We start from the raw sequence: 54,117 nt of genomic DNA on the forward strand, positions 1-54,117 counted from the left end.
GTCACGTTTATGCGAAGCTGTTCGGGGCTTTCGTCCGATTGTTCGGCCAGCGCGCCCGCGCCCGCGACGGTCGCCTTGGCCAGTTGCATCGCCATATCCTCCGGCAGGCCCTCGGCCCGGGCGGCGGCGGCAAGCGCGTCGATCATGTAAAAAATATAGGCAGGGCCAGAGCCGGAGATGCCCGTGACCGCGTCGATCTGCGCCTCGGTGCTGAGGCGCACCACCTGCCCGATCGTGCCGAGCATCGCTTCGGCCAGATCCATATCGGCGGCGGTCGCATCGGCATTGCCGACAATCGCCGTGATGCCCTTGCCGACGGCAGCGGGCGTGTTCGGCATGGAACGGATAATGCGCGTGCCGGGGCCGAACGCATCCACGTAGGCGTTGATCGGGGTGCCGGCGGCGACCGACAGGATCAGCGTGCCGCCGCCCCCGAAACCCGCGACACGGGGCAGCGCCTCCTCCATCATCTGGGGTTTGACGGCGATCATCAGGACGGCGGGATCGGCAGGCAGGTCGCCGTTGATCCGCACGCCGGTGCCTTGCAGCCAGTCCGATGGCTTGGGCTCGATGATATGGACCGCGCCCACGTCGAGACCCGTGGCAAGCCAGCCTTCCAGCATGGCCGAGCCCATCTTGCCGCAGCCGAGCATCACCAGCCCGCGCCGGTTCACCTCTGACAGATCCATGCAACGCCCCCCTTACGTCCGTTCTGGACGGGTGAAATACACCAAGAACCCTAACATGCCAGCCCCGAAGCCCCAGAGGAAGAGGCTTGCCCCCACCGCGATGACCGCCCCCATCATTGGGTTCTCGGACCCCGGCAGAAGTGTCACACCCTCAGGCGGTGTGGAGAGCGTGGCGAGCGCGCCGATCACGATCAGGGTCGTGACGACAAGCATCACCAGGTTGAAGAGCACGAAAAGGCCCACGACGATCTTGCCGAACGGCGTGCGGCGGGGCTTCAAGGTGTCGGTCATGTCCGGCTCCCACAGGGAAAGGGCCGCGCCTTGCGCGACCCTCCCCGTCTTGCCTGTATGGTATCGGTTCGTGTCAGGCCCGGCCAAATGCCTCGGAGATGGCGACATCCATCGCCTCGGTCGGCGTCCGGTCGGACCAGAGTGTCAGCTGGAAGGCGGGGTAGTAGCGTTCGGCGGCCAGCACGGCGGTTTCCACCATGCAGGCGATCTGGTCGGGGGAGGCCAGTTGATCGCCCGCCAGCACGAGGCCGTAGCGGTAGACCATCAGCTTTTGCGCCGCCCAATAGGTGAACGCGCCCGCCCAACACCGGTCGTTGACGAGGTTCAGGGCCTCGTAGAGTTTCGGCAGTTCCGCCTCGGGCGGGTCCATGTCGAAGGTGCAGATCATCCGCAGCGTCTCGTCGTAGGACGACCAGGCCAGGGTGACGGAATAGGTGCGCCATTGTCCTTCGATGGCCATGGCGATCTGATCGTCGGCGATGCGGTCGAAATCCCATTCGTGATGGGCGGCCAGCGTCTCCACGATGTCGATCGGGTGAAGCTCTTCGATATCGGCGTAGTGCTCGGTTTGCGACATGGTCCCAGTCCTGGTTGGCAGCCAGCGGGGCCTTGGTGGTTCAATCCCAAGACTCCCACAAAAGCTGGGTGTCTTTCATAGGGCTGGGCTGCTCGACCTCGATCCCTACGAAATATGGTGATGCGTTGGGGAGTCGCTGTAAAGAACTATTTTTGTGAAGGAAATGGCGTGACTCCGCAGGTTGGGCGATTACCCACAACATATTGCGGTTGTCCCAAATCGGCCCACAAGGGGGTGAGTTATCCACAGATGATTGTGGAGAACACTTTTTCCGCGGTGCCTTTTTGGGTCACCAAAATGAAGACGCCGCCTCGTATCGGGCGGCGCAATCATTCTTCAATGGACGGCGGGTGACTTCAGCCCTTGCCCGCTTCCAAGGCGGCGATGCGCGCCTTGAGCGCTTCGTTTTCTTCGCGCGCCTTCTGGGCCATCGTGCGCACCGCGTCGAATTCCTCGCGCGTGACGAGGTTCCGGTTGGCGAGCCATCGGTCCATCATGGAGTTCATCGCCGTCTCGGCCTCATCCTTGGCGCCCTGGGCGACACCCATGGCATTGGTCATCAGCTGGCTCAGATCGTCCATTACCTTGTTGCGGGTCTGCATCCGGGGCACTCCTGTTCTAATACCGATCAGATATGGGCACGGGCGCGCGGAGGATCAAGGTTGACTTCGCCGCACCCGCCCCCCACCCAAGGGGGAAAATGTGACCGCGAGGCCCCATGATCGCCGCCATTCCCTTTCCGCCGCTGAGCCCCGAGTTGTTCACGATCGAGCTTGGCAGCTTTTCCTTCGCGCTGCGCTGGTATGCGCTGGCCTACCTGTTCGGCCTGGGCCTGGGCTGGTGGGTGATCTGGAAAGCGGTCGCCCGCCCCGAATTGTGGCCCGCCAACACGCCCCCCATGGCCCCGGAAAGGGTGGAGGGGTTGCTGACCGCCGTGGTGCTTGGTGTCATCCTGGGGGGACGGATCGGTTACGTCCTGTTCTACCAACCGGGCGCCTATGCGAGTGATCCGCTGGCGATCCTGCGCATCTGGGAGGGGGGCATGTCGTTCCATGGCGGATTGGCCGGTGTCATCGTCGCGGCCCTCATCTTCTGTCGGATCGCCAAGGCCCCGCCGCTTCAGGTCGCCGACGCCATGTCGATGGTGATCGGAATCGGGTTGTTCCTGGGCCGCGTGGCCAATTTCATCAACGCCGAATTGTGGGGCCGCCCGTCCGACGTGCCGTGGGCCGTGATCTTCCCCGGCGCGCAGGCGCAGGATTGCCCGGGACCCGAGGGGATCGTGGACTACCTCGGCGCGACGGTCTGCGCGCGCCATCCCAGCCAGTTGTACGAGGCGCTGCTGGAGGGGTTGTTCATGGGCACGCTCCTGCTGTGGCTGGCGTGGCGCAGGGGGTGGCTGAAGCGACCCGGCGCGCTGACAGGCATGTTCTTCCTGATCTACGGCGCGTCGCGGTTCGCGGTGGAATTCGTACGCCAGCCCGATCCGCAATTCATCGGCCCCGACAATCCGATCGGTTTTGCCTGGGCGTTGAGCCCGAGTGTTGGGCTGACGATGGGGCAGATCCTGACAATCCCGATGATCCTGGCCGGTCTGTGGCTGATCGCGCGGAGCCGGGCCCGTGTCGCTTAAGGAAAGGCTGCTGGCCCGGATCGCGCGGCTGGGGCCGATGCCCGTCGCCGATTACATGGCCGAATGCCTGTTCGATCCGCGCGACGGCTATTACGCCACCCGCGATCCGCTGGGACGCGGCGGCGATTTCATCACGGCGCCGGAGATTTCCCAGATGTTCGGGGAGGTGATCGGCCTGTGGCTGGCGCAGGTCTGGATGGATCAGGGGCAGCCCGACGGTGTGCTGGCGGAGCTTGGGCCGGGGCGCGGGACGTTGATGGCCGACATCTTGCGCGCGACACGTGCCGTGCCGGGATTTCACGACGCGATGGCCCTGCACCTGGTGGAAGTGTCGCCGGTGTTACGGGCGGCGCAGGCGGAAACGCTCAAAGGCCATGACCCCAGCTTCCACGACAGCCTTGCCGACCTGCCGGAGGGGCCGTTGTTCGTTGTGGCGAACGAGTTCTTCGATGCCCTGCCGATCCGGCAATTCCAAATGAGCGAGGCGGGCGATTGGCAGGAGCGGCAGGTGGGCGCGCGCGACGGCGCGTTGATTTGGGGCCTTGCCCCGCCCGCACCCCTCGACGTCCGCGACGGGTTCAAACCCGGCATGATCGTGGAGACCTGCAAACCCGCGGAAGCGATGGCGGAGGAGCTGGGGCGCAGGATCGCCAGCCATGGCGGGGCGGCCCTGATCGTCGATTACGGCGATGCGGAAAGCGCGGGCGATACGTTCCAGGCGATGGCGGGCCACGCCTATGCCGATCCGTTGGCCAATCCCGGGCAGGCCGACCTGACCGCCCATGTGGCGTTCGGTCCGCTGGCGCGCGCGGCGGCCCCGGCACGCGCCTCTACCCTCGTGCCACAGGGCGTGTTCCTGGAGCGGTTGGGCATTACCGATCGGGCGCAGGTCCTGGCGCGCGGCTTGCAGGGGGCCGCATTGGACGCCCATATCGCGGCCCACAGGCGGTTGACGCATCCCGGTGAAATGGGGACCCTGTTCAAGGTGATGGCGCTCAGCCCACCCGACGCCGCCCCGCCCCCTGCCCTGGAGCCGCCCGATGACGGTGACGCAGATGCAACTTGAACCCATCACCTCCGCCGCGCTTGGCGGGGTGCGGCACGGCTTTTTCACCCGGATCGGCGGCGCATCCTCGGGCATTTTCGCTGCACTCAATTGCGGTGGCGGGTCCAGCGACCAGGCGGAGATCGTGGCGATGAACCGGACCCGCGTGGCCGACGCGATGGGCGTGGCCCCGGATCATCTGGTGGGCGTGCATCAGGTGCATTCCGCGGATGTTGCGGTGGTGGATGGCCCGATGGAGGCACGCCCCAGGGCCGACGCGATGGTCTGCAACGTGCCGGGCGTGGCCCTTGGCATCCTGACCGCCGATTGCCAACCGGTGCTGTTTGCCGATGCGGAGGCCGGCGTGATCGGGGCGGCCCATGCGGGCTGGCGCGGGGCGCTGGACGGCGTGCTGGAGGCGACGCTCGACAAGATGGCAGAGCTTGGCGCGGACCGCGCGCAGATCCACGCGGTGATCGGCCCCTCGATCAGCCAGCGTGCCTATGAGGTGGGGCAGGAATTCCTTGAACGGTTCATGGATAAGGATAGCGGGGCGAGCCGGTTCTTCGTGAACGGCGCATCGGCGGACAAGTACCAGTTCGACCTGACGGGGTATGGCCTGCACCGTCTGCGCGCGGCGGGGATCGGCAGCGCGGAATGGACGGGGCATTGCACCTATAGCGATGCGGATCGGTTCTATTCCTACCGCCGGGCCACCCACAGGGGGGAGGCCGATTACGGCCGCCTGATCTCTGCCATCCGCTTGTGAGCCGCCGGGCCATTGGTGCCGAATTGGACACAATCGCGGCGCGCTCTGCCCCAAGTTGCCCACAATTTGATAAGGCTTTGACGAAAACCCTAATGAAACAAGCCGGTCCGTGGCGCAGGCCTGCCCAAATATTGCCCAGAAGATTTACCGCGCTTTAGCAAATTTGCCCCAGGACTGCCTGAAAGCGCCGTCAGATTGTTCGCAAGACAGGACAATGCAGCACATGATCTGCACGGCAAAAGGAACAGGCACATGAAAACCCGTCGTTGGATGAAATCGGTCCTCAACGAAGCGAAGAAAGAGCAGATTGAATTGCCGTGGGCGCGCCAGGTGCGTGCCGCCCGGCGCGCGGAGAAGCCGCGTGAAGAGAAGCTCGTGGCCGCTGAATAATCAGCGCCGAACGCGGTGGTCGAAATCCGGGCGAACGATCCCAGGGGACCATCCGGCACATGTGACCCAAGCAACGCTTGCAAGAAGGCGGCCAGAACGGCCGCCTTTCGTGTGTTCGGGGGATGCGGTCAGGGGGTGGCGTCGGGCGACAGGTCGACCTCCTGCGCCAGGGCCGCGATCAGGGGGGCAAGCGCCTCCGCGTGGCGTTCCCACCCGGCGACGGAGCCTTGGCCGATGGGCTGACGCGCCTGCGCAAAGCTGAGCGTCTGGATGCGGCGCTCCGTCCCCTCCGGCGCAAGGCAGGCCGGATCGAAGGGCAGACCGACCGCCTCCAAGAGCGCGCGGATCTGCGGCTCGGGCGCGGCAGTCAGGGCCTCGTATTCCACGACATGCACCCGGTCAGGGCAGCGCGCCTGCCAGATATCGGTGATCGCGTCATGCAGGCGGATGTAGTGGCCCATCGCCTCCAGATTATAGGCGTAGCGGTGCAGCCCGTCGGGAAACTTGTTGCGATAGAGCGACAGGCCGGTGTCGCGCGGATCGCGTTTGACCAGCACGACGCGCGCATTGGGCAGCGCGCGCAGGGCGTGGCCGATCCGGGAGAAGGTGGAGATCGCCTTGTCGACGATCACCGCCGCGTCCCCGACCCGGCGGCGGGCGCAGGTGACGTAGCGCGCGCCAGCCTCTGCCAGGTCGGCCTCCTGTGGCGACGGGCCGTGGCGCAAACGCTCCATCACTTCGCTGAGCGCGCGGGTGAGGAACGGCATCTCCCCGCCTGCGCCGACACGTGGATGGGCGGCGAGGATACCTTCGACCAAGGTGGTGCCGGAGCGGGGCAGGCCAGTGACGAATATGACGGGATCCGCGGGGCCGTCCGGCGCGAGGGGTTCCAACACGTCCCAATCGGCGACAAGCGCGCGCGCCTCCGCCAGATCGCTGTCGAAGCCGTAGGGAAAAGCCTTGGCCATCAAGCGATTGGCCTTGTGGAGGTGATCAAAGGCCTCATCCCCCTGACCCAGATCGCCCTTGGCCTTGGCCGCCGCGAAATGCAGGGCGGCGCGGTCCGGGGCGTTCACATCCGCGCGGGTCAGGGCCGCGTCAAGGTGGGACAGGATCGGGTCGTCCGCCGTGACCTTGCGCGCGTTCATGTAGGCGCGAAACGCCTCTCCACCCGTAGGGTTGGCGTCGATTGCGGCGCGCAGGGCGGTGTCGGCGGCATCGAACGCGCCCGCGGATTGGTGCAGTTGCGCGCGGTGGGTCAAGAGGTCCGGCGTCGCGGCGGCGTCGAGCGCCGCGTCCAGGATCGCCTCCGCCCCCGCGATATCACCCGCCTCCTCCGCCGCGGCGGACAGGTTGCGCAGGGCCAGGTCCGGGCGGGGCATGTGTGACAGCATCGGGCGGACAATTGACAGCGCCGCCGCCCCCTGCCCCGTCTGTGCCAGCGACAGGGCCAGGTCGGTGGCGGGACGCGGGCCCTTGGCGTCGATATCGCGCAAAAGCGCCACCGCCGTCTCGGGCCGGGCGGTATCGCGGCAGATTTTCGCGCGGATCAGGGTCGCCTCCGGCCCGGTGATCCCGTCAAGAACCGCCTCCGCCCGCAGGGGCCGGGCCGCGGCGGAGAGGGCGCGGGCCAGCGCGAGGCGGGCCTTTGCGTGGGTCGGATCGGCCCTGAGCGCGGCCTCCAACGGGGCCACCGCGTTCTTGCCCTGGGCAAGGCGGGCCTGACCCAGCACGTAGGCGGGCCAGAAGGCGACGGGGGCCAGCTTCATCAGACGCAGGGCCGCGGCCTCCGCCTCCGCCGCCTGGCCCTTGGACAGGAGCGACAGCGCGGGCCGAAGCTCCGCCTCCGTCCCCAGCGGGATGCGCGCGCGGGCGGCCTCCCTCTCCAGCTTGGCGCGGGGACCGGATTTCAGGATGCCGTGCAGACCCTGCCAGATCGCGGGCTCCGCCGGTTTGCCCTTCAGCGCCTTGCGAAAGGCGGCCTCGGCGGCCTTGGGATCCCGTTCCGACAGGCAACGGGCCAGTTGAAACAGGACTTCCGGCACGTCGGGTTTGAGCGCGAGGATCTGGCGATAGAGCACCAAGGCATCGTCCACGCGACCGGCCTGTTGATGGGCCAGCCCGTCGCGGTAGAGCGCGGTCAGATCGGTTTGTGCCATCGGTCAGGCGATATCGGCCAGCCGCGCTTCCATCACCTCGAACGGGACGCCGGGCGTGTCCTTGGCCCCCCGGATCACCAGCGAGGTCCGCACGGAGGCGACGTTGGGCGCGGCGGTCAGATCACCGGTCAGGAAGCTCTGGAAGGAGGACAGGTCCGGGGCCACGCATTTCAAAATGAAGTCGATGTCCCCGTTGAGCATGTGGCATTCCCGCACAAGCGGCCAATCGTTGCAAAGCTGCTCGAACGCGACAAGGTCCGCTTCGGCCTGGGAGGCGAGTCCGACCATGGCGAAGACCTGCACCTCGAATCCCAGAAGGCGGGCATCGACCTCCGCATGGTAGCCCTTGATATATCCCGCTTCCTCCAGCGTTCGGACACGGCGCAGGCAAGGCGGTGCGGAGATACCGACGCGCTTTGCCAGTTCCACATTCGTCATGCGCCCGTCGCCTTGCAATTCGGCCAGGATTTTCCGGTCGATCGGGTCGAGTTTGGCCTGTTGCATCTGGACGTATCCCCTGAAGCGCGTCTGACGCGGTTTTCGGATGAACCGCTTTCGTGGTCTGTTGCGCAACTTTATTTCACGGGCGCGCAAGAAATGGAATAGCTATTACGTGAAAAGGGATCGTGATCCGGATGCCCGGCGCATCGCCTTGAATCCGGTCCGGGGCTTTTATCACCCCGCCTGCGCGCGTATATCGCTTGGACCAATGCTGCCCCGGGGGATTCCACGCCATGACCGACACCCGCCACACCCGCCTTCTGATCATCGGCTCCGGCCCCGCGGGCTACACCGCTGCTGTCTATGCCAGCCGCGCGATGTTGGAGCCGATCCTGGTGCAAGGCATCCAGCCCGGCGGCCAGCTGACGATCACCACGGATGTGGAGAACTGGCCGGGCGATGCCTCCGTCATGGGGCCGGACCTGATGGTGCGGATGGAGGCCCACGCCAAGGAGATGGGGACGGAGATCATCGGCGATCACATCCAATCGCTCGACCTGTCCAAGCGGCCCTTTACCGCGCAGGGCGACAGCGGCACGACCTATACCGCGGATGCGGTGGTTCTGGCGACGGGTGCGCAGGCGAAATGGCTTGGCCTGCCGAGCGAGGAGCATTTCAAGGGCTTCGGCGTCAGCGCCTGCGCCACCTGCGACGGGTTCTTCTATCGCGGGCAGGAGATCGTGGTGATCGGCGGCGGCAACACGGCGGTAGAAGAGGCGCTGTTTCTAACCAACTTCGCCAGCAAGGTCACGCTGATCCATCGCCGCGACAGCCTGCGGGCCGAGAAGATCATGCAGGACCGCCTGTTCAAGAACCCCAAGGTGGAGGTCCTGTGGGACCACACGGTCGAAGAGGTCGTGGGAAGTTCCGAGCCACGCGGCGTGGAGGGCGTGCGCGCGAAACATGTGGAGACGGGTGTTGTGACCGAGATCCCCTGCAAGGGTTTCTTCGTCGCCATCGGCCACGCGCCCGCGACCGAGTTGGTCAAGGACCAGTTGGAAATGCACAATGGCGGCTATGTGAAAGTGCAGGCCGGCACGACCAAGACCTCGACCCCCGGCGTCTTTGCCGCGGGCGACCTGACCGACCACGTCTACCGCCAGGCGGTGACGAGCGCGGGCATGGGCTGCATGGCGGCCTTGGATGCGGAGAAGTTCCTTGCCGAGATGGAAGGTGAGGACGTGGCGGAGGCTGGAGCCTATGCCGCACCGGTGGACGCGGCCGAGTAATTATCCAGCGGCGCCGTGTGGTTTGGCGGGCACTGGTGCGGTGCGCGGCGCAGTCTGGCGCTTGCCATATTTTTACCAATAGCGGGAATAATCGGGTCGCGACCCGGATGGAGGTGGCCTGCGCTGCGCCCGTCCGACCGATTGACCACGTTCGGGAATAAATTCGTTCACGGATGAACAAACCCTTTGACTTCGCGCCGGATTGTGACATGCGTTCATCCGTGAACAAATATCGGACCCGCTGAATGCCCGCCAATCCTGCCCCAACCTTGCCGGAAGACGACACGCTCTTCCGGCTGCTGCGCCAGCTGGACGCGGCGCCTGAGGGGTCGCAACGGGCCACGGCGGAGGCGTTGGGCGTCAGCCTTGGACGGCTCAACGCACTTCTGCGGGCCGTGACGGAGGCGGGCCTGATCCAGCGGACCGACCGCAACAGCCCCGACAAGCGCCAGCGGGTCGCCTATACGCTCACGCCCCGGGGTGCAGCCGAAAAAGCCCGGTTGGTGGATTCCTTCCTTGCCCGAAAACTTAACGAATACAACGCGCTTCACGCCGAACTGACCGGCACGACCGCGAAACTCAGCCCCCAGAAGAACAGGACCGTTCCGATGCAAAGCCATCTTGCCCCCGTCCCCGAGCTTTTTGTCTCGTATGAATCCGCCCAGAAACTGAAGATGGAGGCCGCGGATCTGCCGTCCTGGGATCTGACCGCGCGGCAGGTCTGCGACCTGGAACTGCTGATGAACGGCGGGTTCAACCCGCTCAAGGGGTTCATGGGGCAGGCGGATTACGACAACGTCGTCGACAATATGCGCCTTGCCGACGGCGCGCTGTGGCCAATGCCGATCACGCTGGATGTGTCGGAGGCGTTCGCCGGTGCGGTCGAGGAGGGGCAGGATATTGCCCTGCGCGATGCGGAAGGGGTGATCCTTGCGATCCTGTCGATCTCCGACAAATGGAGCCCCGACAAGGTGCGGGAGGCGAAAAAGGTCTATGGCGCGGACGACGTCGCGCATCCGGCCGTGAACTACCTGCACAACGTCGCGGGGCCCGTCTATCTGGGCGGGGCGATCACCGGAATCCAGCAGCCGGTGCATTACGATTTCCGCGCCCGCCGCGACACGCCGAACGAGCTGCGCGCCTATTTCCGCAAGCTGGGGTGGCGCAAGATCGTGGCGTTCCAGACGCGAAACCCGCTGCACCGCGCGCACCAGGAACTGACGTTCCGCGCGGCGAAGGAGGCGCAGGCGAACCTGCTGATCCACCCGGTCGTGGGCCTGACGAAACCCGGGGACGTGGACCACTTCACTCGCGTCCGGTGTTACGAGGCGGTGCTGGACCAGTATCCGGCGGCGACGACGACAATGAGCCTTCTGAACCTCGCCATGCGGATGGCCGGCCCGCGGGAGGCCGTGTGGCACGGGCTGATCCGCAAGAATCACGGCTGCACCCACATGATCGTGGGCCGGGACCATGCCGGGCCGGGCAAGAATTCCGCCGGCGAAGATTTCTATGGCCCCTACGACGCGCAGGACCTGTTCCGCGATCATCAGGAGGAGATGGGGATCGAGATGGTCGACTTCAAACACATGGTTTTCGTGCAGGAGCGCGCCCAATACGAGCCTGCCGATGAGATCGAGGACCGGGACAACGTGACGATCCTCAACATCTCGGGCACCGAATTGCGGCGTCGTTTGCGGGAAGGGCTGGAGATCCCGGAATGGTTCTCCTTCCCCGAAGTGGTCCGCGAATTGCGCCGGACCTCTCCACCGCGGTCGCAGCAGGGCTTTACGGTGTTCTTTACCGGCCTGTCCGGGTCGGGCAAATCGACCATCGCCAACGCGATCATGGTCAAGCTGATGGAACAGGGCGGGCGTCCGGTGACGTTGCTGGACGGGGATATCGTGCGGAAAAACCTGTCGAGCGAGTTGGGGTTCAGCAAGGAACACCGCGACCTGAACATCCGGCGGATCGGCTATGTCGCCTCGGAAATCACCAAGAATGGCGGCATCGCGATCTGCGCGCCGATTGCGCCCTATACCGTGACGCGCCGGGCGGTGCGCGAGGAGATCGAGCAATTCGGGGCCTTCGTGGAGGTCCATGTCGCCACGTCGCTGGAGGAATGCGAACGGCGGGATCGCAAGGGGCTCTACAAGCTGGCGCGAGAGGGGAAGATCAAGGAATTCACCGGGATTTCCGACCCCTATGAGGCCCCGACCCACGCGGAACTGGTGGTCGATACCGAGGGCATGGACGTGGATTATTGCGCGCAACAGGTGTTGCTGAAGCTGGAGAGCATGGGCTTGATCGCGGCGTGATCCGATGTGGGTTGCACGCTTGCAACCATGGGTTAAGGCTATGAGGTGAAACGAAATTCCAATTTTTGTTAACCCTTCCTTAACCTGTTGAAAGGCTCGGAGGGCCTATTGTGGGTCTTCCGTGTCTTTCGGCCCCGTGCCGGTCCGGCGACGGCGCAGGAAGAGGACTTTAGCCAAGGGTGCTTCGCACTAAACGACGCCGCATCGCAAGGCGTGCGCTTGATGCTGCGATCCTGTCGCCATTGCAAAATGGGGGCGGATGAAACCGTCTCGGAGTACGGTGAAATCTGCGCCTCCTCCGAACAGCTCATACGGCGTTTTTCCCGGTGTCGGCCCGTTGGCAGAGCCGCCTCAACCTGTTCCACATTGTTCAAGGCTGCGGGTGAGCCATTGCCCAGACGCCCCGCCGATCAGAAATCGAATGCCACCGACAGGTTCAGCGCGCCGAGGCCGTCTTCGCCGGGGAAGGCGGTCAGGCGGTATTGGATGTTGTCGTAGCGCGTGTCAGTGAGCGTGAGCGTCGGCACCAGCAGCGGGATATAGCCGTTGGCGTTGGGCAGGCCGTAATCGCGTTCGAGGATCGGGGCCAGCGTGGGGTAATAGGCGGTGCCGACGCTGATCCCGCCGCGAAGTTCCACCGGGCCGATTGTGCCGAGCCCGTGGGAGACGCCCGCCATGAAGATGGGCGAGACCTCCTCGTAGGAATTGTAGAGCACGCCCGCTTCGACATGGTACTGGAAGCTGCCTTGGCCGACATGCCAGCGGTGGCCAAGGAGCAGGCCGGGATTGATGTCGTTAAGGTCCGCGCCGAAATGCACCGAGCCGAGAACCGCGGTGAGGTAGCGTTGCGAGTCTTGCGCATTGGCCGTGCCGGTCGCGCTGGCCGCCAGGAAAGCCGCAACGCACAGGGCTGTTCTTTGGTGCATGTCGGGTCCTTCGGCGCAGATCAGGCTTCGTCCTGCCAAGGTGGGGCAAGCACCGATACAATGCAATTCGCATTTGGCTGTGTGAGATTTGCCCGCCCCGCGTTCACTCCTGAAAGTAGGTCTCAACCTGCGCGACGAGCGCCAGGAAATCCTGCCGCACCACGCCCTCGTCACTATCCGCGGGCATGACGGCGAACACGTTTACGAGGACTTGACCGATGAGGCGCTGGTTTTCGAACATGATGGCCCCGTCCCGGTCGCGCACGACCCGCGTCCAGACTTCCGTGTCATTGCCCGCGCCCTCGGCACTCAACGCGCAGGTGCCAGCAAAATTCCCGTCGCAAGAGCGTTGGTAATGGTCCAGGTGGGCCTGGCTTCCGAACGGGCGGTCCTCAAACTGGTTGCCCGGCAGGCTGTTCCACGTGACGCGGAACTCGATCTGTGCGTCTTCGTCGACGGCTTCGATGCGCAGGTTGCTGCGGTTACTGTGCACGACTTCCAGATCATTGATGAAGACGGATAGATCGACGGCCATTTCATCAAGAGGCGCCAATGTGCGAACCGGGTTGTCCTGGGCCGCCAATGGATGGAGCGACAGCACGTAAAGCGCAGTGGCAAGCGCGATCAAGTGATGTGGTCGTGTCGATTTAATCGAGATCGTGCTCAGCTCCGCAATCGGGTCCGGATCATTCGTCGGTATCGGTCGGGGTGTCGGAGGCCGCGTCGCCCGGGGCGGGTTCGGAGGTGTCGGGCTCGTCCGCGAGGTTCGGCGCTTCGCCGGTGCGGTCGGTGGGCAGGCCGTTTTCCCACTGCCCCTCCAGCACCTCGCCGGTGGCATAGGTCATCGTGCCCGCGCCCTGGCGGCGGCCATTGACGAAGGTGCCGACATAGACGTCGCCGTTGGAATAGGTCGCGGTGCCCTGGCCGTTGATTTCCCCATCATCCCAGGCGCCGACATATTGGAACCCGTCGGGCATGTTCAGCGTGCCCTGCCCTTCGCGTTGCCCGGCGACGAAGCTGCCCTCGTAAACCGTGCCATCGGCGTAGGTTGCGCGGCCCTGTCCGTGGCGCAGCCCGTCTTCCCACTGGCCCTGGTAGGAATAGCCGTCGGGATGGGTCATCGTGCCTTGCCCGTGCTGGCGGGCGTTTAGGAACTGACCCTCATAGACCAGGCCATTGGCATAGCGCGCCGTGCCGGAGCCCTGGATCACCCCGTCGACCCAGCCGCCGGTATAGCTGCTGCCATCGGGATAGGTGATGGTGCCGGTCCCGTGGGCGAGGTCGTTGCGGAACGTGCCCTCGTAGACGGAGCCATCGGGATAGGTCACGCGGCCTTCGCCTTCGATCCGGCCTTCGACCCACGCGCCGACATAGACATAGCCATCGGTGCCGGTGAACGTGCCTTGTCCGTGGCGGCGATCCTGGGCGAAGGCGCCCTCATAGACATCGCCGTTGGCGTAGGTGACGCGGCCCTGCCCCTGCCGTTGTCCGTTGACGAGCGTGCCGACATAGACGTCGCCGTTGGGTTGGGTGAGCGTGCCGGTGCCGTTGATCTGCCCCTCGGCCCATTCGCCCTCGTAGATCACGCCATCGGCCATTTCGAGACGCCCGGTGCCGGAGCGCACGCCGCCCTCGAACTGGCCGGTATAGGTCGCGCCGTCGGGGTAGGTGATGGTGCCGGTGCCTTGCTTGACGCCGTCGATCCACTCCCCCTCATACCGATACCCGTTGGGCCCGGTCATGATGCCGGTCCCGTGGTGGAGCGCGTTGCGGAACTGACCCTGGTAGGACACGCCGTTGGAATATATCGCCGTGCCCGAACCCTCGATCCGGCCCTCGACCCAGTCGCCTTCGTAGGTGGAGCCGTCGGCGAAGGTGATCGTGCCGGTGCCCTCGGGTCGGCCCGCGACGAACGCGCCCTCGTAGACCGATTGATCGGGGAAGACGGCGCGGCCCTGGCCACGGATCTCCCCCTCCACCCATTGACCGGTATAGGTGTAGCCGTTGGGCAGGCGATAGGTGCCGGTGCCATGCTGCACGCCATTGCGGAATTCGCCTTCGTAAATCCCGCCATTGTCATATTGCTGGATGTCGGTCGTGACCGCGTCCCCGCCGGCGTCCTGCGCGGGGGCGGCACTTGCCATCACCACCCAGAGAATTGCCGCTGCACCCCAATTCGCCGATTTCATCCTGCGCCCCCTTTGCCGGAGATTTTGTTCGTTTCGAGCGCAAAGCTAGGTGAGACAGGGGGTTCGCGCAATGTCTTTAACCTTTGTCCCCCGCCGCTTGGCGCTTGGCCGCGCGCATGGGGATGATATGAGAGGCGCAGGAGCCACGGAGACGACGATATGCCCGATACCTTCCGCCTGAGCATGGCACAGCTGAACCCGACGCTGGGGGACCTTGCGGGCAATGCCCAGATGGTGCGCGACGCCTGGGAAGAGGGCAAAGCGGCGGGGGCGGATTTCGTGGCCTTCCCGGAGATGTTCATCACCGGCTACCAGTTGCTCGACTTGGTGATGCGGCAGGCGTTTGCGGAAGACGTGCAGCGGGTGATCGAGGCCTTGGCGCGCGAATTGTCCGACGGTCCCGCCTTTGGCGTGGGTGGACCGAAATGGGGCGGGGACAAGCCGTTCAACGCCTATTACGTCTGCCAGGGCGGCCAGGTCATCGCGACGGTGCTGAAACACGAATTGCCCAATTACGCGGTCTTCGACGAGGTGCGGTACTACCATTCGGGCGATCCGCAGGGGCCCGTGAACATCAACGGCGTGCGCGTGGGCATCCCGATCTGCGAGGATGCGTGGTTCGAGGATGTCTGCGAGACCTTGCAGGAAAGCGGCGCGGAGTTTTTCGTGATCCCCAACGGCTCCCCCTATCATCGGGGCAAGATGGATCTGCGCTATTCGGTCGTGGTGTCCCGCGTGGTGGAGACGGGATTGCCGGCGGCTTACCTGAACCTGCTCGGCGGGCAGGACGATCAGGTCTTTGACGGCGGGTCATTTGTATTGAACCCCGGCGGCGCGCTGGCGATGCAGGCGCCGCAATTCGAGGCCGGGCTCTACCACGTGGATTTCGAGCGCGGCGATGACGGCTGGCGCGTGGTGGAGGGCGAGAAGGCCTCCCTTCCCGATGAATGGGAGGCCGATTACCGGGTGATGGTGATGGCGACAGGCGATTACCTGCGCAAGACCGGGTTCAAACAAGTGGTTCTTGGCCTGTCGGGCGGGATCGACAGCGCGATAGTGGCGACGATTGCCAGTGACGCGATCGGGCCGGAGAACGTGCATTGCGTGATGCTGCCCTCGCGCTACACGTCTGAGACCTCCCTGGAGGATGCGCGCGACGTGGCGGGGCGGCTGGGATGCAGGCTCGACACGATCCCGATCACGCCCGCTCGGGAGGCGGTCACGGACAGCCTTGCACCCCTGTTCGAGGGGCTGGAGCCGGACGTGACGGAGGAGAACATCCAGTCGCGCCTGCGGGGCGTGATGCTGATGGCGCTGAGCAACAAGTTCGGGTCCATGTTGCTGACGACCGGCAACAAGTCCGAGGTCGCGGTGGGCTATGCCACGATCTACGGCGACATGGCGGGCGGCTATAACCCGATCAAGGACCTCTACAAGACGCGGGTGTTCGAGACCTGCCGCTGGCGCAACCGCACGCACCGGGACTGGATGAAAGGCCCCGAAGGCGAGGTCATCCCGCCGCGCGTGATCGACAAGCCGCCCACGGCGGAGCTGCGCGAGAACCAGAAGGATGAGGACAGCCTGCCGCCCTACGAGGATCTGGACGTGATGCTGGAAATGCTGATCGACCAGGAACGCTCCGTCGCCGAAGTCATCGCGGCGGGATATGACGGGGATTGGGTCCGCAAGGTGGAGCGGTTGATCTACCTCAGCGAATACAAGCGGTTCCAGGCGGCACCGGGGGCCCGGCTGACGCAAAAAGCGTTCTGGCTGGACCGGCGGTATCCGGTGGCGAACAGGTGGCGGGATGGTGGGTGAGCGCCGGTTCGGACCCTTGGCCTGACGGGCGCTGCATTGGTGCAGTTCGGGATGCGACCGGGCGCAGCGCGGGGCGTGACGGTTCGACCCGACGCGGCCCAGAAGGCGACATGCCGACGCTGATGCATCCCCAAGCCTTCGCGGGCAGACGCTTGGGGCGACCGGGTCAGGCCGCCGCCTCCCCCCCCTTCAATTTAACATAGCCAAGCATGCACAGCGCGAAGATCGCCACGTTTCCGAAGAAGTCGAGGATCATCCAGTTGGTGAACATCTCCACCACGAAAACGAAGTAATAGTTGAAGATGAAGAACGGCACCGATCCCGCGATCCCGAAGACGAGGAACGTGATGGGCCGGAAACGCGACAGCCACATTACGATCCCGCCCAGAACCGCCTGTGCGCCGAAGCACCCCAGGATCACGCTGGAGGCCGGTGTGCCGATATAGTGATCTGGGGCAAGGACCAGTCGTTCAACCACGTGGGGGAAGATCAAGACCCACCCGCCGAGGCCAAGAAATACGCTCGCCAGAAGCCGTTGGATAAAAAGTGCCGACATGGAACAACCCCTCCCCGGTATCGCCCTGCGGGCTGAGATGGCACTGTGCAGAACGGAATTGCAATCACGGCGTCCGTGCCGGGGGGGCGGGTTTCCCTGCCCTGATCGCTTGGATCATGCGTGGTAGGATGGGACATCCAGACCGGAGTGTGACCATGCCGACCCTCGCCTTCATGCGCCCTGCCCTGCTTGCCGCCACCGCCGTCGCGGCCCTTGCGGCGTGTCAGACGACGCCCACCGTATCGTCCTACCAATACGGCAATGACCGGGTGGCGGAATGCGCGGCCAGCACCTGCGCGGCGCTGATGCTCGATTACGCCCCGATCGAGGATTACGGGACGCTTGCCTCCCTCTCCCATGTCACCGCGCTGATGCTGGGATACACGGATTTCGCTGATCTGGGCGAGATCGCCGCGATGACCCAGCTTCGCGAATTGCATATCGGCAATACCCGGGTGCGGGACCTTGGGGGCCTGTCGGCCTTCGGCGCGTTGGAGCTTTTGCATATCCAGGGGGTCGAGCCCACGTCCTGGGCGCCGCTGGCGCAGCTTGACGGCGTGCGGGAGCTGGCAATCGGCCATGCGAGAATGACCGACTTTTCCATCGTGGCGCAGATGTCGGGGCTGCGGCGGCTGCATGTGTCCCATGTTGGCTCGGGGACGGACCTGAGCGGGCTTGCCGGCCATCCGGGCCTGCAATCGGTGCATCTGGACAACAGCCTGATCGACGATCTGTCCCCGCTTCTGTCGCTTCCGAATTTGCGCGCGTTTTCCATGGAGGCCTTTGACGAGGCGCGCCATGCGGAGATCATCGCTCAACTGCGCGCCCGGGGTGTCCGCATCACGATCACGGAGCCGGTTGTCGTGGTCTGCTGAGGCGCACCGCACCGGGTAACATGGTTGACGTTCCGCGCGGCGCGCCTTCTGCTGCCCCCGCACGATGCGGAGCGCACGATCATGACCGATTTCCTTCTTCTGTCCTTCACCTTCCTGATCGCGGGCGTTCTTGCGGTGCCGATTGCCAGCCGGTTGGGCCTTGGCTCCGTCCTGGGTTACCTGATTGCGGGGATCGCGATTTCCCCGATCCTGCGGGTGCTGGATGTCGACGTGATCTCCATCCAGCATTTCGCGGAATTCGGCGTGGTGATGATGCTGTTCCTGGTTGGGCTGGAGCTGCAACCCAAGGCCCTGTGGGAGATGCGCGGCCAGTTGATCGGGCTTGGCGGCGGACAGGTCGTGCTGACGACGCTCGCGGTCATGGCGATTGCGATTGCGTTGGGCCAGCCGTGGCAGCTTGGCCTTGCGATCGGGATGGTGCTGGCGCTGTCGTCCACCGCGATCGTGTTGCAGACGCTTGGGGAGAAGGGGCTTTTGCGGTCCGATGGCGGGCAGGGCAGCTTTTCCGTGTTGTTGAGCCAGGATATCGCGGTGATCCCGATGCTGGCGTTCCTGCCGCTGCTGGCGATGCCGGAGCTGATGGACCTGGGTGTCGACGCGGCCGGGCATGGCGCGACGGAGGGGCACGGGGATACTGGACACGGGGACGGCGACCACGGGCAGGGCGACCACGGCGCGCCGATGAGCCTCGTGGCCGGGTTGAACGGGTGGCAGACGGCGCTTGTGACATTGGGGGCGGTCGGCGCCGTGGTGGGCGGAGGCTCCGTCCTGACGGGGCCGCTCTTCCGGTTCATCGCGGCGGCGAACTTGCGCGAGCTGTTCACGGCGACGGCCCTGATGCTGGTGATCGGCATCGCATTGCTGATGAGCCTTGTGGGCCTGTCACCCGCCCTTGGCACGTTCCTGGCCGGTGTGGTTCTGGCCAATTCCGCCTATCGGCACGAGCTGGAATCCGACATCGACCCGTTCCGCGGCCTGCTTCTGGGCCTGTTCTTCATGACGGTGGGGGCGTCGATCAACTTCTTGCTGCTGTGGGACAATATCGCGATGGTGCTGGCGATGACCGTGGGGCTGATGGCGTTGAAGGCGGGGATACTCCTGATCCTCGCCTATTTCTTCCGCATCCGGGGGGCCGACAAGTGGCTGATGGCGCTGGGTCTGGCGCAGGCGGGCGAGTTTGGCTTCGTGCTCTTGTCCTTCACCGTGGCCAACGGGGTGATCCCGCCGGGTCTGTCGGATATCCTTCTGTTGGTGGTCGCGTTGTCGATGCTGCTGACGCCCGCGCTGTTCATCCTTTACGACCGGGTCATCGCGCCGCGCTATTCTCAGGTCGAGGCGCGGGAAGCCGACGAGATGCCGGGGGAGGCGAAGATCATCATTGCGGGTGCCGGGCGGATCGGCGGGCTGGTCGACCGCATCTTGCGCGCGGGCGAGCACGAGACGACGGTGATCGACTACAATTCACGGCGCTTGCAGATCATGGAGCGGTTTGGGATCAAGACCTATTTCGGGGATGCGCGACGCCCCGACCTGCTGAACGCCGCCGGCATCGCGGAGGCCGATATCCTGATCGTGGCCATCGACGAGCGCGAGGGGATCGAACAGATCGTGGAATATGCCACCACGACCTTCCCGAACCTCCACGTCATCGCCCGCGCCGTGGACCGCGACCATGTCTATGACCTGTGGTACAAGGGCTGCCGCGATATCATCCGGGAGACCTATGACAGTTCCCTGAGGATCGGGCGGTCGGCGTTTGAGGCGATGGGCGATGACCGTGAGACGGCGGAGCAGATGATCGAGGCATTCAACGATCACGACCGCGAGGCGATGCTGAACATCGCGGAGGTCCATGTCCCCGGTATCGCCCCCCACGAGAACGAAGCCTACGTGGCGCGGGTCCGGGAGATGCGAAACGATTGGGAGACGGCGCTGCAGGCACGGATCGCGGAGATCCGGTCAAAGGCACGCGGCGCATAGGGGCCGGGCACGCGCGGACCTTTCGAGACGCGCGGCCAGCGCCCCCCAAAGCGCTGCCGCCGCGGGCGTCCCGCAGCCGCCCGCGTCCTAGTGCACGCTGACCGGCTGGAAATCGTTCTGGCGTGCGACGATGAACGCCGTCTTGCGGTCCTGAACGAGGGCCAGGGGCTGGCCGGTCTCGCTCCCGATGGCGTAGAGCGTCTCTAGCCCCTCGGCGCGGTCCTGGACGTCCTTGGGCAGGTCGGCGACGGCGACCTTGCGGATATAGACCAGGCGCTGGTCGCCGGAATTCATGTCATGTGCGTCGGTCATTGGCCTTTCCCTCCGGTCTGGATCTTGATGGTCTGCACCACGCTGTCGGGCAATGCGCGGGTCAGATCGACATGGAGCAAGCCGTGCTCCATCTCCGCGCCCGCGACGTCGACACCATCGGCCAGCACGAAGCTGCGCTGGAACTGGCGGGTGGCGATGCCCCGGTGCAGGAAAACGCGGCCATCGTCCGCATCGCGGTTCTTGCCGCGGATCACCAGTTGGCGATCCTCCACCGTGATCGACAGATCGCCCTCGGCGAAGCCAGCCACGGCAAGCGTGATGCGATAGGCGTTATCGCCCCGCTGTTCGATATTGTAGGGCGGATAGCCCTCGTTTCCAGATTTTGCGGTGCGCTCCACCAGCCGTTCCAGCTGATCGAACCCCAGAAGATAGGGGTGGGAGCCCAAGGTCAGTTTCGTCATCGACGCACATCCTTCGTTGAAAGCGATCTGCAAGGCGCGCCCCCCGCATTCGGCAAGGCGCATAACGGGAATATGGGGGCGCGCCCGCCCGCTCGCAAGGCTTGGAGGACGCGGTAATTGGCGCTATCTTGATCGACGGGGCCACAGGAAACGGACAGCACAGCGATGAATGCGCCATCTGAGATGAGCCATGAGGAGGTGCTTCGCGTCCGCCTCGAAGTCCTGCGCCGGGAACACCGCGACCTCGACGCGGCGATCGAAGCGCTCCATGAACGGGTGAACCCCGACATGCTGACGCTGAAGCGGTTCAAGACCCAGAAGCTGAAGCTGAAGGATCAGATCGCCCGGATCGAGGACGAGTTGACCCCCGATATCATCGCTTGAGGCCAAGCGCCCGCTGGCTATAGTGCGCGCTCCATTCACCGGAGGGACGCATGGTTCACGTCGCCATCATCATGGGCTCGCAATCCGACTGGCCCACCATGCGCGAGGCGGCCGAGATGCTAGATGCGCTGGGCGTGCCCTACGAGGCGCGCATCGTGTCGGCCCACCGCACGCCGGACCGGCTGTGGGACTTCGGGAAGGGCGCCGTGGAGGCGGGCCTGAAGGTCATCATCGCGGGTGCGGGCGGTGCGGCGCATCTTCCGGGCATGGTCGCCTCCAAGACCCGCGTGCCGGTGATCGGGGTACCGGTTCAGACCAAGGCGCTGAGCGGGGTCGACAGTCTTTATTCCATTGTCCAGATGCCGCGCGGCTACCCGGTGGCGACCATGGCGATCGGCGCCGCGGGCGCGGCCAATGCGGGGCTGATGGCCGCTGCGATCCTTGCGAATGACGACGCCGATCTGGCCGCGCGCCTTGATCAGTGGCGCGCCGATCTGAGCGCGTCGATCCCCGAGGTGCCGAGCGATGACTGAGCCCCTTGTCGCAGGGTCCACCATCGGCATCTTGGGCGGCGGGCAACTGGGGCGGATGCTGGCCATGGCCGCCGCGCGCCTTGGCTACAAGACCCATATCTTCGAGCCCGGCGCGGCCCCCGCCGCCGACGTGGCAAGCGCCTGGACGCAGGTGGGGTACGATGACCTCGACGCGCTGCGCGCCTTTGCAGAGGCCTGCGATGTCATCACGTTCGAATTCGAGAACATCCCCGCCGACGCGCTGGACGTGATCGCAGAGACGACACCGCTCTATCCCGACCGCCGCGCGCTGGAGATCAGTCAGGATCGCCTGATTGAGAAGAGCTTCCTGCGCGATCAGGATCTGGAAACGGCGCCGTTTGCCGTAATCACCGACATCGCGGAGGCCTTGAAGACGACGGGCCTGCCCGCGATCCTGAAGACCCGGCGTTTCGGTTATGACGGCAAGGGGCAGGTGCGCGTGATGGCGATGGAGGATGGTGCGGCGGCGCTGGCGACACTGAACGACGCGCCCGCCATCGCCGAGGGGTTCGTCACCTTCTCCAAGGAAATCAGCGTGATCGCCGCAAGGGGGCAGGACGGATCGGTCGCGGTCTTCGATCCGGGCGAGAACGTGCATGACGATGGCATCCTGTCGACAACCCATGTGCCGGCGCAGATCCCCGCCGCATTGCGCACCGATGCGGTCCTGATCGCGTCGCGCATCCTGAATGCGCTTGATTACGTGGGCGTGCTGGGGGTGGAATTGTTCGTCACGCCGGGCAGCCTGGTCGTGAACGAGATCGCGCCGCGTGTGCATAATTCCGGCCATTGGACACAGGCCGGTTGTGCCGTGGACCAGTTCGAGCAGCATATCCGCGCCATCACTGGCTGGCCGCTTGGCGACGGGTCGCGCCATGCGGATGTGGTGATGGAGAACCTGATCGGTGAGGACGTGGCGCGCGCCGCGCCCCTTGCGGCGGAGCCGGGCGTTCAGATCCACCTCTACGGCAAGGGGGAGGTGCGCCCGGGTCGCAAGATGGGCCATGTCAACCGCGTCATCGGCCCGGCCTGAGCGCGCGACGCCCGTTTGCCGTAATGTGCGGGGGTCCGGGGGATGCAGTGGTCCGGCCGGTCGCGGAGCAATAGGCGGGGACATCCCGGAGCCGCGCGGCCCGCCCTATTCGATGAGGTCGCCAATCGCCTCCAGCACGCCCAGATCATGATCGAAGGCACCCGTCGCGAGGTAGGTTTCCACCTGAGCGATCACCAGCGGATTGTTCATCATGAACGTATGGGTCACGGGCAGTACGATATGGTCGTTCATCCCGACCACGCGGGTGTTGTCGACGCCGACCTTGCCGTCATCCTCGCCGGGGATGAGGGCGGAATAGATCGGGTTGAGCGTGCGGTTGCCCGCGATCACGCCAAGGTCGAACTCCACCGGACCGAGCCGGTTCACGAGATCGTCGGGGTCGGTGCCCAATTGCTGACCCGCCGGGCCGTTGAGCCATTCGAACGGCTCCAACGGGCCAAAGACGTCCACCAGTTCCGAGCCGCCATTGGGCGGGGCCAGCATCACCACGCGGCCCAGTTGCACGGGCGGAAACCGCTCCACCCAGTAGCGCACCAGGATGCCGCCCATGGAATGGGTGACGAAATGCACCTGCGTCAGGCCACAGCGCGCCAATGCGGGTGGGATCGTATCCTCAGCCAATTGCGCGATCGTGCCGCCGGTGGAGGGGTAGCCACGGTTCACGACCGTATAGCCCGACGCCTGCAAGCGTTCCTCCAGCACCAGGAGCGACGTCTCGGACCGGGCGAGACCGTGCAGAAGGACCACGCAATCGGCGCGCGCGGGCAAGGCCGCCAGAAGGGCGAGCGCCGCGGGGAGGAGGAAACGGGCCATCATCCCTTGAAGATAGGCGATCGCCGTCCATCCGACGAGGGGGGTTGTCCCGACCTCGCCGTAACGTCATCGTCGGCCCATGGCTGCGTCCCCCCGTCCGATCCGCCTTGCCGTGCGCGGCCTCTTGCTGATCGAAAACCGTCTGTTGCTGGTCAATGCCTGGCCCGGCGGCACCTCCGACCTGCTTTGCGCGCCGGGTGGCGGGGTGGAGCCGCACACCTCGCTCCATGACAACGTGATCCGCGAATTCCACGAGGAGACAGGGCTGGAGATCGCGGTGGGCGCGCCGTGCCTTGTCAACGAATTCCACGACAAGGGCCGGGATTTTCACCAGGTGGACGTCTATTTCCGGGTTTTCCACGTGGCCGGTGATCCCATGCAGGACTGGACCGATCCCGAAGGCGTGGTGACGGAACGCCATCTGCTGAGCCGGGCAGAGATGGCGCGAAGGCGCGTGAAACCCGACAGCCTGGCCGATGTCGCCTGGGGCGATGAGGTCTTCTACGATTCGCTGGAACCGCTGGTGCGCTGAAACAGCCGGTGGAACGCGCCCAGGCCATAGGCGATGCCCCCCAATGTCAGCGCTCCGGCCCCCACCATGCGCCATGTCACGCCTTCCCCCAGCAGCAGCACACCCGCGACCATGGCGATGATCGGAACCGTCAGTTGCAACAGGGCGGAGACGGAGGCGCTGAGCTGTGGCAGGACATTGTACCACAGCGCGTAGCCCAGTCCCGACGTGATGGCGCCCGCGACGATTGCCAGCATCCAGCCGCTTGCGGTGATCGCCGTGGGCTCCATCTGTGGGGGCAGGAGCAGTGTTAGAAGGATCAGCGGCGGCACGGACCAGACGAAGTTCGCGCCCGTCGTTGCGATGGGGTCGCGGGCCGTCCGGCCAGCGAGGCTGTAGACGCCCCAGGCGATCCCGGCCACGGCCATCGCCCCCACGGCCAGGGGCGGCAGGGCGGCGGGGCCCGACGGCCAGCTGAGCCAGGCAAGACCCGCCAGCGCCGCCCCTGCTCCGATCCAGCGACGCGGCGGCGGACGGTCGCCCGCGACCAGGCCGCCCGCGAACATCGTGACCTGCACGCAGCCGAATAGGATCAGCGCGCCGATGCCCGCGTCGATCTGGATATAGGCCACCGAGAACCCGATGAGGTAGATCGTCAGACTGCCCGCGCCCACGACCCGCGCCCGCGCCAGAAGCGGCAGGGCGCGGCGGCGGGCCAGCACGAGGATCGCCAGCATCACCGCCCCGGAAATTGCGCGGATCACGGCGAAGGGAATAGCGTCGATCTGCCCACCGCCGACCGCCATGCGGTTCAGGATGGAGTTGGAGGCAAAGGCCAGAAGCACCATGCAGACGAGAAGGACAAATCGCATCAGCCCGCCACCATCCGCGCGGCCAGTTCACCCGTCAGATGGGTGATGCGTCCCGCGCAGATCGTGCCCTCGATCCGGTGCGTCTCGGCATGGATCAGCACCAGATCGGCTCGGTGTCCCGGCGCGATCACGCCGCGATCCGTCCAACCCATGACGCGGGCCGGACCGGAGGATACCAGCGCCCAGGCGTCGCCGAGGGCAAGCCCCTCCCCGTGGAGGCGGAAGGCCGCGCGGTGCAGTGAGAGGTAGTGATAGTCGGAAACGAGTGCATCGACGAGGCCATCGGCCACCAGGTCCGCCGCCGCGATCTTGCCATCATGGGAGCCGCCGCGCACCACGTTTGGCGCACCCATGATGACCGGGTCCCCCGCCGCAACCGCAGCCTGTGCCGCCGCCCGGGTTTCGGGAAACTCGGCGATATCCGCGCCGATGGAACGGAACGCCGCGCGATCTTCGGCCGTTCGGTCATCGTGGCTGCCGACGCGGACGCCCCGCGCCTTCAGGCGCGCGACAAGGCCGGGAAGGGCCGCGCGGGCTTTGGGCATTTCGGAGTGGAGGCGTTGGAGAAGCGCCAGATGATCGTCGGGCGAGCGCCCGGATTTCAGCGCCTGCCCGGTCAGCCGCTTGGGGCGTTTGCCCTGGGCGAGGGCGTCGTGTGCGATGTGGTCGTTCAGGACGACGTAACGGGCGCCTGCCTCCTCCACCAAGGCCTCCACATCCGCAAAAGCCTCGTGCAGGCTCAATTCCAGCCGCACTTGCAGATGCAGATCGGTGAGGCAGGGCGTCCCCGCGATGGCGCGCGCCACGCGCCACGCGAAGTCCGGGCCGCGCATCCCGCCCTCCCACGAATAGAATTGCGCGATCATCGCGGTTGTTATGCCGTTGGCGGCAAGCTCCGCCTCCGTCGCGCGCAGGGCGGCGCACGGGTCATCCTGCGCGCCGCGGCGGGGGGCGAAGTGACGCTCATGCCCATCCCCGTGGAGGTCGATGAGGCCGGGCAGGACCAGGTAGCCGGTGACGTCAACCGTTCGGGCGGCGTTCTGGGCGATGCGCCCTTCGTCGATGCAGATGTCGGCATCCAACATGGCACTGTCGATCAGGGCCAGGCCACCGGCCAGGCGCAGGGACAATGGATTCGACATCTGCTCGGCCCCTCGGCTGTGGTCGCGCATCGAAGCGTTGAGGTCGTCCCTTGATCCCGGTGGGTAAGGGGCTTTGTCGGACGCTTCGGCGGCAAAGCCATGCCCTATCCCGGCGGGAAAGAGAAGGCCGTGCGGGGATTGGACCCGTCGCGGGCGATGGAGATCGGAGGGTCGGGGCGGAGCATGTTGAGGCGTTCGGACATGACAAAGGGGCCCGTGGGCCCCTTTGAATTGCCGTGTTTGGCAGACTTTGTAGACGCTTCCCCCTCTCGGGACCGTTTTCGATGAAAACGACCCTGTCGGGGTTTCGCGCAAATTCGCAAAGCGAATTTACGCTTACACTCTCGTGACAAAGGCCCCCGAGGGGGCCTTTGCACTGACGTGTTCGACACATGTTTTGGATGCTTCCCCCTCTCGGGACCGTTTTCGGTGAAAACGACCCTGTCGGGGTTTCGCGCAAATTCGCAAAGCGAATTTACGCTTACATCATTCCGCCCATGCCGCCCATGTCGGGCATGCCGCCGCCGGCGCCTGCGCCTTCCTTGGCGGGTTTGTCGGCGACCATGGCTTCCGTCGTGATCAGGAGGCCAGCAACCGATGCGGCGTCCTGGAGTGCGGTGCGCACCACCTTGGCCGGGTCGATCACGCCGAACTTGAACATGTCGCCATATTCCTCGGTCTGGGCGTTGAAGCCGAAGGACTTGTCGTCGCTCTCGCGGATCTTGCCCGCAACCACTGAACCGTCGACGCCGGAGTTCTCGGCGATCTGGCGCAGCGGTGCTTCGAGCGCGCGGCGCACGATGGCGATACCGGCGTTCTGGTCGGAGTTTTCACCCGTGAGACCTTCAAGCGCCTTGGCACCCTGGACAAGTGCAACGCCACCGCCCACGACGATACCTTCCTGAACGGCCGCGCGGGTTGCGTTGAGCGCGTCATCGACGCGGTCCTTACGCTCCTTCACTTCCACTTCGGTCATGCCGCCGACGCGGATGACGGCAACGCCGCCCGCGAGCTTGGCCACACGTTCCTGCAGCTTCTCACGGTCGTAGTCGGAGGTCGTTTCCTCGATCTGCTGACGGATCTGGGCGACGCGCGCTTCGATTTCGGCCTTTTCGCCGTTGCCGTCGATGACCGTCGTCTCGTCCTTCGTGATGGTGATCCGCTTGGCGGTGCCGAGCATGTCCATCGTGACGTTTTCCAGCTTCATGCCGAGATCTTCGGAGATGACCTGACCGCCGGTCAGGATGCCGATGTCCTGCAGCATCGCCTTGCGACGATCACCGAAGCCCGGTGCCTTGACGGCCGCGATCTTCAGGCCGCCACGCAGCTTGTTGACGACGAGCGTGGCCAGGGCCTCACCTTCCACGTCTTCCGCGATGATGAGAAGCGGCTTGCCGGACTGGATGACGGTTTCCAGAAGCGGAACCATCGGCTGCAGCGAGGAGAGCTTCTTCTCGTGCAGCAGGATCATGCAGTCTTCCAGCTCCGCGATCATCTTGTCGGGGTTGGTGACGAAGTAGGGGCTGAGGTAGCCGCGGTCGAACTGCATGCCTTCAACGACCTCGGTCTCGGTCTCAAGGCCCTTGTTCTCTTCCACGGTGATGACGCCATCATTGCCGACCTTCTGCATCGCGTCGGCGATCTGGCGGCCGATCTCGGCTTCGCCATTGGCGGAGATGGTGCCGACCTGGGCCACTTCGTCGCTGTCGGCGACTTCGCGGGCGGAGGACTGGATTTCGGCGATGACCTTGGTGACCGCGGTGTCGATGCCGCGCTTGAGGTCCATCGGGTTCATGCCGGCGGCAACCGATTTCAGGCCTTCCTTGATGATGGCCTGGGCCAGCACAGTGGCGGTGGTGGTGCCGTCGCCGGCCTCGTCATTGGTGCGGGAAGCGACTTCCTTGACCATCTGCGCGCCCATGTTCTCGAACTTGTCTTCCAGCTCGATTTCCTTGGCGACAGAAACACCGTCCTTCGTGATGCGCGGGGCGCCGAAGGATTTGTCGATGACCACGTTGCGGCCCTTGGGGCCAAGCGTGACCTTGACCGCGTCTGCGAGGGTATTCACACCCTTCAGCATCTTGTTGCGGGCGTCGGTATCAAAACGGACGTCTTTTGCCATGATGGCGTCTCCTTGAATTGGGTCGTTGAGATGAGGGATCGGGGGCTCAGGCGATGATGCCGAGGATGTCCGATTCCTTCATGATCAGAAGCTCTTCACCTTCGACGGTGACTTCGGTGCCGGACCATTTGCCGAACAAAATGCGGTCGCCTTCGCTGACGGCCATCGCGATCAGCTCACCGCTGTCCTTGCGCGCACCTTCGCCGCAGGCGACGACTTCGCCTTCGGACGGCTTTTCTTTTGCGCTGTCGGGAATGATCAGACCGCCCGCGGTCTTCTCGTCACTCTCAACGCGACGAACCAGCACACGGTCATGCAACGGTTTGAATGCCATTTTCGGCCTCTCCTCTATCCGATTACGGAGTATCTGTATGTCTGTTGGCACTCATCGTGGGCGAGTGCCAACGTCGGTGAGGTAAGGAGTGAAAGCCGGGCTGTCAAGCGCCCGACGCGCACGATTTTATCTCAGCGCGAGGTCGGGTCGCGGGCGGGAGAACGTCTGTCAGGTTTCGTCCAAAACCTTGCGGGCCGCGCGGAAGCATTCCAGCGCCTGGGGCACGCCGCAATAGATGCCGATCACGTGGATGATGGCCCGGATCTCCTCGGGCGAGACACCGTTGTTGAGCGCGCCGCGGCAATGCAATTCCCATTCCTGCATCTTCCCCAGAGCGCCGATCATCGACAGGTTCATCATCGAGCGGGTCTTGGCGTCGATCACGTCATCGCCCCAGCCGAAGCCCCAGCACCACGCTGTCATCGCCTCCTGAAACGGTCTGGTGAAATCGTCGGCGGTGGCGAGCGTGTTTTCGACATATTCCGCGCCAAGGGTGGCTTTGCGTTGCGCAAGCCCCTTGAGAAACAGGTCCTCGTCAAATGCGCTCATGTCCTGTCCTTTCGGTTTCATCGCGCTGCGGTCCGGCGGCATGGCCGAGCAATGCACGTACTCTGCGGCCATAGCCGAAATCGGCGGCGTCGCCAAAGGGCAACTGCGTCCGCGCCCCCCCGTGACATCCGCAGATGCCGCCGCTAGAAGGGCCGCAAACTCCGCACATGACATGGACGCACCACATGACCACCCTTGTTTTCGGCCACAAATCGCCCGACACCGACTCCACCGGATCGCCCATCATCTGGTCCTGGTACCTCAACCAGATCAAGGGAGAGACGGCAGAGCCGGTCCTGCTGGGGGAGCCGAATACGGAAGCCGCGTTCATGTTGGACCGCTGGTCGCTCGACAAACCGCGGATCATCGAGGGTGTGGAGCCCGAGACGCCCGTAGTGATCGTGGACACCAACAATCCCGGGGAGCTTCCCGCCGACATCAACGCCGCCGATATCCGCGCCATTATCGACCATCACAAGCTGGTGGGCGGCCTTGAAACCAAGGGCCCCATCGACATCCGGATCGAGCCCTTGGCCTGCACCGCCACGATCATGTGGAAGATGATCGGCAAGCATATGAGCCAGGCGCCCGAAGGCGTGAAGGGCGCGATGTTGAGCTGTATCCTGTCCGATACGCTGGAGTTCCGTTCCCCCACGACAACGCAGGAGGATCGCGCGGTGGCCGAGGATCTGGCCAAGGATCTGGGCGTCAATATCTCCGAATATGCGGCCGATATGTTCGCGGCGAAATCCGATGTCTCCGCGTTTTCGGACGCCGAATTGCTGCGCATGGATTCCAAGACCTACGAGGTCGGCGGCAAGACCTTCCGCGTATCCGTGCTGGAAACCACGTCACCTGACACCGTCCTGTCGCGCAAGGACGCGCTGATGGGCGCGATGCCGGGCGTGGCGGAAGAAGACGGGGCCGACCAGGTGCTTTTGTTTGTCGTGGACATTCTGAACGAAGAGGCGACGCTGCTGGTCCCCAACGATCTGGTGCGGGGCGTGGCGGAGAAGAGTTTTGCCACCGTGGCCGGTAACGGCGATACGCTTGTCCTGCCCGGTGTGGTCAGCCGAAAGAAGCAGATCATCCCGAACCTCGCCGTTTGAGCCGCGCCGTCTGACGCGCGCGTCTGGCCAGATCGGCCAAATTCTGCGCATGGAAAGGCGGTCCGGTGGGCCGCCTTTTTCTTTCATGACAAGAGCTTGGCCAGCCCTGGGGCGTTCGGGTTCGGCGCGGCACCCGGGCGCGAGAGAATTGCCGCCGTCGTGTCACATGACGGTGCTAGGCTGATCCCATCGGACATTCAGGGGGATCCAGACCATGCCGTTTCACGTAAATCGCCGCACCTTCCTTGGCACGACCGCCAGCTTCATCGCGCTGCACCCGTTTTCCGTGCGGGCGCAGGCGGGGCAGGCGCATTTGCGGATCATGGAGACGACGGACCTGCACGTGCATGTCTATCCCTACGATTATTACGGCGACCGGCCCGTTGATACAGTTGGCCTCGCCCGAACCGCCGCACTGATCCAGGATGTCCGCGCGGAATCGACCAATTCCCTGCTGCTCGACAACGGGGATTTCCTGCAAGGCAACCCGATGGGTGATTACATCGCCTATGAACGCGGCATGGCCGAGGGCGACAGCCACCCGGTGATAAACGCGATGAACGCGCTTGGCTTCGATGCCTCGACGCTGGGGAACCATGAATTCAACTATGGTCTGAATTTCCTGATGAATTCGCTCAACGGGGCGGATTTCCCGGTGGTCTGCGCCAATGTCGTCACCGAGATGGGGGCAAGTCCGCGGGACGACACGACGCTGGTGCCGCCCTACGTGATGATCGACCGTATGCTGACCGACGGCGCGGGCGAGGAACATCCGATCCGCATCGGGCTGATCGGCTTCGTCCCGCCGCAGATCATGACCTGGGACAGGCGACATCTGGAGGGCAACGTGCAGGCCCGCGACATCGTGGAGACCGCGCGCGCCTATATCCCCCAGATGCAGGAGGAGGGGGCGGAGATCATCATTGCCCTCAGCCATTCCGGGATCGGTGCGGCGGACCATGCGGACGGGATGGAGAATGCGGCGATCCCGCTGGCGGCCCTTGCCGGGATCGACGCGATCCTGACGGGCCACAGCCACCTTGTCTTCCCCGGCACGGATTACACCGATTTCGCGGGTGTCGACGTGGCGGCGGGTACGATCATGGGCAAGCCGGGCGTGATGGCGGGGTTCTGGGGCAGTCATATGGGACTGGTCGACCTGATGCTGGAACGCGACGGGAATACGTGGCGCATCGCCTCCCACACGTCCGAGGCGCGGCCGATTTCCCGGCGGGAGGAGGACCGCTCCGTCACCGCATTGGTGGAGAGCGTGCCCATGGTGCTGGCGGCGGTGGAGGCCGACCATGAGGCGACACTGGACTATGTGCGGGCCGAAGTGGGGCAGACCGATGCGTCGCTCCATTCCTACTTCGCGCTGGTGGCCGATGACCCTTCCGTCCAGATCGTGTCGAATGCGCAGACCTGGTATATCGAGCAGATGATGGAAGGGACGGAGCATGAGGGGCTGCCGATCCTGTCCGCCGCAGCCCCCTTCAAGGCCGGGGGACGCGGGGGGCCGGAATATTACACGGACGTCGCCGCGGGGCCGATCGCGATCAAGAACGTGGCCGACCTCTACCTCTATCCCAACACGGTGCGTGCGGTGCGGATCACCGGGGCGCAGGTGCGCGAATGGCTGGAACGCAGCGCGGGGATGTTCAACCAGATCAATCCGGGAGAGGCGGACCAGGTCCTGCTGAACCCCGATTTCCCGTCCTACAATTTCGACGTGATCGACGGGGTGGAGTACCAGATCGACCTGAGCCAGCCGTCGCGTTACGACAATGACGGCGTGGTCGTGTCCGATACCCATCGTATCATCAACCTGACTTTCGATGGCACGCCCATCGACCCGGATCAGGAATTCATCGTGGCCACGAACAATTACCGCGCGGGCGGCGGCGGCAGCTTCCCCGGCGCCTCACCCGAGACGACGGTTTTCGAGGGCCCGGACACGAACCGCGACGTGATCGTGCGCTATATCGTGGAGCAAGGCACGGTCAGCCCCTCGGCGGACGCCAACTGGACCTTCGCGCCGATGGAAGGCACCAGTGTCCTCTTCGATACCGGGCCTGCGGCGGCGCAGTTCATGGATGCGGTCGAAGGCGTGATGATCGAGGCGGCGGGCGACGGCCCCGACGGGTTCGCGCGCTATCGCATCACGCTTTGAACGCCAGCAAATCTGGCCAGGGCGGGGTTTCCCGCCTTGCGCCGCCCCTGTGCCCGGGGCCACGCTGGACGCGACCCTGACCCGACCGGAGCCTTCCCCATGCGCCTTGCCTTAATTGCCGCCATCGCCGCGTCTCTTGCCCTGCCCGCCGCTGCCAACGAGCATTGGCCGCAATTCGGCGACGTCATCACGCCCACCAGCACCGGCCTTCTGCGCACCACTGAAAGCGGCATCCCTCGCGACCCCCTGCCCTTCGGCACCGGATTTCAGGACGTGATGCACACGATGGTTGGCGTGTATGGCCACGAGGTCGTTGTGGGCTTCCCGCAGGAATGCGGGGCAGGACCCATGGTCTCGGCCACCCTTCCGCAAAGCATCACGCTGATGTTTCAGGACGACCGTTTCGTTGGCTGGTTCATGGGAACGGGCGATTTGCTGGCCACCGATACAGGACTCTGGCCGACGGCGCCGGTCAGCAACCTCACGGCCCATGGCGGGGTAGAGTTTTTCGACAGCGGGCTTGGCACCGAATTCGCCTTCAATGACACCTACGGCCTTCTGACCGAGGATGGCGCGCGGATCGACGCCGTTTGGGCGGGCACGAACTGCATCTTCCGGTAGAAGCCCGCCGCCCGATCCCGTAAGCCTGCCTCCAACGAAATTCGGAGCGCAGACATGACCCGCATCATCGAAAACCTGGCCGAGGTGTCCGACCTCTACGACGCGGTTCTGTGCGACCTCTGGGGATGTGTCCACAATGGCCTGACCGCGTTTGACGCCGCGGTGGAGGCTTTGCGCGCGTTCAAGGCCAAGGGCGGCACCGTCTTGCTGCTTACCAACGCGCCACGCCCGCGCGACAGCGTGGCCAAGCAACTCGACCGCATCGGCGTGCCGCGCGATTGCTGGGACGTGATCGCCACCTCCGGCGACAGCGCGCGCGCCGCCATGTTGACGGGCGCAGTGGGTCGCAAGGTCTGGCATATCGGCGAGCCGCATGACGATCCCTTCTTCGCGCCGATGGAACTGATCGAGGACGCGGTGGAGATCGAGCGGGTGGAGTTGGATCAGGCCGAGGGCATCGTCTGCACCGGGCCGTTCGACCCCCACGCCGATCCGTCGGTGATGCGGCCCCACTTCCTGCTTGCCAAGACGCGCCGCCTGAAGCTGCTCTGCGCCAATCCCGACATCGTTGTCGACCGGGGCGACAGCCGGGAATGGTGCGCGGGCGCGCTGGCGAAGTTGTACACGGAGATGGGTGGTGAGAGCCTCTATTTCGGCAAACCCCATCCGCCGATCTACGACCTGGCCCGGCGGCGTCTGGCCCAGATCGGAAAGCCCGCCTCCGACGACCGGCTTCTGGCCATCGGCGACGGCATCGTGACCGACATTCCCGGCGGCATCGGGGAGAATATCGACACGCTCTTCATCACCGGCGGTCTTGCGCGGGAGGAGACGGGGACGGATCACCAGCCCGACCCGTCGAAGCTCGCCCGGTTCCTGACCGATGCGCAGCTGGAGCCGACCTATTCCATCGGGATGCTCCGCTGATCCCGCAAATCCGCCACGCAACAAAGTTGCGACATTCGCGCCCATTTTCATCGTTTATTACTTTCTGCATTGCAGAATGGCCTCGATTCGCCCTATGAGGGGGCCATGGAGGACGGCGATATGCTCGATAACATCTCAACCGGCACTATCGTGGTGGAAGACCTTGAGGTCGGAATGACCCGGTCATTGCAGAAAATCATCACCGATCAGGATATCGAGATGTTCGCCGAGGTCTCCACCGACCGAAATCCCGTCCACCTCGATGACGGCTATGCCCAGGATACGATTTTCGAGGGTCGGATCGCCCACGGGATGCTGACCGCTGGCCTGATCTCCGCCGTGATCGGCGAACAGCTTCCGGGCCACGGCACCGTCTATCTGGGCCAGACCCTGAAATTCATGGCCCCCGTGCGCCCCGGGGATTGCGTGGAGGCGATCGTCACCGTTCTCTCCATCGACTATGCCCGCCGCCGCGTCCAGTTGATGACGGAGGCGCGGGTGGGGGACACCGTCGTGCTGAAGGGCGAGGCGACGGTGCTGGCCCCCTCCGGCAAGTTCGACTAGGCCGCCACCGGGCCTGCACGGCTTGCACTCGGCGGGTGGGGTATCCTAACTGCGCCCATGCGAGTCCTTCGAGATTACCAATTCGCGCAGCCCCGGGATCGCGGGGCCTCCGTCGCCATCGGGAATTTCGACGGTGTGCATCGCGGCCACCAGCATGTCCTGGGCCTTGCCAAGCGCGTGGGCGTGCCCTTGGGCGTTGTCACGTTCGAGCCGCATCCCCGCGAATTCTTCGCCCCCGACGCCCCCGCCTTCCGCCTGATGAACGCGGAAGCGCGCGCCAGCCGTCTGGAGAAACTGGGCGTGGACCTGCTTGCCGAATTGTCGTTCGACACGCGTCTTTCGGGCCTGAGCGCGGAGGCCTTCGTGCGCGACGTGCTGGTCGGCGGCCTTGGCATCAGCCACGCGGTGGTGGGGGCAGATTTCTGCTTCGGCAAAGGGCGCAAGGGAACGGCGGAGAGCCTGCGCGCAATGGGGGCCGATCTGGGCTTCGACGTGACCATCGCGGAGCTTCTGGAGGGCGACGCGGGCGCCGTCTCCTCCACCGCGATCCGCGCCGCGCTGAGTGACGGGCGCCCCCGCGATGCGGCCGCGATGTTGGGCCATTGGCACCGGATCGCGGGCCCGGTCCTGCACGGAGAGAAGCGCGGGCGGGAACTTGGCTATCCTACCGCCAACATGGATCTTGAGGGGCTCCACGTCCCCAAGCCCGGCGTCTATGCGGTGACGGTCGAGGTGCGCGATGGCCCCCATGCGGGGCAATATGGCGGCGTGGCGAACCTGGGCTATCGCCCGATGTTCGCGCGCGAGACCCCGAACCTGGAGACGTACCTGTTCGACTTCTCGGGCGATCTCTACGGCACGCATCTGTCGGTCGGCCTGGTCGACTACCTGCGGGGGGAGGCGAAATTCGACAGCCTTGAGGCGCTGATCGTCCAGATGGACGCCGACCAGGCCGCCGCCCGCGCGGCGCTGGCCCCATGAGGGAGCGGTTCTGGGAACGCATTCCGCCCGAAAAGATGACCGGCGAGGAATGGGAGGCGCTCTGCGATGGCTGCGGGAAATGCTGCCTCAACAAGCTGGAGGACGAGGACACGCAGGAGGTTGCCCTGACCCGCGTCGCCTGCCGGTTGCTGGACGACCAGACCTGCCGCTGCGGACAATACGAGATCCGCAAGACGCTGGTACCCGAATGCATCCAATTAACGCCGGGCACGATGAAGGACGTCGCCTATTTCATGCCAGAGACCTGCGCCTACCGCCTGCTCCATGAAGGCAGGCCGTTGAAATACTGGCACCCCCTGGTGTCCGGCGATCCGGAAAGCGTACATGCCGCCGGCATCTCCGTCCGCGGCCTCACCGTGCCGGAATTCGAGGTGCCGGAAGAGGAGTGGGAAGACTACATCATCGAGGAACCCGGCACCTAGATCGCCCGCGCCCCCTCTTCCATGTGCCCAAAATATCCCGGGGAGCGCGAGGGGCTGGCCCCTCGCTCCCTCAATCAGCCAAACGCGCCGCCTCTAGCCGCGCGCCTCCCCGATCAGCCGCAGAATGTCCCGCGCCGCAGACGGGATATGGGTGCCGGGACCGAAGATCGCCGCCACGCCCGCCCGTTTCAGGAAATCGTAATCCTGCTGCGGGATCACCCCGCCGCAGATCACCAGGATCTCGCCCGCGCCTTCGGCTTTCAACGCCTCGATCAGCTTCGGGGCCAGCGTCTTGTGCCCCGCTGCCTGGCTGGAAATCCCGATCACATGGACATCATTGTCGATGGCGTCCTGCGCGGCCTCCTCCGGCGTCTGGAAGAGCGGACCCACGTCAACGTCAAAGCCGATGTCCGCAAACGCCGTCGCGATCACCTTCGCGCCCCGGTCATGGCCATCCTGGCCCATCTTCACGACCAGCATCCGGGGGCGGCGCCCTTCGGCTTCCGCGAATGCCTCCACCTCGCCCTGAATGGCTGCGAAATCCTCGTCACCTTCATAGGCAGAGCCGTAGACCCCCGCCAATGTCTTCACCTCGGCCCGGTGGCGGCCAAACACGTTTTCCATCGCCATGCTGATTTCCCCCACTGTCGCGCGCGCGCGCGCCGCTTCGACCGCTGCGGCAAGCAGATTGCCGCCCTCCTTCGCGATCCGTTCCAGATCCTTGAGCGCCGCCGCGCAGGCCGCCGCATCGCGCTCCGCCCGGATCCGCTCCAGCCGCGCGATCTGGCTGTCGCGCACGGCGGCGTTGTCGATGTCACGGATGTCGATCGGATCCTCTCGGTCCTTGCGGTACTTGTTGACGCCGACGATCACCTCCTCGCCCCGGTCAATCATGGCCTGACGCCGTGCGGCACTTTCCTCGATCCGCAGTTTCGGCAGGCCGGAGGCGACGGCCTTGGTCATGCCGCCCATCTCTTCCACCTCGTCCATCAGGGCGGTGGCCTTTTCGACCAGCTCGTTCGTCAGACTTTCGATGTAATATGAGCCTGCCAGGGGATCGACGACGTTGGTGACGCCGGTCTCCTCCTGCAAGATCAGCTGTGTGTTGCGCGCGATGCGGGAGGAGAAGTCGGTGGGCAGCGCGATGGCCTCATCGAAGCTGTTCGTATGCAGCGATTGCGTGCCGCCCAGAACCGCGCTCATCGCCTCGTAGGCCGTGCGCACGACGTTGTTGTAGGGGTCCTGTTCCTGCAAGCTGACCCCGCTCGTCTGGCAATGGGTGCGCAGCATCTTGGAGCGTTCGGATGTCGCGCCGAAGTCGGTCATCACGCGGTGCCAGAGCGTGCGGGCGGCGCGCAGCTTGGCGATTTCCATGAAGAAATTCATGCCAATGGCGAAGAAGAACGACAGGCGTCCGGCGAATTTGTCCACATCCATCCCCGCCTCGATCGCTGCGCGCACGTATTCGCGGCCATCGGCGATGGTATAGGCCAGCTCCTGCACCAGGTTCGCGCCCGCCTCCTGCATATGGTAGCCGGAGATCGAGATCGAATTGAATTTCGGCATGTTATCAGAGGTATAGCTGATGATGTCAGAGATGATCCGCATTGAGGGTTCGGGCGGGTAGATATAGGTGTTGCGGACCATGAACTCCTTGAGGATATCGTTCTGGATGGTGCCGGACAGGACCGCCTTGTCGTGGCCCTGCTCCTCCCCCGCGACGATGAAATTGGCGAGGATCGGGATCACCGCGCCATTCATCGTCATCGACACGCTGACCTGATCCAGCGGAATACCGTCGAAGAGGATCTTCATGTCCTCCACGCTGTCGATTGCCACACCGGCCTTGCCCACATCGCCCACGACACGGTCATGGTCGCTGTCATAGCCCCGGTGCGTGGCCAGATCGAAGGCCACAGACACGCCCTGTTGCCCGGCGGCCAGACCCTGCCGATAGAAGGCATTCGATTCCTCCGCCGTGGAGAAGCCCGCATATTGCCGGATCGTCCAGGGACGGCCCGCATACATCGTCGCTTTCACGCCACGGGTGAACGGGGCCTCCCCCGGAAGCGTGTCGACGTGGTCCAGCCCCTCAAGGTCGGCGGCGGTGTAGAGCGGTTTGACGTCGATGCCTTCCAGCGTCTTCCACGTCAGGTCATCAAGCTTGCGCCCACGCAGTTCCTTTTCGGCCCGGTCACGCCAGGCGTCGGTCTTCTCCGTCATCTCTGGATCCTCTTCCATCCTCTGTCCGGGCTTCGATCTGCGTCGAAGGCGCGTCCAAGTCATCGGCAAACCCGCCCGCCCCGTTCCGGAGCCAGTGCAGGTCTTCGTCGTATTGGGCCTGAAGCGCCGCGCGTTCATCTTCTGTGAACGGTGCGAAGCGGCCATCGTCTGTCAGGTACGTGTCCGCATCGACATCGCAGGCCCGCAGGTAGTCGCGCAATGCGGGAACGTCGGGTCGGGCGTTGAGGGTGCGTGCATCGGGGGCGGGCGTCGCGATGTCGGTCAATTCAGACAACACGCGGTCGGGATGGGCGCCAAGCGCCTCATACGTCCACACGGCGATATGCGCGGAGGGCACGGCGCGCGCCACATCCTCCACCACATGCCGCCACCGGCGCGGCTGCGTGACGAGGTATTCGCGCAGACGATCCTTGGGCAGCGGCCCGGCCCGCAACAACCGGAAGGCAAGCGCGGAGGTCCACCAATCATCGTAGGCGCGCAGGCCAATCGCAATCGTCACCCGGTGCTTGCCGAACCCGCCCGCCAAGGTGGCAAGCCGCTGCCCCGCATCACGGTAAAGTGCCGTATCCTCAAGACAATTGCGCAGCGATCCCAACATGTTCTCATCACTCACGATCAGCCGGGTGATGCCGCGCTGGCGGGCCTGTTCGACGCGCATCGCCACGCGTTTGGCCATGCGCGGCATTTCCCCCGGGAAGGGCGTGTGGCGCGCGCCCATCGCCTGTCCGAACAATCCGCCGCGGGTGATTTTCGGCCCCCAATATCCACATTTCGCGTCGTGGAGCAGGGGGCGGTGATGGGCCAGGTGGGTCTGGAACGTCGTCGTCGCGGTGCGGTGGGCGCCCACATGCAAGATCACGTGCATCTTCTGTCCTTTTCCGGCGGCGGAGGTCATCCGGTCACCAGAATGGGCAGGAATGGGTGAAGATCCGGTCAAGAAGGCGCTTTGTGATCTAAAAGGCTTCGCTTTGTCCGCGCCGCTTCCTATATCTGTCACAACTGGAGGAAAGATGCGACCCAATCCCCTGATTTCATTGCTTTGCGCCGCGCTGCTTGCGCCCTTGCCCGCGCTTGCGCAGGATGCCAGCGACGCGACCATCGCCATGGCCGATGACGCGCCCGACATAGTGGCCGAAGCGGTGGACCCGTTGACCCCGCGCAGTGCGGAGGGTCTGACGCTGGAGGAATTCCAGTGGATCGCCCGGCCCATCGTGGTTTTCGCCGACACGCCCGCCGATCCGAGGTTCGTGGAGCAGATGGAACTGCTGACCCAGCGCCCCGACGCCCTGTTGGAGCGCGACGTCGTGATCATCTTCGACACCGACCCCGCCGCACGGTCCGCAATTCGCCGCGCCCTGCGCCCGCGTGGGTTCTCGGTGGTGGTGGTGGCCAAGGACGGCGCCGTGGGGATGCGCCGCCCCGCCCCGCGCGACGTGCGCGAGATCATCCGCGCCATCGACAATTTCCAGCTGCGCCAGGAAGAGGTGCAGCGCGGCGGCTGAGCGATTTCCTTGCGTTTTGGGGTGATTTCCCCTATATTGAGGGTACCCAAAGGCGTCGCACACAAAGGAGGCGGAGATATGAAGAAAGAACCGACCATTCCGCTTACGCCGACCCCTGTTGGCGGTCGCGCCGGTCCGCGTCCCGGTTATTGATCTCCAGCACGCGCTGCTCTGCCGCATCCGGTCCGCCATCGGCGAAGGCGCGGATGACATCCAACGTATCCAACCCCTGCAGATAGGCCCGCTCGCGGGTGTGGAAGTAATCCAGATAGAGGCGAATAAGCCGGGTCTGGTTCTGTCGCGTTGACGTTCTGCGTCGGCCCCTGCGGGGTGAAACCGGCACGTCTGCGCCGCGCAACGCCTCCGGGTTCCGAAGATCCCGCGCCAATGCGGTCATCGAGGCGACCTGTCCGTAATAGGCGACCACCAGATCAATTGTCGACCGCGGCAACGTCTCGATCTCGCCCAGGATTGCCTCATAGACCAGGTCGTGCCGCTCGTGAGCGATGAAGGGCCGGAACGACGGATCGGCCCGCATGCTTTTCACCAAGCCCGCCGCATGGCGTCTCGCCTTCCCGTCATCCCAGAACACGGCGATCGAATTGCGGATCTCGGCATAGATCGCCTTGTGATAATCCCGCATTTTCTCGGCCTTGAGCCGCCGTGCTTCAGCGCGGTTCTGGCGACCGTTCACGATCCAGCCGACCGCCAGAAACACGCCCGCGATCAGAGCCTGCCAGATGCGCGGATCAATGGCGGTGAGCCAGCTCATTCCGCCCCTCCCGCCCGATATCCGCGCAGATCCCGCATAAGGGTTACTCGAACTCCATGATCACATCGTCCACGGCCAGGCTGTCGCCCGCGCCTGCATTGATCTTGGCAACCACGCCCTTGCGTTCGGCGCGAAGGATATTCTCCATCTTCATCGCCTCCACGGTACAGAGCGCCTGCCCGTCCTGAACCTCCTGCCCCTCTTCCACGTCGATTTTCACGACAAGGCCCGGCATCGGGCAAAGCAGCAGTTTCGAGGTATCGGGCGGCAGCTTCTCGGGCATCAGTTGCGCAAGCTCCGCCTGGCGGGGCGTGCGGACATGGACTTTCAGTTCCGCGCCACGGGTGCGCAGGCGAAACCCGCCGGGCAGCTTGCCGACCTTCAGAACCAGCTTTGTTCCATCGACCGACAGCCGCGCCAGTTGATCGCCCGGAGTCCAGTCGCTGGCCACGCGCAGGGTCTTGCCGTCAATCGTGACGGTGGAGCCGTCGTGATCCGCCTCGATCACCGCATTGAAGGATTGGCCCTGCAACGAGACGACCCAATCGGCGCCTACGCGACGTTCGTGGTTGTCCATCCGGCCCGAGACACGGGTGCGCCGGATCTCCGCAACGCGGTGCATGGCGGCGGCAGCGGCGGCCACGCGGACCAGATCGGCCTCTTGCAGCGTCACGCCTTCGAACCCGTCGGGATATTCCTCGGCGATGAAGGCGGTCGTGATATCCCCGGACGCAAATTTCGGGTGGTCCATGACGGCGCTGAGGAAGGGCAGGTTGTGGCCGATCCCCTCCAACTCGAAACTATCGAGCGCCACGCGCATCGCCTCGATCGCGGCGGGCCGATCCGGGGCCCAGGTGCAGAGCTTGGCGATCATCGGGTCGTAATACATGGAAATCTCGCCGCCCTCGTAGACGCCGGTATCGTTGCGCACCGCCGTCTCGCCGCTGTCGGCATCGCCCTGCCATTTGCCGGTGTCCAGCAGCGGGCCTGCGGCGACTTCCGCCGGCGGGCGATAGCGGGTGAGCCGCCCAATGGACGGCAGGAAGTTGCGGTACGGATCCTCGGCGTAAAGGCGGGATTCCATCGCCCAACCGGTCAGTGTGACGTCGTCTTGTGCCATCTCCAGCGGCTGCCCCGCCGCCACGCGGATCATCTGTTCAACCAGATCGACGCCCGTGATCAGCTCAGTCACCGGATGTTCCACCTGGAGGCGGGTGTTCATCTCCAGGAAGTAGAAGTTCCGCTCACCGTCGACGATGAACTCCACGGTGCCCGCGCTGGTGTATCCCACGGCCTTGGCCAGCGCCACGGCCTCTTCACCCATGGCCTTGCGGGTCGCCTCATCCAGGAAGGGCGAGGGCGCTTCTTCGATGACCTTCTGGTTGCGGCGCTGGATGGAGCATTCCCGCTCCCCCAGATAGATCGCGTTGCCGTGCTTGTCGGCAAGGACCTGGATCTCGATATGGCGGGGCTGGGTCACGAACTTTTCGATGAACATGCGGTCGTCGCCAAAAGAACTGGCGGCCTCGTTCTTGGAGGCCTGGAAGCCCTCCGCCACCTCATCCTCGGACCACGCGATCCGCATCCCCTTGCCACCACCTCCTGCAGAGGCCTTGAGCATGACCGGATAGCCGATTTCGCCAGAGATCTTGATCGCCTCCGCCGCGTCCGCGATCAGGCCCATATGGCCGGGCACCGTGCTGACGCCGGCCTCCGCCGCGATCTTTTTCGACGTGATCTTGTCACCCATCTGTTCGATGGCCGATGCGGGCGGGCCGACGAAGGCCACGCCCTCGGCTTCCAACGCCTCCGCGAATGCCTTGTTCTCGGACAGGAAGCCGTAACCGGGATGGACCGCATCGGCACCGGTGTCGCGGATCGCGCCCATGATCTTGTCGATCACGATATAGCTTTCGGACGCCGCGGGCGGGCCGATATGCACCGCCTCATCCGCCATCTTCACATGCAGCGCGTTGCGGTCGGCGTCGGAATAGACGGCGACGGTGGGGATGCCCATGCGCTTGGCGGTCTTGATGACGCGGCAGGCGATTTCCCCCCGGTTTGCGATCAGCAGCTTGTTGAACATGGATTACGTCCCTTCGTCCTGGGCCGATGCGGCCCGCCCATGGCAAAAGAACCCGCCCGGGCCCATCGGCCCCGGCAGGTTCGAAATTCGATGTCTTCGACGGGAGCCTAGGGCCCCGGTGCGATCCTCAGCAGAGGTTAACGTCGTCGCAGAGCGCGCCCGCCGCCGCGCCGACGACCACGCCGGTCGCAACGCTGCCGCCCAGCACAGCCGTGCCGACACCGCCGGCCAGCGCGCCAACGCCTGCGCGTTCAAGGTCGGATGCGACGCATCCCGAAACGGCCAGCATGGCCGCGAAAAGTGCGGTGATGGAAAGTTTGGTGCGCATTTTGATGCGTCTCCTGTCGATTTGCCTCGTGTAACCGCTTGTACCGCATTTTCCCCCTGTGGATAAGTCCGGATTTCCCGCAGCCGGATTTGGGCAAAAAAAGACGGTCGGTGGGATGACCCAGCCGACCGCCATATAGGGGAAGGGTAACACGTCTTGTGGGTGTCGGCCGCATAAAAACAACTGGGGACAGTGGCCGACCTCTGCACCATGACAGGAATCGAATGGCCCGAAAGGGGCCCAATGGCAGGGGTGCGCATCTGCGCGCTCAACCGCTCATAAAGGTTACTGACGGGCGAATTCATGCCGATCGCCCCTCCCAGAACCCCGATCCGTCGAAGGCTTCGGGAAAAGACGCGCGGGCGCGGCTTTCATCGATCTGCAACAGCGCGTCATAGCTTTCGGCATCGAACGGATCTTCCGCCGCGATCACCTCGCGCCCGAACAGCCAGCTGAGCCGCCCGGCATCGAGATTGCCTCGCTCGAACGGTTCATCGCCGAAATAGAGCCACAGCGCCTCCATGAAGGCGGCGTCGGCGCGGCGGTCGGCGGGCCGTCTGTCGGCGTAGCGTTCCCGCGCGATCAGCTTCGTGGCGCCGCCCTTGTTGGCGCGCCTGATGGTGAAGGAATAGTCGCTGCTGGGAAGCCGCCCGGGAAATCCGCGATGCTTGATCATTGCGACGCCCCCCGAACGCGGGGGATATACCGGACGAGACTGACGCCCCGTCCGGTTAGAGGGGATGTCCTGCTCGGGCACACTGGGGGATCGTGCCTCAGGACCTGCCGTATCGGCATGGGGGGTGTCTGCAAGTCCGCCCGTGCCGTTTTCTTCTTGTTGTTGCCTCGTGGTGTGACCGAGCCTACTGGACGAATGCCAATGGACCCGGCCACGATCCGAGGTACAGCTGCATTGGCGCAGCTGGGGCAAACGTTACACGGCTCGCGGAATTCTCCACAGGGGGTGCTGCAAAGATGGGCGGCGTGTGACTCGAATGCATCACAAAGGTTGGATCGGGCCGTGTGGGACATCACAGAAGCTCCCAGATGCAGGTGCCGTTGTCTTCGGTATAGGCCTCGATCGCCTGTCGAATGCCGGGGGCGGGCTCTCCGCGCACGAAGGGGGTCTGCATGACCTGCACGATGATGCGCGTCGGGCGCGGCTCCTTTTCCAGGGCCTCCAGCCCCCAGATCTCGCAAGCCCAATCGTGGTCCGAGACCTCGGCCACGTCCCGCCCCTCCGGCAGGGCGGGGTCGGTCACGCGCACCACGACCCAGGCATCGTTGTTGGGCTGGATCTCATAGACGACGTCGCAAAGCGTCAGGACCCGGCCCGATGGTGCAGTCAGCGCCTCGTCCGTCGTGCAGATCTCCGGCCCGCCGCGAGGCAACAGGAAGAAGACAGCAAGGCCCACGATGCAGAGCGCGAGGAGAAGGTAGACAAGGCGCATCATGTCGGCGCGTCCTCCGGCGTGGTGGGGAAGTCGCCCGGCGCGGTGATCTCAATCAGCTCCATGTCGTCGGAATGGCGGACCTCGCGGTGGCGGATCCCCGGCGGCTGCAAGACGCAAGACCCTTCGCGCAGGATATGCTCGCCCGCGCCCTCGTACTCGAAGACCACCCAACCCTTCGTGACATAGACCAACTGGAAGTCGAGGTCATGGGAATGCCACGCGCCGGGGCTTTCCTCCCCCGGCACGGCGCGGATCACGTGGGCCCCGAACGCGCCCCCGGTGGCCGCGCCGATCTTGAGGTCGGCATATTCGAAAAACGCCCGCAGCCCTTCGCCCTGGAACGGGCGGTCGTCGGCGTGGGTGATGGTGAGGGCGTGGGTCATGCCGCACCCCCGACCCGGGTCAGGATTTGCGCAGCGCCTCGATCAACTCGTCCTTGCTCATGTCCGAGCGGCCGTCGATCTCCAGTTCCTGCGCGCGATCGTAAAGCGCGTCCTTTGTCCATTCCTCGTAGGGCGGTGCCTTGCCGCCTTTCTTCGACGGGTTCTGATCGTCGGAGGCCTGCGCATTGGCGATCCGCGCGGCCTTCTGTTTCGACGCCCCGTCCTTGCGCAGGGCTTCGTAGGTTTCGTCGTCCTTGATGGACGGTCCGTGATCCTTGGTCATGGCACTTTCCTTTCCATTCGAACGCACGGGCGCGCGCGGCGGTTCCGGAAGGGGCGGCGGCGGGGGCGGCGATCCGGCTCATGGCCGCCTCCGCGCATGTTTGATCCAGCGCGCGCGAAGATCGGGATCGTCAAGCATGTCGGCGATTGTCTCCGCCGCGCGTCGCGTCACCGGGCCATGGACCGCGCCACCGGCCAGCACGGCCATGCCGCCGTCCTGCGCGGTCACGCGAACGGCCGGGCAGAAGCCCCGCAACCGCTGCAACCGGCGCCACATGTCCTGCCGGATCTGGTGGGCGAGGCGCGACCGGCTCAAATCCTCGCCTGGAATGAAGCTCAACTGCGCAAGATCGAACCGCACGTCGCGGGTGCGCGACAGGGTCAGGGTCCGCTCATCGCGGGTGATATGCCATGCGTCGCGGGCCATCAGAGCGGGATGTTGTCGTGCTTCTTCCACGGGCGCGTCTGGCTTTTCCGCCGGAGCGCAGCAAAGGCCCGGCAGACGCGGCGCCGGGTGGAATGGGGCTGGATCACCTCGTCAATGAAGCCGCGTTCGGCCGCCACGAAGGGGTTGGCGAAGCGATCCTCGTATTCCTTGGTATGGGCCGCTATCCTGTCCGCGTCACCCAGATCGGCGCGGTGCAGAATCTCCACCGCCCCTTTCGCGCCCATCACCGCGATCTCCGCCGTGGGCCAGGCGTAATTCACATCCGCCCGCATGTGCTTGGAGGCCATCACCACGTAGGCCCCGCCATAGGCCTTGCGGGTAATCACCGTCACTTTCGGCACCGTCGCCTCGCCATAGGCGAAGAGGAGCTTCGCGCCGTGCTTGATGACGCCATCGTATTCCTGCGCCGTGCCGGGCAGGAAGCCCGGGACATCCACGAGGCTGAGGATCGGGATCTCGAAACAATCGCAGAACCGCACGAAACGGGCCCCCTTGCGCGCGCTGTCGATATCCAGAACCCCGGCAAGCACCATTGGCTGATTGGCCACGACGCCGACCGTCTGTCCCTCCAACCGGATAAATCCGGTGATGATATTGCCCGCGAAATCCTCCTGAATCTCGTAGAAATCGCCTTCGTCGGCGATCTTCTGGATCAGTTCCTTCATGTCGTAGGGCTGGTTCGGATTATCAGGGATCAGGGTATCGAGGCTTTCCTCGATCCGGTCGGGGCTGTCGAAGAAGGGCCGCACCGGCGGTTTTTCGCGGTTGCTGAGCGGCAGGAAGTCGATCAGGCGGCGCACCTCGTTCAGCGCCTCGACATCATTCTCAAATGCGCCATCGGCGACGGAGCTTTTCCGCGTGTGGGTCGATGCACCGCCCAGTTCCTCCGCGGTCACGACCTCGTTGGTCACGGTCTTCACCACGTCGGGGCCGGTCACGAACATGTAGGAGGAATCCTTCACCATGAAGATGAAGTCCGTCATCGCCGGGGAATAGACGGCGCCACCGGCGCAGGGCCCCATGATCATGGAGATCTGGGGAACCACGCCCGACGCCTCGATATTGCGCTGGAAAACCTCGCCGTAGGCGGCCAGCGAGTCGACGCCTTCCTGGATGCGCGCGCCGCCGGAATCGTTGATCCCGACCACGGGCGCACCGTTCTGCATCGCCATGTCCATGATCTTGCAGATTTTCTGGCCATGGGTTTCCGAAACCGACCCGCCAAGCACGGTGAAATCCTGGGAAAAGACGTAGACCTGCCGCCCGTTCACCGTTCCCCAGCCGGTCACGACCCCGTCGCCGGGCGGGCGGTTTGCCTCCATCCCGAATTCCGTGGTGCGGTGCGCGACGAACATGTCGTATTCCTCGAAACTGTCCTCATCCAGAAGCAGCTCGATCCGCTCGCGCGCCGTCAGCTTGCCCTTGGAATGCTGTGCCGCGACGCGTTTCTCGCCGCCGCCCATCCGCGCGTCTTCGCGGCGTGCATCCAGTTCCGCCAGAATATCATTCATGTCCCACGTGCTCCCCTCGTCGCGTTGCGCGAACCTACACGGGCGCGCGGAGGCGGACCAGCTTTGTGTGGCATATTTGCAAATCCATTACCGCAACCGTTCACAATTTTGCAAATCCGCAAATCACGCTCGCACACAGGCCTGTTCGCCCGCGCACTGGACGACCCCGACCAAGAGGAATACGTCTGGGACATGAGCACGCACGTCCCGGTTCGGTTTCTCGACCGTTCCACACCTCCACACATCTTCACACTGATCGTGTTGACGGGCCTTGGCGCGCTGTCGATGAACATCTTCCTGCCGTCGCTGCCCGCGATGACGACTTTCTTCGATACCGAATATCGCATCATGCAATTGTCCGTGTCGCTTTACCTTGGCGTGAACGCGGTGTTGCAGCTTCTGATCGGCCCGATCTCCGACCGGTTCGGGCGCCGCCCGGTGCTTCTTGGCGGGATCGTCATCTTTCTTCTGGCGACCGTCGGTTGCCTTGTGGCCGGCACGATCGAGGTCTTCCTGTTCTTCCGCATGATCCAGGCCGTGATCGTCGTGGGCCTTGTCCTTGGCCGCGCGGTGGTGCGCGACATGAATGACGAGGTCGAGGCCGCCTCCCAGATCGGCTATGTCACAATGGGGATGGCCATTGTTCCGATGATTGGTCCGGCCATTGGCGGCGCGCTGGACGAGACGTTGGGCTGGCAGGCGAATTTCTGGCTTCTGCTGATCCTCGGGGTGCTGGTGCTGGCGCTGATCTTCCGCGATCTGGGGGAGACGGCGCAGACCACGTCGGCCAGCTTTGCCGCGCAATTCCGCGAATATCCCGAACTCTTCGCATCACGCCGGTTCTGGGGCTATTGCGCCTGCGCGGCCTTTGCCTCGGCCTCGTTCTTCTCCTATCTCGGCGGCGCGCCTTACGTGGGATCGGAGGTGTTCGACCTGTCCGCCGCGCGTGTGGGCCTCTATTTCGGCGCGCCTGCCTTGGGATATTTCTTCGGAAACGGCATCTCGGGGCGCTATTCCACGCGGCTCGGCATCAACACGATGATCCTTTGGGGTGCGGTGCTGACCTCGGCGGGCCTGCTGATCTCCACCGTCATCTTCTTGCTCGGCCACGGCTCGGCCCTCGTGTTCTTCGGCTTCACCACCTTCGTGGGCCTCGGCAACGGAATGGTCCTGCCCAACGCGACATCGGGCATGTTGTCGGTGCGCCCGCACCTGGCCGGAACCGCATCCGGTCTGGGCGGCGCGATCATGCTGGCCGGCGGTGCAAGCCTGTCCGCACTGGCCGGTGTGGTGCTGACCGATGGGGCGGGCGCGATGCCGCTTCTGCTGATGATGCTGAGCGCCTCGGCCCTGGGCGTTCTGGCGATCCTCTACACGATCCGGCGCGAGGCGCGGGTGTCCGGACCCTAGGCGCGTTCGGGCTCCCCTTGCCAATCCATCTGCAAATCCGCAAACCTTGTTCTGCAAACTCGCGGGACACACACCCATGGCCACCCAGAAACTCTATGTCGGCGCCAAGCTGCGGTCCGTGCGCACGCGCCTTGGCCTGACCCAGAAGGATTTCGCCGCGAAGCTCGGGATTTCCCTGCCCTATCTCAACCAGATGGAGAACAACAACCGCCCCCTCTCCACCACCGTCCTGCTCGGGCTCGCCCAGGATTTCGGCGTCGACATCACGGAGCTTTCGGCCTCCGATACCGACCGCCTCGTCTCCGACATGCGCGAAGCGCTGGCCGACCCGCTTTTCGCAGACACCCAGCCCCATCTGGCGGACCTGCGCCTGGCTGCCGCCAATGCCCCGTCGCTTGCGCGCGCCTTCCTCGACCTGCACCGCGCCTACCGCCAGACCCACGAACGCCTCGCCTCACTGGACGAGGCCCTGGGCCAGCAGACCTCCGCCACCGCCTCCCCGTGGGAGGAAGTGCGCGATTTCTTCCACTATACCGACAATTACATCGACGCCGTGGACCGCGCCGCCGAACGCTTTGCCAAGCGCGCGACCGGGGATCTGGCGGCGCACACCTCGGCGGTTCTTGCGGACCGCGGCATCACGATCCGCCACGTCGCCGGGGACGGCGTACGCCACTATGATCCGGACACGAAAACTCTGACCCTCAGCCCCCGCGCCGCGCCCGAGACCCAGCGGTTCCAACTGCTCCACCAATACGCGCTTCTGGGCCAGCACGAATTGATCGAGGCCACGCTGGACCTCGCCCGGTTTCAATCCGAAACGGCGCGGGAAATTGCGCGGATCGGGATGGCGAACTATTTCGCGGGCGCCTGCCTGATGCCCTATGCCCGCTTCACGGAGGCGGCCCAGGACACCCGCCATGATCTGGAGCGTCTGTCCATCCAGTTCTCCGCCTCGATCGAGCAGATCGCCCACCGCCTCTCCACCCTGCAGCGGCCCGGGTCCAAGGGCGTGCCCTTCTTCTTCGCCCGGGTCGATCAGGCGGGGACCGTCACCAAGCGCCACTCCGCCACGCGGCTGCAATTCGCCCGTTTCGGCGGGGCATGCCCCCTGTGGAACGTGCACCAGGCGTTCGAGACGCCGGGCCGCTTCCTGCGCCAATTGGCCGAAACGCCCGACGGCGCGCGCTATGTCATCCTGGCCCGCGACGTCTCCAAATCCGGCGGCGCCTGGGGCCGCCCGACCCGGCGCTACGCGATCTCGCTCGGCTGCGAAGTCCGACACGCCGCCGATCTTGTCTATGCCGACGATCTGGATCTCGACCAGGATGCCGCGTTCCGGCCGATCGGGATCTCGTGTCGGATCTGCGAGCGGACCAATTGCCACCAGCGCGCGGTCCCGCCACTGGAACGGCAACTCAGTGTCGATCCCAACCGCCGCGGCACCCTGCCCTACGAGGTCGCACCCTAGGCCATGCCGGATATTGCCCCCCGCCCCCCTGCCCGTTACCGTCTCAGCGATCAGACGACACAGGACCCCGCCCCATGGAAATGCATGCAAGCCGCCACATCGCCGCCGACCGCGCCGCGGTCTGGGCCGCGCTCAACGATGCCGAAACGCTCCAGGCCTGCATTCCCGGCTGCGAGGAATTGACCGGCTCCCCGGAGGCGGGGTTTTCGGCCGTGGTCAAGCAAAAGGTCGGACCGGTGAAAGCCACCTTCAAGGGCGACGTCACCCTCTACGATGTCGTGCCGGAAACCAGCTACACGATCTCGGGCGAGGGCAAGGGCGGCGTCGCCGGGTTTGCCAAGGGCGCGGCCAAGGTCCATCTGGCCGACCATCCCGATGGCGGGACGGAGTTGACCTACGACGTCGACGCGAAAGTGGGCGGCAAGCTCGCGCAACTGGGCTCCCGCCTGGTCGACAGTTTCGCCACCAAGATGGCCGACCAGTTTTTCGAGCGGCTTCAGACGCGGCTCGAAGGGGCGTCTGGCCCGGCCGCCTGATCCGCGCGCCCCACTTCCATGTGCCGAAAATATCCCGGGGGAGTCGCCCCCCGGGCGACGGGGGCAGCGCCCCCTCACCTGAGCCCCGCTGCGCAAGCGGCGGGGTGAGGCAAAACCTTGCGGCTTCGCCGCACCTTTTGTCAGTCTATCCCGGCCGCCTAGGCTTTCGCCAGCATCCCAGCAATCTCGTCCTTCAGCCGCATCCGCTCCTTGCGCAACTGGGTCTCGGCCATGTCGTCGAGGGGCTCCACACCCGTCTCGGCCCGGTGCACGGCGCGGTTCACCTCGTGATAGGCATCGGCGAGCTTCGCGAAATGTGCGTCCGACGTCTTGAGCGCGTGGATCGCATCGGCATCGTCGGGAAATTCTTCGGCCAGTTCATGGGGCGTGTGGGACATCGGGTTCCTCCTCTTCCACTGATCGGCCTATCCAACGCCATCGCGCCCCGGTGCACCTTGCGCTGGATCAAATCCGCGCCCTATTGCGCCGCGGTGGGCACCGCCCCGCACCAAGAGCCGGTGATCGCTTCGGGGCTGAGCACGCTGACGCGCGGCAAGGCCCCGAAATCGCCGGGCGCGGGCGCGCTCAGGAGGCCCGGGAAGGCCAGCACCGACAGGCCCGCGCTTTGGGCGGCCGCCGCCGTGGCGGGCGTGTCGGCCACCACCGTGACCCGCGCCCGTCCGACGCCAAGCTGCGCCACTGCGCGCTCCATCCCCTCGGGATCGGGGGCAAGGTGGGCCACGTCCCCGCGCAGGACGGCGACGTCGAATTCGATTCCGAACCGCAACCGTGCCGTGGCCTGCAGAAGGGCGCGGACCGGACCCATTTCGGCCCGCGTCACAAGCCCCAGCTTCAGACCCCCGCGCATCGACCATTGCAAAACCCGCGCGACGCCCGGGCGCAACGGGATCTCCCGCGTGAGGATCGAGGCGAAGATCTTCTGGTGCGTCGCGTCAAGCACCAGATCATCCACCAAGGCCGCCTCTCCGGTCCGCGCGCGATAGCGGGCCGCCAATTGCCGGTCGCCGCCTGCGCGCATCAACTCGGCATAGGTCTCCGCCGACCAGGTCCAAGGCACGTCATGGGCGCGGAACGCGGCATTCCACGCCGCACGATCAATGTCCGCACATTCGGCGATACTGCCGATCCCGCCGAAGATTACCGCTTCAAGGGTCATGGATGTCCTCCCGTGTGAGAGAAGACCAAAAGAGAGCGTCGCCTCGCACAAGACGCACCGGCGATATTGCGGCGGCGCAGCAAGACAAATTGCATCCGCCCTGTGCGCAAACCCGCCCCGCTGCACAGTTTCAGGGCGTTTTCTCGACGGCTTCGGCGACCGGCCCCTTGCGGCCGCGCAGGGCCTCGCGCCAGGTGATGAAGCTGACCGCCGCGATGATCATCGCCCCGCCCAGGATCACGAACGCGTCCACAGGCTCCCCGAAGACCAGAACGCCAAGGGCGGTCGCCCAGATGAGTTGCAGAAACGTCACCGGCTGTGTCACGGCCAGGGGTGCGGCGCGGAATGCGAGTGTCATCGTGTAGTGCCCCGCCGTGGCGAGGGCCGCGCACAGGAACAGCCAGCCAAGGTCGACCCAGCTGACCGGCACCCAGGTCGGCAGGACCACCGGCAAAAGCGCCAGCGGCACGATGATCGACAGGTAGAAGACCACGACCTCCGCAGGCACCCGCGCCGACAGGAGCTTGGCGAGGAAATAGCTCACCGACATCGCCACGGCGGTGCCAAGCATCACGACATGGCCCACGTCGATCTCCCGGAAACCAGGGCGAATGATGACGAAGGTGCCGACGAATGCGATGGCCACCGCCGCGATCCGCCACGGCCCCAACCGCTCGCCGAGGAAGATGACGGCCAGCAAGATCACGTAGACCGGGTTGAGGTAGTTGAGCGCCGTTACATCGGCGATGGGGATCCGCGTCATCGCGAAGAACCACATCGACACGGCCAGCGCGTGGGCCAGACCGCGGGCGAGGAACAGCGCGCCGAGCGATCCGTCGAGCTTTGTGCGGCGCACCGACGGCCACATCGGGATCAGGAAGACCAGCCCCAGCACGTAGCGCAGGAAACCCGCCTGGGTCGGGGGGACGCTGTCGCCCACCACTTTCACCGTTGCCGTGACCGCCACGAAACATACGCCCGTCAAAAGCATCCAGAAGATGCCCCAACCGGGGTTCGATCCCGGTATCGCGCGGGCGGCTTGGGCTGGGGGGGCTGGATGCTCCATGTCCGGGCCAGCAGATCACTGCGCCCGCCCCGCCACAAGGTCCGTTCAGAGGTCGAGCGCCAATTTCGCCGCCAGCGCCAGCATCGTGACCCCCACGACCCCGTCGAGCCACGCCCAGGCCCTGGGACGCGCGAAGATCGGTGCCAGGGCCCGCGCGCCGTAGCCGAGGACCACGAAGAACACGCATGACGCGCCCAGCGCGCCGGCCCCGAAGATCCACCGCCCCTCCCCATAAGTGGCCGAAACCGCGCCGATCAGGCCGAGCGTGTCGAGATAGACATGGGGGTTGGCCCAGGTCAGCAGGAGCGTCGTCGCCAGAGCGGCACCCAGGCTCTGGGTCGCCTGCCCCTCGGCCCGCAACGCATCGACGCTGTGGAATGCGGACCAGAGCGAGCGCAGGCCATAGACCAGCAGGAACGCCGCCCCACCCCAGCGCATCACCTCCAACGCCCACGGCGCGCGGTCGGCCACGACGCCGAAACCCGCCACGCCCGCGAAGATCAAGATGGCCTCGGACAAGCAGCAGACGAGGACGACAGGCGCGACGTGGAGGCGGCGCAGGCCCTGCCGCAGCACGAAGGCATTCTGCGCGCCGATGGCGAGGATCAGCGAGAAGGAGAGCGCGAAGCCTGCGGTGAAGGTCGTGAGCATGAGGCCGCGCCTTGGGGTGGATCAAGAAGGGCCTGCCTAACGGGCGGCGGACGTGGTGTCGAGGGGGATTTGGGCCAGGTTATCACGCGTGATAAGGGGGGTTAAGGCGCTGTAAAGGTTGAGGAAAGGAATTTTCGTTAAGGGATCTTTAAGGGTTTGGGGAGGGTCGTTACGGTGGTGTGGCTGGTGGGTTTCACCCACCTTAAGGGCACGGGCCGATCCGGGCCGAGGCCCGGTCTACGAGATGCGCAAGCGACGGCCGGGCGGCGGGACAAGTCCCGCCCCACGGGGTGGCAAAGCAGTCCGGCACGCAAACAGCCCCCCCTACTCCGCGCCCAGCTCCGCCATGACTTCGTCGGAGATCTCCACGTTCGACGTCACGCTTTGGACGTCGTCGTCGTCTTCCAGCGCCTCGATCAGTTTCATCAGCTTTTGCGCGTCTTCCAGGCCCAGTTCGGTCGTTGTCGTCGGGCGCCAGACCAGCTTGGTGTGCTCGGATTCGCCCAGTTCCGCCTCCAGCGCGGTGGAGACCTCATTGAGGTCGGTATCGGCGCACCAGATGATGTGTTGACCGGGATCTTCGTCGCCGTCGCCCTCGTTCGTTTCCACATCCTCGGCGCCAGCCTCGATCGCGGCCATCATGATGGTGTCAGCGTCACCAGCACTGAGCGGGTATGTCACCTGCCCCTTGCGGTCGAACATGAACCCGACAGAGCCAGTCTCGCCGAGGTTGCCGCCGTTCTTGGAGAAGGTGGAGCGCACGGTGGACGCGGTGCGATTACGATTGTCGGTCATCGCCTCCACGATCACGGCGACACCGGCGGGGCCATAGCCTTCATACCGGATCTCATCGTAATTCTCCGCATCGCCACCCTGGGATTTCTTGATCGCGCGGTCGATCACATCCTTGGGCACGGATTGCGACTTGGCCTCCTTCACGGCGAGGCGC

General features: G+C 65.0%; 58 protein-coding genes (2 of these 58 cut by a window edge). 24 read left to right on the plus strand and 34 right to left on the minus strand.

The window, feature by feature from the left end; translation table 11 throughout:
* The 4 genes from proC to KUW62_RS12300 form a co-directional block, all read right to left on the minus strand.
* A protein-coding gene (gene proC, locus KUW62_RS12285; protein ID WP_224815758.1) for a pyrroline-5-carboxylate reductase crosses the window boundary here: on the minus strand, positions 1-689 show its 5' portion. Its footprint begins 121 nt before the window's first position; 689 of the gene's 810 nt are visible here — the first part of the coding sequence; its start codon is at positions 687-689; its stop codon lies beyond the left edge, outside the window.
* Between the two features lie 12 nt (positions 690-701).
* Positions 702-980, minus strand: coding sequence for a hypothetical protein (locus KUW62_RS12290; protein WP_224815759.1), 279 nt, complete (start codon positions 978-980; stop codon positions 702-704).
* Positions 981-1,053: 73 nt separating this feature from the next.
* The gene (locus KUW62_RS12295; protein ID WP_224815760.1) at positions 1,054-1,557 is read right to left on the minus strand and encodes a YbjN domain-containing protein; all 504 of its coding nucleotides are present in this window, start codon (positions 1,555-1,557) and stop codon (positions 1,054-1,056) included.
* 356 nt (positions 1,558-1,913) lie between these two features.
* A complete protein-coding gene (locus KUW62_RS12300; RefSeq protein ID WP_224815761.1) occupies positions 1,914-2,159 on the minus strand; it encodes an accessory factor UbiK family protein in 246 nt (81 codons plus the stop codon).
* Positions 2,160-2,275: 116 nt separating this feature from the next.
* Here KUW62_RS12300 and lgt point away from each other — a divergent pair, with 116 nt between their 5' ends.
* The 4 genes from lgt (at position 2,276) to KUW62_RS12320 (ending at position 5,394) form a co-directional block, all read left to right on the plus strand.
* The gene (gene lgt / locus KUW62_RS12305; protein ID WP_224815762.1) at positions 2,276-3,190 is read left to right on the plus strand and encodes a prolipoprotein diacylglyceryl transferase; all 915 of its coding nucleotides are present in this window, start codon (positions 2,276-2,278) and stop codon (positions 3,188-3,190) included.
* A complete protein-coding gene (locus KUW62_RS12310) occupies positions 3,180-4,256 on the plus strand; it encodes an SAM-dependent methyltransferase (protein ID WP_224815763.1) in 1,077 nt (358 codons plus the stop codon). Before lgt ends, KUW62_RS12310 begins: the two co-directional genes overlap by 11 nt.
* Entirely contained in the window at positions 4,246-5,004 is a 759-nt protein-coding gene (gene pgeF / locus KUW62_RS12315) for a peptidoglycan editing factor PgeF (protein ID WP_224815764.1), read from the plus strand. The genes KUW62_RS12310 and pgeF overlap by 11 nt, the downstream gene beginning before the upstream one ends.
* A gap of 252 nt (positions 5,005-5,256) precedes the next feature.
* On the plus strand, positions 5,257-5,394 hold the full coding sequence (locus tag KUW62_RS12320) for a hypothetical protein (protein ID WP_224815765.1): 138 nt from the start codon (positions 5,257-5,259) through the stop codon (positions 5,392-5,394).
* 128 nt (positions 5,395-5,522) lie between these two features.
* Here KUW62_RS12320 and KUW62_RS12325 read toward each other — a convergent pair whose 3' ends face one another.
* Positions 5,523-7,553 carry a sulfotransferase gene (locus KUW62_RS12325; RefSeq protein WP_224815766.1) on the minus strand — a complete coding sequence of 677 codons (2,031 nt, stop codon included), beginning with the start codon at positions 7,551-7,553 and terminating at the stop codon, positions 5,523-5,525.
* Positions 7,554-7,556: 3 nt separating this feature from the next.
* Positions 7,557-8,057, minus strand: a complete 501-nt coding sequence (locus KUW62_RS12330) for an Lrp/AsnC family transcriptional regulator (protein WP_224815767.1) — start codon at positions 8,055-8,057, stop codon at positions 7,557-7,559.
* A gap of 230 nt (positions 8,058-8,287) precedes the next feature.
* Between KUW62_RS12330 and trxB the strand changes: the two genes are divergently transcribed.
* The gene (gene trxB, locus KUW62_RS12335) at positions 8,288-9,283 is read left to right on the plus strand and encodes a thioredoxin-disulfide reductase (protein ID WP_224815768.1); all 996 of its coding nucleotides are present in this window, start codon (positions 8,288-8,290) and stop codon (positions 9,281-9,283) included.
* Positions 9,284-9,528: 245 nt separating this feature from the next.
* Positions 9,529-11,601, plus strand: coding sequence for a bifunctional sulfate adenylyltransferase/adenylylsulfate kinase (locus tag KUW62_RS12340; RefSeq protein WP_224815769.1), 2,073 nt, complete (start codon positions 9,529-9,531; stop codon positions 11,599-11,601).
* Between the two features lie 410 nt (positions 11,602-12,011).
* Here the strand turns inward: KUW62_RS12340 and KUW62_RS12345 are convergent, their stop codons facing one another.
* The 3 genes from KUW62_RS12345 to KUW62_RS12355 form a co-directional block, all read right to left on the minus strand.
* Positions 12,012-12,527, minus strand: a complete 516-nt coding sequence (locus tag KUW62_RS12345; RefSeq protein ID WP_224815770.1) for a hypothetical protein — start codon at positions 12,525-12,527, stop codon at positions 12,012-12,014.
* Positions 12,528-12,630: 103 nt separating this feature from the next.
* The gene (locus KUW62_RS12350) at positions 12,631-13,155 is read right to left on the minus strand and encodes a hypothetical protein (RefSeq protein WP_224815771.1); all 525 of its coding nucleotides are present in this window, start codon (positions 13,153-13,155) and stop codon (positions 12,631-12,633) included.
* Between the two features lie 58 nt (positions 13,156-13,213).
* The gene (locus KUW62_RS12355; protein WP_370632887.1) at positions 13,214-14,716 is read right to left on the minus strand and encodes an MORN repeat-containing protein; all 1,503 of its coding nucleotides are present in this window, start codon (positions 14,714-14,716) and stop codon (positions 13,214-13,216) included.
* Positions 14,717-14,875: 159 nt separating this feature from the next.
* Here KUW62_RS12355 and KUW62_RS12360 point away from each other — a divergent pair, with 159 nt between their 5' ends.
* Positions 14,876-16,534 (plus strand): NAD+ synthase, encoded by a 1,659-nt coding sequence (locus KUW62_RS12360; RefSeq protein WP_224815772.1) that lies wholly within the window; start codon positions 14,876-14,878, stop codon positions 16,532-16,534.
* Between the two features lie 166 nt (positions 16,535-16,700).
* Here the strand turns inward: KUW62_RS12360 and KUW62_RS12365 are convergent, their stop codons facing one another.
* Complete coding sequence (locus KUW62_RS12365; RefSeq protein WP_224815773.1) at positions 16,701-17,090, minus strand: hypothetical protein; 390 nt, start codon at positions 17,088-17,090, stop codon at positions 16,701-16,703.
* A gap of 155 nt (positions 17,091-17,245) precedes the next feature.
* Between KUW62_RS12365 and KUW62_RS12370 the strand changes: the two genes are divergently transcribed.
* Positions 17,246-17,965, plus strand: coding sequence for a hypothetical protein (locus KUW62_RS12370; protein ID WP_224815774.1), 720 nt, complete (start codon positions 17,246-17,248; stop codon positions 17,963-17,965).
* Between the two features lie 81 nt (positions 17,966-18,046).
* Positions 18,047-19,966: a cation:proton antiporter gene (locus tag KUW62_RS12375; protein WP_224815775.1), complete on the plus strand. Its 1,920-nt coding sequence runs from the start codon at positions 18,047-18,049 to the stop codon at positions 19,964-19,966.
* An 87-nt stretch (positions 19,967-20,053) separates the two neighbouring features.
* Here the strand turns inward: KUW62_RS12375 and KUW62_RS12380 are convergent, their stop codons facing one another.
* Both KUW62_RS12380 and KUW62_RS12385 read right to left on the minus strand, forming a co-directional pair.
* Positions 20,054-20,278 carry a DUF1150 family protein gene (locus KUW62_RS12380; protein ID WP_224815776.1) on the minus strand — a complete coding sequence of 75 codons (225 nt, stop codon included), beginning with the start codon at positions 20,276-20,278 and terminating at the stop codon, positions 20,054-20,056.
* Positions 20,275-20,700: an Hsp20 family protein gene (locus KUW62_RS12385; RefSeq protein WP_224815777.1), complete on the minus strand. Its 426-nt coding sequence runs from the start codon at positions 20,698-20,700 to the stop codon at positions 20,275-20,277. The genes KUW62_RS12380 and KUW62_RS12385 overlap by 4 nt, the downstream gene beginning before the upstream one ends.
* 165 nt (positions 20,701-20,865) lie before the next feature.
* On the opposite strand from KUW62_RS12385, the gene KUW62_RS12390 reads away from it, so the two are divergent.
* Genes KUW62_RS12390 through KUW62_RS12400 form a run of 3 tightly spaced genes read left to right on the plus strand, consistent with a single transcriptional unit; the run spans position 20,866 to position 22,671 of the window.
* On the plus strand, positions 20,866-21,084 hold the full coding sequence (locus tag KUW62_RS12390) for a YdcH family protein (RefSeq protein WP_224815778.1): 219 nt from the start codon (positions 20,866-20,868) through the stop codon (positions 21,082-21,084).
* A gap of 50 nt (positions 21,085-21,134) precedes the next feature.
* Positions 21,135-21,617, plus strand: a complete 483-nt coding sequence (purE, locus tag KUW62_RS12395) for a 5-(carboxyamino)imidazole ribonucleotide mutase (RefSeq protein WP_224815779.1) — start codon at positions 21,135-21,137, stop codon at positions 21,615-21,617.
* Positions 21,610-22,671, plus strand: coding sequence for a 5-(carboxyamino)imidazole ribonucleotide synthase (locus tag KUW62_RS12400; protein ID WP_224815780.1), 1,062 nt, complete (start codon positions 21,610-21,612; stop codon positions 22,669-22,671). Before purE ends, KUW62_RS12400 begins: the two co-directional genes overlap by 8 nt.
* A gap of 105 nt (positions 22,672-22,776) precedes the next feature.
* Here the strand turns inward: KUW62_RS12400 and KUW62_RS12405 are convergent, their stop codons facing one another.
* Positions 22,777-23,505: an alpha/beta fold hydrolase gene (locus KUW62_RS12405; RefSeq protein ID WP_224815781.1), complete on the minus strand. Its 729-nt coding sequence runs from the start codon at positions 23,503-23,505 to the stop codon at positions 22,777-22,779.
* A 79-nt stretch (positions 23,506-23,584) separates the two neighbouring features.
* On the opposite strand from KUW62_RS12405, the gene KUW62_RS12410 reads away from it, so the two are divergent.
* Positions 23,585-24,037 (plus strand): NUDIX domain-containing protein, encoded by a 453-nt coding sequence (locus KUW62_RS12410; RefSeq protein ID WP_224815782.1) that lies wholly within the window; start codon positions 23,585-23,587, stop codon positions 24,035-24,037.
* On the opposite strand, the gene KUW62_RS12415 is transcribed toward KUW62_RS12410, so the two are convergent.
* The 5 genes from KUW62_RS12415 to KUW62_RS12435 form a co-directional block, all read right to left on the minus strand.
* On the minus strand, positions 24,007-24,888 hold the full coding sequence (locus KUW62_RS12415) for a DMT family transporter (RefSeq protein WP_224815783.1): 882 nt from the start codon (positions 24,886-24,888) through the stop codon (positions 24,007-24,009). The genes KUW62_RS12410 and KUW62_RS12415 overlap by 31 nt on opposite strands.
* Positions 24,888-26,030: an alpha-D-ribose 1-methylphosphonate 5-triphosphate diphosphatase gene (locus KUW62_RS12420; protein ID WP_224815784.1), complete on the minus strand. Its 1,143-nt coding sequence runs from the start codon at positions 26,028-26,030 to the stop codon at positions 24,888-24,890. Before KUW62_RS12420 ends, KUW62_RS12415 begins: the two co-directional genes overlap by 1 nt.
* Positions 26,031-26,511: 481 nt before the next feature.
* Entirely contained in the window at positions 26,512-28,155 is a 1,644-nt protein-coding gene (groL, locus tag KUW62_RS12425) for a chaperonin GroEL (protein ID WP_370632922.1), read from the minus strand.
* A 43-nt stretch (positions 28,156-28,198) separates the two neighbouring features.
* The gene (locus KUW62_RS12430; protein WP_224815786.1) at positions 28,199-28,486 is read right to left on the minus strand and encodes a co-chaperone GroES; all 288 of its coding nucleotides are present in this window, start codon (positions 28,484-28,486) and stop codon (positions 28,199-28,201) included.
* Positions 28,487-28,654: 168 nt separating this feature from the next.
* Positions 28,655-29,035 (minus strand): carboxymuconolactone decarboxylase family protein, encoded by a 381-nt coding sequence (locus tag KUW62_RS12435; RefSeq protein WP_224815787.1) that lies wholly within the window; start codon positions 29,033-29,035, stop codon positions 28,655-28,657.
* Between the two features lie 185 nt (positions 29,036-29,220).
* Here KUW62_RS12435 and KUW62_RS12440 point away from each other — a divergent pair, with 185 nt between their 5' ends.
* The 7 genes from KUW62_RS12440 to KUW62_RS12470 all read left to right on the plus strand — a co-directional run bounded on the left by KUW62_RS12440 (position 29,221) and on the right by KUW62_RS12470 (position 35,850).
* A complete protein-coding gene (locus KUW62_RS12440) occupies positions 29,221-30,144 on the plus strand; it encodes a manganese-dependent inorganic pyrophosphatase (protein WP_224815788.1) in 924 nt (307 codons plus the stop codon).
* 214 nt (positions 30,145-30,358) lie between these two features.
* The gene (locus KUW62_RS12445) at positions 30,359-32,314 is read left to right on the plus strand and encodes a bifunctional 2',3'-cyclic-nucleotide 2'-phosphodiesterase/3'-nucleotidase (RefSeq protein ID WP_224815789.1); all 1,956 of its coding nucleotides are present in this window, start codon (positions 30,359-30,361) and stop codon (positions 32,312-32,314) included.
* 99 nt (positions 32,315-32,413) lie between these two features.
* The gene (locus tag KUW62_RS12450) at positions 32,414-32,935 is read left to right on the plus strand and encodes a hypothetical protein (protein ID WP_224815790.1); all 522 of its coding nucleotides are present in this window, start codon (positions 32,414-32,416) and stop codon (positions 32,933-32,935) included.
* A 54-nt stretch (positions 32,936-32,989) separates the two neighbouring features.
* Positions 32,990-33,862 carry a TIGR01459 family HAD-type hydrolase gene (locus tag KUW62_RS12455; protein WP_224815791.1) on the plus strand — a complete coding sequence of 291 codons (873 nt, stop codon included), beginning with the start codon at positions 32,990-32,992 and terminating at the stop codon, positions 33,860-33,862.
* Between the two features lie 120 nt (positions 33,863-33,982).
* Positions 33,983-34,426 carry a MaoC family dehydratase gene (locus KUW62_RS12460; RefSeq protein ID WP_224817113.1) on the plus strand — a complete coding sequence of 148 codons (444 nt, stop codon included), beginning with the start codon at positions 33,983-33,985 and terminating at the stop codon, positions 34,424-34,426.
* Between the two features lie 57 nt (positions 34,427-34,483).
* Positions 34,484-35,407: a bifunctional riboflavin kinase/FAD synthetase gene (locus tag KUW62_RS12465; RefSeq protein WP_224815792.1), complete on the plus strand. Its 924-nt coding sequence runs from the start codon at positions 34,484-34,486 to the stop codon at positions 35,405-35,407.
* Positions 35,404-35,850: a YcgN family cysteine cluster protein gene (locus KUW62_RS12470; RefSeq protein ID WP_224815793.1), complete on the plus strand. Its 447-nt coding sequence runs from the start codon at positions 35,404-35,406 to the stop codon at positions 35,848-35,850. Before KUW62_RS12465 ends, KUW62_RS12470 begins: the two co-directional genes overlap by 4 nt.
* Before the next feature lie 93 nt (positions 35,851-35,943).
* On the opposite strand, the gene scpA is transcribed toward KUW62_RS12470, so the two are convergent.
* Together scpA and KUW62_RS12480 are read right to left on the minus strand one after the other, a co-directional pair.
* Positions 35,944-38,073, minus strand: a complete 2,130-nt coding sequence (scpA, locus tag KUW62_RS12475; protein ID WP_224815794.1) for a methylmalonyl-CoA mutase — start codon at positions 38,071-38,073, stop codon at positions 35,944-35,946.
* The gene (locus KUW62_RS12480; RefSeq protein ID WP_224815795.1) at positions 38,045-38,959 is read right to left on the minus strand and encodes a hypothetical protein; all 915 of its coding nucleotides are present in this window, start codon (positions 38,957-38,959) and stop codon (positions 38,045-38,047) included. The genes scpA and KUW62_RS12480 overlap by 29 nt, the downstream gene beginning before the upstream one ends.
* A 145-nt stretch (positions 38,960-39,104) precedes the next feature.
* On the opposite strand from KUW62_RS12480, the gene KUW62_RS12485 reads away from it, so the two are divergent.
* The gene (locus KUW62_RS12485; protein WP_224815796.1) at positions 39,105-39,596 is read left to right on the plus strand and encodes a DUF4174 domain-containing protein; all 492 of its coding nucleotides are present in this window, start codon (positions 39,105-39,107) and stop codon (positions 39,594-39,596) included.
* Between the two features lie 103 nt (positions 39,597-39,699).
* Here KUW62_RS12485 and KUW62_RS12490 read toward each other — a convergent pair whose 3' ends face one another.
* The 9 genes from KUW62_RS12490 to KUW62_RS12530 all read right to left on the minus strand — a co-directional run bounded on the left by KUW62_RS12490 (position 39,700) and on the right by KUW62_RS12530 (position 46,857).
* Positions 39,700-40,368, minus strand: coding sequence for a hypothetical protein (locus KUW62_RS12490; protein WP_224815797.1), 669 nt, complete (start codon positions 40,366-40,368; stop codon positions 39,700-39,702).
* 43 nt (positions 40,369-40,411) lie between these two features.
* Entirely contained in the window at positions 40,412-42,454 is a 2,043-nt protein-coding gene (locus tag KUW62_RS12495; RefSeq protein ID WP_224815798.1) for an acetyl/propionyl/methylcrotonyl-CoA carboxylase subunit alpha, read from the minus strand.
* Between the two features lie 127 nt (positions 42,455-42,581).
* The gene (locus KUW62_RS12500; RefSeq protein ID WP_224815799.1) at positions 42,582-42,782 is read right to left on the minus strand and encodes a hypothetical protein; all 201 of its coding nucleotides are present in this window, start codon (positions 42,780-42,782) and stop codon (positions 42,582-42,584) included.
* Positions 42,783-43,083: 301 nt separating this feature from the next.
* Positions 43,084-43,458, minus strand: coding sequence for a hypothetical protein (locus tag KUW62_RS12505; protein WP_224815800.1), 375 nt, complete (start codon positions 43,456-43,458; stop codon positions 43,084-43,086).
* 352 nt (positions 43,459-43,810) lie between these two features.
* Positions 43,811-44,233 carry a DUF6497 family protein gene (locus KUW62_RS12510; RefSeq protein WP_224815801.1) on the minus strand — a complete coding sequence of 141 codons (423 nt, stop codon included), beginning with the start codon at positions 44,231-44,233 and terminating at the stop codon, positions 43,811-43,813.
* Positions 44,230-44,616, minus strand: a complete 387-nt coding sequence (locus KUW62_RS12515) for a cupin domain-containing protein (RefSeq protein ID WP_224815802.1) — start codon at positions 44,614-44,616, stop codon at positions 44,230-44,232. Before KUW62_RS12515 ends, KUW62_RS12510 begins: the two co-directional genes overlap by 4 nt.
* Positions 44,617-44,635: 19 nt before the next feature.
* A complete protein-coding gene (locus KUW62_RS12520) occupies positions 44,636-44,899 on the minus strand; it encodes a Rho termination factor (RefSeq protein WP_224815803.1) in 264 nt (87 codons plus the stop codon).
* A gap of 78 nt (positions 44,900-44,977) precedes the next feature.
* The gene (locus tag KUW62_RS12525) at positions 44,978-45,325 is read right to left on the minus strand and encodes a hypothetical protein (RefSeq protein WP_224815804.1); all 348 of its coding nucleotides are present in this window, start codon (positions 45,323-45,325) and stop codon (positions 44,978-44,980) included.
* Positions 45,325-46,857: an acyl-CoA carboxylase subunit beta gene (locus tag KUW62_RS12530; protein ID WP_224815805.1), complete on the minus strand. Its 1,533-nt coding sequence runs from the start codon at positions 46,855-46,857 to the stop codon at positions 45,325-45,327. The genes KUW62_RS12525 and KUW62_RS12530 overlap by 1 nt, the downstream gene beginning before the upstream one ends.
* Positions 46,858-47,049: 192 nt before the next feature.
* Here KUW62_RS12530 and KUW62_RS12535 point away from each other — a divergent pair, with 192 nt between their 5' ends.
* The 3 genes from KUW62_RS12535 to KUW62_RS12545 all read left to right on the plus strand — a co-directional run bounded on the left by KUW62_RS12535 (position 47,050) and on the right by KUW62_RS12545 (position 50,274).
* Entirely contained in the window at positions 47,050-48,267 is a 1,218-nt protein-coding gene (locus KUW62_RS12535; protein WP_224815806.1) for a multidrug effflux MFS transporter, read from the plus strand.
* Positions 48,268-48,343: 76 nt separating this feature from the next.
* A complete protein-coding gene (locus tag KUW62_RS12540; protein WP_224815807.1) occupies positions 48,344-49,738 on the plus strand; it encodes a short-chain fatty acyl-CoA regulator family protein in 1,395 nt (464 codons plus the stop codon).
* A 74-nt stretch (positions 49,739-49,812) separates the two neighbouring features.
* A complete protein-coding gene (locus KUW62_RS12545; protein ID WP_224815808.1) occupies positions 49,813-50,274 on the plus strand; it encodes a CoxG family protein in 462 nt (153 codons plus the stop codon).
* Between the two features lie 158 nt (positions 50,275-50,432).
* On the opposite strand, the gene KUW62_RS12550 is transcribed toward KUW62_RS12545, so the two are convergent.
* The 5 genes from KUW62_RS12550 to KUW62_RS12570 all read right to left on the minus strand — a co-directional run.
* Entirely contained in the window at positions 50,433-50,672 is a 240-nt protein-coding gene (locus KUW62_RS12550) for a YdcH family protein (protein ID WP_224815809.1), read from the minus strand.
* Between the two features lie 80 nt (positions 50,673-50,752).
* Positions 50,753-51,451: an HAD family hydrolase gene (locus KUW62_RS12555; RefSeq protein ID WP_224815810.1), complete on the minus strand. Its 699-nt coding sequence runs from the start codon at positions 51,449-51,451 to the stop codon at positions 50,753-50,755.
* Positions 51,452-51,581: 130 nt separating this feature from the next.
* Positions 51,582-52,517, minus strand: a complete 936-nt coding sequence (locus KUW62_RS12560) for a DMT family transporter (protein ID WP_224815811.1) — start codon at positions 52,515-52,517, stop codon at positions 51,582-51,584.
* Between the two features lie 45 nt (positions 52,518-52,562).
* Positions 52,563-53,168: a LysE/ArgO family amino acid transporter gene (locus KUW62_RS12565; RefSeq protein ID WP_224815812.1), complete on the minus strand. Its 606-nt coding sequence runs from the start codon at positions 53,166-53,168 to the stop codon at positions 52,563-52,565.
* Between the two features lie 324 nt (positions 53,169-53,492).
* Positions 53,493-54,117, minus strand: partial view of a YebC/PmpR family DNA-binding transcriptional regulator gene (locus KUW62_RS12570; protein WP_224815813.1) — the 3' portion only. The gene runs 146 nt beyond the window's last position; 625 of the gene's 771 nt are visible here — the last part of the coding sequence; the start codon falls outside the window, past its right edge — the gene reads right to left on this strand; it ends in the stop codon at positions 53,493-53,495.

Source organism: Hasllibacter sp. MH4015 (genome assembly GCF_020177575.1).
Classification (GTDB): domain Bacteria; phylum Pseudomonadota; class Alphaproteobacteria; order Rhodobacterales; family Rhodobacteraceae; genus Gymnodinialimonas.

Excerpts from the sequence above, each read along its gene's own strand:
- KUW62_RS12410 (WP_224815782.1), top strand. The coding sequence starts at position 23,585 with ATGGCTGCGTCCCCCCGTCCGATCCGCCTTGCCGTGCGCGGCCTCTTG.
- KUW62_RS12385 (WP_224815777.1), bottom strand. The coding sequence starts at position 20,700 with ATGACGAAACTGACCTTGGGCTCCCACCCCTATCTTCTGGGGTTCGAT.
- KUW62_RS12555 (WP_224815810.1), bottom strand. The coding sequence starts at position 51,451 with ATGACCCTTGAAGCGGTAATCTTCGGCGGGATCGGCAGTATCGCCGAA.
- KUW62_RS12505 (WP_224815800.1), bottom strand. The coding sequence starts at position 43,458 with ATGATCAAGCATCGCGGATTTCCCGGGCGGCTTCCCAGCAGCGACTAT.
- KUW62_RS12445 (WP_224815789.1), top strand. The coding sequence starts at position 30,359 with ATGCCGTTTCACGTAAATCGCCGCACCTTCCTTGGCACGACCGCCAGC.
- KUW62_RS12345 (WP_224815770.1), bottom strand. The coding sequence starts at position 12,527 with ATGCACCAAAGAACAGCCCTGTGCGTTGCGGCTTTCCTGGCGGCCAGC.
- KUW62_RS12565 (WP_224815812.1), bottom strand. The coding sequence starts at position 53,168 with ATGCTCACGACCTTCACCGCAGGCTTCGCGCTCTCCTTCTCGCTGATC.
- KUW62_RS12380 (WP_224815776.1), bottom strand. The coding sequence starts at position 20,278 with ATGACCGACGCACATGACATGAATTCCGGCGACCAGCGCCTGGTCTAT.
- KUW62_RS12290 (WP_224815759.1), bottom strand. The coding sequence starts at position 980 with ATGACCGACACCTTGAAGCCCCGCCGCACGCCGTTCGGCAAGATCGTC.
- KUW62_RS12375 (WP_224815775.1), top strand. The coding sequence starts at position 18,047 with ATGACCGATTTCCTTCTTCTGTCCTTCACCTTCCTGATCGCGGGCGTT.
- KUW62_RS12560 (WP_224815811.1), bottom strand. The coding sequence starts at position 52,517 with ATGGAGCATCCAGCCCCCCCAGCCCAAGCCGCCCGCGCGATACCGGGA.
- KUW62_RS12415 (WP_224815783.1), bottom strand. The coding sequence starts at position 24,888 with ATGCGATTTGTCCTTCTCGTCTGCATGGTGCTTCTGGCCTTTGCCTCC.
- KUW62_RS12360 (WP_224815772.1), top strand. The coding sequence starts at position 14,876 with ATGCCCGATACCTTCCGCCTGAGCATGGCACAGCTGAACCCGACGCTG.
- KUW62_RS12530 (WP_224815805.1), bottom strand. The coding sequence starts at position 46,857 with ATGAATGATATTCTGGCGGAACTGGATGCACGCCGCGAAGACGCGCGG.
- purE (WP_224815779.1), top strand. The coding sequence starts at position 21,135 with ATGGTTCACGTCGCCATCATCATGGGCTCGCAATCCGACTGGCCCACC.
- KUW62_RS12460 (WP_224817113.1), top strand. The coding sequence starts at position 33,983 with ATGCTCGATAACATCTCAACCGGCACTATCGTGGTGGAAGACCTTGAG.
- KUW62_RS12465 (WP_224815792.1), top strand. The coding sequence starts at position 34,484 with ATGCGAGTCCTTCGAGATTACCAATTCGCGCAGCCCCGGGATCGCGGG.
- KUW62_RS12480 (WP_224815795.1), bottom strand. The coding sequence starts at position 38,959 with ATGCACGTGATCTTGCATGTGGGCGCCCACCGCACCGCGACGACGACG.
- KUW62_RS12430 (WP_224815786.1), bottom strand. The coding sequence starts at position 28,486 with ATGGCATTCAAACCGTTGCATGACCGTGTGCTGGTTCGTCGCGTTGAG.
- trxB (WP_224815768.1), top strand. The coding sequence starts at position 8,288 with ATGACCGACACCCGCCACACCCGCCTTCTGATCATCGGCTCCGGCCCC.
- KUW62_RS12300 (WP_224815761.1), bottom strand. The coding sequence starts at position 2,159 with ATGCAGACCCGCAACAAGGTAATGGACGATCTGAGCCAGCTGATGACC.
- lgt (WP_224815762.1), top strand. The coding sequence starts at position 2,276 with ATGATCGCCGCCATTCCCTTTCCGCCGCTGAGCCCCGAGTTGTTCACG.
- KUW62_RS12525 (WP_224815804.1), bottom strand. The coding sequence starts at position 45,325 with ATGGCCCGCGACGCATGGCATATCACCCGCGATGAGCGGACCCTGACC.
- KUW62_RS12340 (WP_224815769.1), top strand. The coding sequence starts at position 9,529 with ATGCCCGCCAATCCTGCCCCAACCTTGCCGGAAGACGACACGCTCTTC.
- KUW62_RS12355 (WP_370632887.1), bottom strand. The coding sequence starts at position 14,716 with ATGAAATCGGCGAATTGGGGTGCAGCGGCAATTCTCTGGGTGGTGATG.
- KUW62_RS12540 (WP_224815807.1), top strand. The coding sequence starts at position 48,344 with ATGGCCACCCAGAAACTCTATGTCGGCGCCAAGCTGCGGTCCGTGCGC.
- KUW62_RS12440 (WP_224815788.1), top strand. The coding sequence starts at position 29,221 with ATGACCACCCTTGTTTTCGGCCACAAATCGCCCGACACCGACTCCACC.
- KUW62_RS12450 (WP_224815790.1), top strand. The coding sequence starts at position 32,414 with ATGCGCCTTGCCTTAATTGCCGCCATCGCCGCGTCTCTTGCCCTGCCC.
- KUW62_RS12405 (WP_224815781.1), bottom strand. The coding sequence starts at position 23,505 with ATGGCCCGTTTCCTCCTCCCCGCGGCGCTCGCCCTTCTGGCGGCCTTG.
- KUW62_RS12520 (WP_224815803.1), bottom strand. The coding sequence starts at position 44,899 with ATGACCAAGGATCACGGACCGTCCATCAAGGACGACGAAACCTACGAA.
- pgeF (WP_224815764.1), top strand. The coding sequence starts at position 4,246 with ATGCAACTTGAACCCATCACCTCCGCCGCGCTTGGCGGGGTGCGGCAC.
- KUW62_RS12455 (WP_224815791.1), top strand. The coding sequence starts at position 32,990 with ATGACCCGCATCATCGAAAACCTGGCCGAGGTGTCCGACCTCTACGAC.
- KUW62_RS12485 (WP_224815796.1), top strand. The coding sequence starts at position 39,105 with ATGCGACCCAATCCCCTGATTTCATTGCTTTGCGCCGCGCTGCTTGCG.
- KUW62_RS12390 (WP_224815778.1), top strand. The coding sequence starts at position 20,866 with ATGAATGCGCCATCTGAGATGAGCCATGAGGAGGTGCTTCGCGTCCGC.
- scpA (WP_224815794.1), bottom strand. The coding sequence starts at position 38,073 with ATGACGGAGAAGACCGACGCCTGGCGTGACCGGGCCGAAAAGGAACTG.
- KUW62_RS12495 (WP_224815798.1), bottom strand. The coding sequence starts at position 42,454 with ATGTTCAACAAGCTGCTGATCGCAAACCGGGGGGAAATCGCCTGCCGC.
- KUW62_RS12330 (WP_224815767.1), bottom strand. The coding sequence starts at position 8,057 with ATGCAACAGGCCAAACTCGACCCGATCGACCGGAAAATCCTGGCCGAA.
- KUW62_RS12400 (WP_224815780.1), top strand. The coding sequence starts at position 21,610 with ATGACTGAGCCCCTTGTCGCAGGGTCCACCATCGGCATCTTGGGCGGC.
- KUW62_RS12515 (WP_224815802.1), bottom strand. The coding sequence starts at position 44,616 with ATGACCCACGCCCTCACCATCACCCACGCCGACGACCGCCCGTTCCAG.
- KUW62_RS12365 (WP_224815773.1), bottom strand. The coding sequence starts at position 17,090 with ATGTCGGCACTTTTTATCCAACGGCTTCTGGCGAGCGTATTTCTTGGC.
- KUW62_RS12545 (WP_224815808.1), top strand. The coding sequence starts at position 49,813 with ATGGAAATGCATGCAAGCCGCCACATCGCCGCCGACCGCGCCGCGGTC.
- KUW62_RS12320 (WP_224815765.1), top strand. The coding sequence starts at position 5,257 with ATGAAAACCCGTCGTTGGATGAAATCGGTCCTCAACGAAGCGAAGAAA.
- KUW62_RS12435 (WP_224815787.1), bottom strand. The coding sequence starts at position 29,035 with ATGAGCGCATTTGACGAGGACCTGTTTCTCAAGGGGCTTGCGCAACGC.
- KUW62_RS12325 (WP_224815766.1), bottom strand. The coding sequence starts at position 7,553 with ATGGCACAAACCGATCTGACCGCGCTCTACCGCGACGGGCTGGCCCAT.
- KUW62_RS12370 (WP_224815774.1), top strand. The coding sequence starts at position 17,246 with ATGCCGACCCTCGCCTTCATGCGCCCTGCCCTGCTTGCCGCCACCGCC.
- KUW62_RS12535 (WP_224815806.1), top strand. The coding sequence starts at position 47,050 with ATGAGCACGCACGTCCCGGTTCGGTTTCTCGACCGTTCCACACCTCCA.
- KUW62_RS12470 (WP_224815793.1), top strand. The coding sequence starts at position 35,404 with ATGAGGGAGCGGTTCTGGGAACGCATTCCGCCCGAAAAGATGACCGGC.
- KUW62_RS12510 (WP_224815801.1), bottom strand. The coding sequence starts at position 44,233 with ATGATGCGCCTTGTCTACCTTCTCCTCGCGCTCTGCATCGTGGGCCTT.
- KUW62_RS12550 (WP_224815809.1), bottom strand. The coding sequence starts at position 50,672 with ATGTCCCACACGCCCCATGAACTGGCCGAAGAATTTCCCGACGATGCC.
- KUW62_RS12295 (WP_224815760.1), bottom strand. The coding sequence starts at position 1,557 with ATGTCGCAAACCGAGCACTACGCCGATATCGAAGAGCTTCACCCGATC.
- KUW62_RS12420 (WP_224815784.1), bottom strand. The coding sequence starts at position 26,030 with ATGTCGAATCCATTGTCCCTGCGCCTGGCCGGTGGCCTGGCCCTGATC.
- KUW62_RS12490 (WP_224815797.1), bottom strand. The coding sequence starts at position 40,368 with ATGAGCTGGCTCACCGCCATTGATCCGCGCATCTGGCAGGCTCTGATC.
- KUW62_RS12500 (WP_224815799.1), bottom strand. The coding sequence starts at position 42,782 with ATGCGCACCAAACTTTCCATCACCGCACTTTTCGCGGCCATGCTGGCC.